Origin of the sequence: Methylobacter sp. Wu1, from assembly GCF_036553575.1 — a bacterium.
Classification (GTDB): Bacteria; Pseudomonadota; Gammaproteobacteria; order Methylococcales; family Methylomonadaceae; genus Methylobacter.
The window spans coordinates 1-55,890 of record NZ_JAZHOC010000081.1; the positions used below are offsets into that span (position 1 = coordinate 1).

Consider the following 55,890-nt stretch of genomic DNA (forward strand, 5'->3'; position numbering starts at 1 on the left):
AAAGTATTCGTTTTTTAAAATTTTAACCACAATATATTGTGCATTTTATATTTGCATATAACAGCATATAGACGTCAAAGAGAAAAATTTTGAATACTTTCACAGTCTCGTACCCTACCCGTAGCCGGACGGGGCATGTTGCTCCGTCCGAAAGGTTTGAAGTTGATCAAGAACAGCAATTTGAATCGGCAACCGCAGAAACGTCAAGGCCGGGATTGCAAATCCCGGCCCGCTTGTGCAAGTTTACTTGTACCACAAAGGGTACTCGCACTGAAAAATAGTGGTGCGAATAAATTCACATCTACATTCGGAACCCGATTCAAATAACCATCGCGCTGGCGACATCTGATACCCATCTAAGCCCACTGCGTAACGGCAAGCAATATAACCATAATATGAATGAACAAACACAGACCGTCATCGACTACCACCACCGCACCAAGCATCATCTGGACCGCTACGCAAAAGGCCCTGAAACCCTGGACTGGGACGATCAGCCCGACCCGTTCCGACGCTTCGCCGGCTGCGAATCGATGCCGCTGCCTAAACCCGGCGCCGAGCTGCCCGTCCTGTTCAGCGAACTGGACAACCTGCAGGCCATCGCCCCCCAGGCACTGACGCTGGAATCGCTGGGCTTGCTGCTGGAACTGTCCTTCGGCCTGTCGGCCTGGAAACAGTACGGACCTGACCGCTGGGCATTGCGCTGCAATCCGTCTAGCGGCAATCTGCATCCGACTGAGGCTTATCTGATCAATACAGACCGCTCATTGATGAAGCCGGGCGTTTACCACTATGTCAGCCATGACCATCATCTGGAGCGGCGCTGCCGGTTTGCCGATGATGTGGATAATGCAGGCATTTTGATCGGATTGAGCTCGGTACACTGGCGCGAAGCCTGGAAATACGGCGAGCGGGCTTACCGCTACTGTCAGCACGATACCGGCCATGCGCTGGGCGCCCTGCGCTACGCCGCGGCGGCGCTGGGCTGGTCGGTTGAATTGCTGGCCGAATGCGCCGATGCTGACATAGCCGCATTGCTAGGGCTTGACCGTCAGGATGACTTCAAGCCGGACGAACGGGAAGCGCCCGACCTGCTCTGCCGCATACTTACGGCTTCCGGTGCAGGCACGCCGTTTGAAATCGAAGCTTTGTCGGAAGTCCTACAATCAGCCGCGTGGTCAGGCCGGGCGAGCAGCCTGAAGGCCTACCACATGTACAAATGGCCCATCATAGACGAGGTCTCCGCTGCCGCCGCCAAGCCGCGCACCGAAGAACCACTCTGGCAGGCCGCCCCGCAGCCGGTCGTCACCTTATCCAGCCGACAGACGGCAACGGCCATTATCCGCCAGCGCCGCAGCGCCCAGCATTTCGACGGCAAAACCACTCTGCCGCTGGCCGACTTCTACCGACTGCTGAGCGCTGTCATGCCGGCCCGCAAACCGCCTTTCGATCTGTGGCGCTGGCCCGCGAAAATCCATCTGTTTTTGTTTGTACACCGCATTGAAAGCCTGGCGCCGGGCATATATGCCTTGCCTCGCGATCCTGAAGCGCTTGATAAACTGCAGAACGCCACACTCGCCGATTTTGACTGGCAGCCCGTATCGGACATCCTGCCGCTTTACCAGCTCTACATGGGCGATTGCCGGCAGATCGCCAAGTCGCTGTCCTGCCACCAGGCGATCGCCAGCGACAGCGCCTTCAGCCTGGCCATGGTGGCCGAATTCGGCTTCGGCGATCAGCCCTGGATCTACCGCCGGCTGTTCTGGGAATGCGGCCTGATCGGTCAGGCGCTGTATCTGGAAGCCGAGGCGGCAGGCGTGCGCGGCACCGGCATCGGCTGTTATTTCGATGACAGCGTCCACGAAATTCTCGGCATCAAGTCTGACCGGCTCCAGAGCCTGTACCATTTCACCGTGGGCATGCCGCTGGAAGACACGCGGCTGCAGACTTTGCCGCCCTATGACCATTTGCGGGGCTAAAGAGGCGCGTTAGTATTTTGACAGGATTGGGTTTATGCGCTCTAATCTGGACTAGATGCAAAAAAGCACATCCCGCCCAGCAAATAAGCAACAATAATTAAACACAAGGTAATTCTATGAAAAGCAACAATCAAGTAGTTGACTGGCTGAATAAATTACTGGCCGGCGAATTGACCGCCATGGATCAATATTTCATTCATTCGCGCATGTATGAAAACTGGGGGTTCAATAAATTATACGAGCGCATCAATCATGAAATGCAGGACGAGACAGGCCATGCCGATGCGCTGATCAAGCGCATCCTGTTTCTTGAGGGCGTACCGAACCTGTCGGTCCGAAATCCTCTGGCTGTCGGCAGCACGGTTCCTGACATGCTGAAAAACGATCTCGCGCTGGAAATGCAGGTGATCAGCGCGTTAAAGGAAGCCATCGCCTATTGCGAGTCGGTCAATGACTACGTCACGCGCGAGATTCTGGAAGGCATGCTGGAGGATACTGAGGACGACCATACCCATTGGCTGGAAAAGCAACTGGGCCTGATCGATAGAATCGGCTTGCAAAATTATCTGCAGTCGCAAATGTAGCCGTCAGTGCCGAGCCTAGCAGCCCAGCCGACGCTTCGGTCAGTGTATTCTTTTATCCGTGGCGGTTTGCTCGGGCTCTGGATTACTCGTATCCAGATGCCCTTTCTTCAACCCGCGCCTTGCCTCCTCCGCCAGTTTCTCGTAATGGTCATGGAATTCATCGAGCTGAGACTGCTCCATTTCCTCAAGGTCCAGCAATGCGTTATGAGCGCCCTGGGTGGCTCTAATCAATTCATCAAGCTTGATCTGGATGGCCTCGGTATCGCGGTTCTGCGTATTCTGAATCAGGAACACCATCAGAAACGTCACAATGGTCGTGGTTGTGTTGATGACCAACTGCCATGTATCGCTGAAATCAAATAAGGGCCCGGTGATGCCCCAGACAATAATAAGCCATACCGCTACATTAAAGGTCATCGGGCGTCCGCTGATCCGTGACGCCAGTCTGGCCATATTTGAATACCATGCTGTGTCTTTCATCGCTTGCCTCCTGTCATTATTGCCATTAAGACAAGAGGATGGGGTGAAAGTGCGGCTTTGGGCAGTTTGATGGACGAAACCCGGCTTTTCTTCGCCTCAATGCGTTGGGTTTCCGCACAGCTTCAATCCGGCCTACAGACTGTAAGCTATGGAACTGCCGCAAGCGTCCCTTTAATCAAGCTACCGTAGTTACATTGCTTTTGGCGCTCGATCTCCTGATAACGGCCTGGAAATACATTTTTCCAAAATGATGACATTTCGGACCACGCCTTCCTTGCCTCTTTCAGCTTATTAACGGGAATATCCGGCAAATCCTTCTTGATGCGAGTGTAGTGAATGCCGATATACGGGATACCTTCCGCTTGCAATGCATCCCGCATATTGTTGATATGTTTCTCTCCGTCATCGATAAAAACAATACGGTCATACTTTAGGTTTAACTTCTCAAGCAACTCAAGCAACAAAAGCCCTTTGTTCTGGCCGCTGATCATGAAGATTCCATTGTGATAGCTGACCTCACGGCGTTTGTCTGACCTGGAAGTGAAAATTATGCCGTCTGCAGATTCAGACAGTTGTCTAGGAAGAACATACCCGGCCTCAGTCCTTGTGAGTTCCCTTTCTGTCGCGCCCCTGTAAGCAGGATTTCTGGAGGTGATAAGAAGCTTGTCAAACTGAATCGAATTGAAGATTTTGTCGGCATCTGCCTGAGTCTTGGTGAGCTTCCCGGCCTCATAGCTCAGCGCGACTACATCAAACGTGCACGGCACATAGTCACTGGAATGGTCACCGGATGCTGACTGCTTTGCGACTTGATTCTGCCACTCATACCAATAATCACTACCGAAGAAGGTTTCAGATGTGAGCAGTGTATCGTCAATATCGAAGACCACCAGCGTATCTGATCTTTCCTTTGGCAAAACTGAGTTAATAAATTCCAGATCTTTTATAGGCGCTTCTGAAGGCCCAGGATAAATTCTGGATTCAATTCCGCCTTTCTGGGTAATCGCACATCCTGTTGCCAACAATGAGATCAATAGAACACATACCTGCTTACAAATCATATTTAATACTTGGAGTATTCTTGATTAAAGAGTTTTCTTAAAAACCTGACATTCGCATGGAAGATTGAGCATGAAGCCCAAGCTATGCTGGAAATCAGAAATAGAAGACGCCTCAAACTATGCCATGCGCATCCTGCGTTGCCGCGCGGGAAATAAACCACCCGACCAAGGCTGACATAACGATTGAACCAGTTGCATCAACAACTTCAACAGGAATGGAAACGGATATGCGTCCGCGAGCTGCAAGCTCTGCAGCCCAGTGGGCAACTTCTTCAGGCGGCACCTTACAGCGTGCCGATATTTGGCCCGACCCCGGCCTGAGAAATTTTGCTTCAAGCCGCCTTACAACGGGAATAAACCCCGAATAGCCTGTAAATTGTTGCGATAAGAAAGCACCGGAGCCAGCCTCGGCAACAGCCAGCATGGCGCTGGCATGCACGGTACCAAGATGGTTGGTGTACTGCGGATTGTCCGGAAGGCTGACTTGAAAGCCGCTTTCCGCTGCTGCCGATTCCAAACCGATCAGTTTATTAAACGGTAATTGTGAAACATCCATTTGTCCTATCCTTAAAGTAAAAGTAAGAAGCGATACACATCAGTGAGTGCCTTGCGATCGGCGGATTAAACGGCACGCGCATGTTTGAAAGCAATCATGGTATTGTAGGATGCAGCGCCCGCTCCTCATTGACGACGGGTATACCGATGCTTCACCCCTGCCGGGAAATAATCAGGGCTTGCAAACGTGTGCAGAGTGATTTGGGGCAATTGCCGCTCCTGCGGCGTGTAATGGGCGAATTCGCTGTTCAAGCGCAGCAACTGCGCGCGAATGGATTCGGCTATTACGGGCACCATGGTTTCGTCGGGCTCAACGTCGGGCAGCAGTTCTACGGCAATGTGCAGATAACTGTCGCCCGCTTCGGTTTCCGCTGTTTCCAGCACGAATTTACCGGTCACCCAATTCATGATCTCCGGCTGCTCCAGGCCGACCGTGACGTTTTCCGGATAAATATTGGCGCCGTAGTAGGACACGGTAAAATCGGCCCGCCCAAACACATACACAAACGGCAAATGGCGAGGCTGAAAATCTTCGTCCAGACCTAATTCGTTGAATGACCGCACGCCCTGCGCCTGCAGAAAACCCCACAACTCATCAAAATCCAGTATACCGCCCTTGTCGGCAATGTGATAGCGCACCAGGGGCACGCTATTTTCTGCTGAAAACACCAGCGTGCCTTCGTGCACTTCGAAGAAGCGCCGGGCCGGATCGTATTGCACCAGCGTCGGCAGCCGTGATTCGCCAAACAAGGTACGGGCCGCATCGGGATGGCCGGCCAGCCAGCGGCGGATAGCGATGCTGAGCGGTGTTTCATTGCCAAGCACGCCGCCATCGGCCGTGCCATATAGCGAAGCCGAATCGAAGCAGGGCGCCCCGGAGCCGATGCGCTGCCCCACCAGGCTGCGCCATTCCTCGCTGAACACCTCGCCGGCAAAAACCAGCCTGGGGTTAAAGCTGGGCCAGTGAATGCCTTCCGCGGCGCCGGCATCTATCACGTCCTTGACGAACGGCGGATAACCCAGCAGCACTGTCTGCTCGAAATGGGGCGCCAGCTCGCGCACGACCCGAAAGATTTCCGCCTTGTTGTTGCCGGGCGTCGCCACCATCAGCGGATAGCCCTTGCGCGCCAGGTGCCAGCAGCAGGACGTCGTGTACAGGCCGCCCACCCAGTTGCCCAGGGCGAAGCAGACCACCGCCAGCGTGCTGCACTCATGGGCATGGAAACTGTCGTGAAAGATCTGCTCGAAGCGCTGGGCCACAGCCAGCTCATAATCGGCAGAGCGCGGCCAGAAAGTCGGCTGTCCCGTAGAGCCGGAAGAGACCGCCACGCGGTCAGCTCCGCGAAGACTGCCGCCCAGGCAGCGCTCCGGCAGCGGATAAGCCTGCATGTAATTAGCCTTGGTCATCAGCGGCAATTTCTGAAAGTCCTGATAAGAATTAACCTCAGCGGGATTTACCTTCTGTGACTCCAGAAACTGCCGGTAAGCGGGAACCTCGGCTACGCACCGGCGGAACAGGGCCAGCGCCTTGTCTTCAGGATTGACGGCCTGATGTTCTGTCAGAAGCGCATCCAGCGGCGTCGAGATAAAATGATTGTAAGCATCAGTAGACGGAGGCATAAGCGAGTTGGACATGAAAGATACCTGAAAAAAATGTTCACATGGCAGAACGCCTGGTCGTCAACAGACTGATCAGGCGCCATCTTCAGTTCTTGAGCCGTGCCCCCGAACCGACACTTGCAGGCGTCAAGGACAAAACGCCCTGCCCGCCGTTATTTTGAATTTTTTTCCAATGCCGTCTGGCAAGGCAAACAATATTTGCAGGCGATAGCCTTTCGGCGACTTTCCGGTATCGGTTCGCCGCATTCTTCGCAATCGATAGCCGATTCGCCGGTATACATTGATTTTCGTGTTTCTTCAATAAAGAGCGTGGTCATTTGCTCCATTCGCTCCATGATGGCATCGGTGCCACCTGCCCATGCGGATGACATATTTTTCACTCGACTTGTAGGTTATGGAATTTAACAGGATTTGTTTAAGCCTATGGCTTTCCAAAGTCCTTATATTTTAACGTCATTGAATCATTTTTACCGCATTATCCGATACTTGTACAGCAAACCAATGCCGGACAGATACGCCGGTCTTTCAATTAAAGACTGACTCATTAAGCCAGCTGTCATACAAATGTCATCTGACTGCTCTATGCTGGCGGCAACCACTTAAAGAACGACAGGTATAGAGATGTTGCTGAACTGGATTAGAGAAAAAATGACCTTGCTGGGATTAAACGATCAAGAGACCGACAACGATGAGTCCGATATCGGATTCGATTTTGCGTTAAGTTTTGATATGGTTGATCAACTGTCCGGCTCCCTCATCAACGATCCGGGTATTAGAGCGTTTGCCAATGCCAACAAAGTAAAATTGTTGGAACATTGATCAGTCATCCTGCCGTCTCTCATCATGAATTTTAACGATAATGCCTCGGCAATCGGGCACAGTCATCAACAACTGACTGACAAGGCCAGACGTCGGTCTCTGTCGATCAAATCAATCTTCGTGCCCAACAATCGGCTTTCCCTGTCCAGCACCTGCTGCAGCCAGAAAGCATCTTTAGGCGTCGCGTAGTTCAACCGGAAGCGCTTGATTTGCAGAGGCGACATCATCAGGTTGACCAGTTTTCCTGTCGTCAGGTCCAGCGTTACCAAGTACATCAGCGAGAGATCGCCCCGGAATTCCTCGTGGCCTGAAATGCCCTCATAGTCGTTCAGAAAGTCGCCGCAGCCGTACAGGATCGGCTTGCCCTGGTAAACCTCAATGCCTTTGGAATGGTGCGATGAGTGTCCATGCACCACGTCCACATGGGCCAGATCTATCAGCCGATGCGCAAATTCTCTTTGCGCATTTACTATCTTGTAACCCCAGTTTCCGCCCCAGTGTATCGAGGCCACTACGCAATCGCCTTTCTGCTTGAGATCCGCGATCCGCTCGGCAATACGGCTCAGCGTGTGCTCTGAGAAATCCGGCAGCAGATTCACGCCCGGCTTATCGCGGCGGGCGCTCCACTGCAAGGGAATGCCGCTGCTGTCATCGCCGAAGCCGAATACCAGCACGCGCCCTTTCCCTGCCACCTCGATAATCGCCGGCGCTTCGGCTTCTGACAGGTTCCGGCCCGCCCCGGCGAACTTGAGGTTGGCGTCGGCCAAAGTGGTCAAGGTTTCCTTCAGCCCGTCATAGCCCCAGTCCAGGACATGGTTGTTGGCCAGCACGCAGCAGTCGATGCCCGCCGCAGTAATGCAGGGGATGTTCTTCGGATGCATCCGGTAATTGATGCCCTTGCCAGGCCAGAAGTCAGAACTGGTCGTTATCGCCGTTTCGAGATTGATGATGCGGACGTCGGGACCGGTGCGCCGGAGTTCTTCAAGCGCATCGCCCCAGATATAGTCAAAACCAACCGGTTCCGGAATGGGGCCGTTGGCCTCCTCCGCGATCTGCACATACCCTCGGGCGGAGTTCATATAAGACTCATGAATCCGCGGGTTGGAAGGATGCGGCAGCACCTGGTCGATGCCCCGGCCGGTCATCACATCGCCGCACAGAAATAACGTAACTGTCCGGTTACTGCGGGAAGTCGTCTGAGCTGAAAGGCCTTGATCGCACATCATTTCTTTCCTGCCCGGCGCCGGTCGCGCATCGGCCATGCCCAGAGCGATCGCCGTAAGCCCGGCTAATTTCAGGAAATCCCTTCGCGTTCTCGGTTTTAACTGATAATCACGCATCGCCGGCAAATAGAGATAGATTAATAGTCCCATTGACCATCATTCCATCCGAAAGCTCCGAATACCAGTTTGCAAAAATGGCTATAAGTTTTCATCGCCTGACATGGATACATAGACAAGGTATTCCGGTCATAGGAACAAACTTATGATGTGTAGATGAGGAAGCCGCCTTGAAACTGCCATTTGAAGACCGCGCCTACGCCGGGCGCCTGCTGGGACAGGCCCTGGCCAAGTATGCCAACCGACCGGACGTGATTGTCCTTGCCTTGCCCCGCGGCGGAGTCCCGGTAGGGTTCGAGGCCGCCCAGGCGATTAACGCATCGCTGGATATCATGCTGGTTCGCAAACTCGGAACGCCCGGCCATGAGGAACTGGCCATGGGCGCAATCGCCAGCGGCGGCATAACAGTGTTCAACGCTGAGCTGGTATCACGGCTTCATATCGGCCCGGAGCTCATGGAAGCCGCCGTCAAAAGAGAGCGACAAGAACTGAAACGGCGCGAGCAGACCTATCGGGGCAATCATCCGCTCCCTGTTGTCGAGAACCGCCATGTGATTCTGGTGGATGACGGTCTGGCTACGGGGGCGAGCATGCGTGCCGCTGTCGCCGCCTTGAGGCAACGCAATCCCGCATCGATCATAGTCGCCATCCCCGTAGCTCCGCCTGATACGGTAGCGATGCTGAAAGAGGAAGCCGATGAGGTGATCTGCCTGGCCATGCCGGAGCCATTTTCAGCCGTCGGCCGCTGGTACAGGGATTTTTCCCAGACCACCGATGAGGACGTCAAGTCCCTCCTCGAATCCGTCTGGTCCACGGAATTCAGTTCCGCAAACTACACGGAAAAGCCATGACTCATCCCGCATCCCCGGCGCCCATTGAAGTCAGCATGACGTTTGAAGGCATCTCCCTTGACGGCAGCCTTACCGTTCCTGAGCGCGCAAAGGGTCTGGTAGTCTTCGCTCATGGCAGCGGCAGCAGCCGGTTCAGCCGGCGCAACCGTTTCGTGGCCGAAATCCTGAACGAGGCCGGGCTTGCCACGCTGCTTTTCGATCTTTTGACTTCGGATGAGGAAGACATCGATCTGCGCACGCGCGAATTCCGTTTCGATATCGAATTGCTGACCAACCGGCTCATTGGCGTGATCGATTGGGTGAGCCAAAACCCAAAGACCGCCGAGTTTGCCGTCGGGCTGTTTGGGGCCAGCACCGGCGCGTCGGCTGCATTGGGCGCTGCCGCCGCACGGACCAGGAAAGTCGCCGCAGTCGTCTCGCGCGGCGGACGGCCTGATCTGGCGCGGCGCCATCTGGCCAAGGTGAGAGCGCCTACGCTGTTGATCGTGGGCGGAGAAGACACTGTGGTCATCGAGCTCAACCAGCAGGCAGCCAGCCATTTGCAGATCAAACATCGCCTGGAGATCGTTCCGGGCGCCACTCACCTGTTCGAGGAATCCGGTAAACTGGAACAGGTGGCGAAGCTCACCCGCGACTGGTTCCTGCGCTATCTGTCCGGCTCATGAATCTCGACGCGATGCGCCTGTTTGCACTGAGCGAAAGCCGGACACTCGGAGAAAAAATCGGAGCGGCTCTCAATATACCGCTGGCTTTGCACGAGGAACGGGACTTTGAAGACGGCGAGCACAAGACGCGCCCCTTGGAGAGCGTGCGAGGCTGTGATGTTTTCGTGATCCAGTCGCTGTACAGCGAGCCTGGAAAGAGCGTCAACGACAAGCTGTGCCGGCTGCTGTTTTTCATCGGCGCTCTGAAAGATGCCTCGGCCCGATCGGTGACCGCCGTCCTGCCCTACCTCGGTTATGCGCGCAAAGACCGGAAAACCAAGTCGCGCGATCCGGTAACGACCCGCTACGTGGCGCAGCTGCTGGAGGCCGTCGGTACCGATCGGGTGCTGACCCTCGACGTGCATAATCTTGCCGCTTTTCAAAACGCTTTCCGGTGCCCTACGGACCATCTGGAAGCCAAGGAACTGTTCGTCGGGCATTTTGCAGCACGGCTCGCCGATGCCGATGTGGTCGTCGTTTCTCCGGACGTCGGCGGCGTCAAACGTGCGGAACTGTTTCGTGAGGCGCTGAGCCAGCGTCTGAGCAAGCCGGCAGGCAGCGCCTTCATGGAAAAGCAGCGCAGCGCCGGGGTCGTCAGCGGCGAAGCGCTGGTGGGCGATGTAAAAGGCAAAACCACCATCATCATCGACGACATGATCAGCACCGGCGGCACGATCCTTCGGACCGCATACGCCTGCCGCAGGCAAGGCGCACAAAGCATCCATGCCGCCGCTTCCCACGGCATTTTCGTGGGCAATGCCGGTCAGGTCGTGGCCGATCCCACCCTGGACAGCCTGGCGGTCACCGATACGCTGCCGCCGTTCCGGCTCGATCCGGAACTCGTGCGCAGCCGGCTGACGATGCTGGACGTCGCGCCGCTATTCGCGGAGGCCATCCGGCATATTCACAACAGCAGTTCTACCGTAGAGTTCCTGTAGGCACAAATAAACTTCATCTCTGCCTTCACCCATGATGCACATACCGCTCTGCCAGATCGAGATAGGTTCGGGCAAGGCTTAGCCAGCACTGGTGATCATCAACGTCATGGTCCATGGTATGCCACACTGCGATCTTGGCGCGCAAACAGGCACGGAAAACCTTGTAAAACGCGATCAGTTCAGTGGGACAGGCATCGCGGACGGCTTTCTTGTAGTGCGCCAGAATCTGGCCGCCGATAACGGGCGCACCGATACGCTCGCATTCCAGGGCCAGGTAAGCCAATTCGTCAACGGGGTCCAGCGTTCGGAACTGCCGGTTGAACTCCAGGCAATCGATGATCACCGGTTCGGAGATCAGACAGATATGCTGCGGCCTGAGGTCGCCATGTGCATCGATGATGCGCCCGTCCCTTGCGCGCTGTTCAAGAAGGTCTCCCTGTTCCGTCAGAAATTGCCTTTGCGCCGCCATGAGCCTGTCCACCTGCATGCCGGGCAACGCATATCGGCTGTCGCTCAATTCGACCAGAGTGCTGCGGATATCCGCTTCGAAGCTGCGCCGATACTCGGCCGGGCTGATGGCTAAGGAAGGAGAAAATTGATAAAAATCAGCCAGCACCTGGCTCACCTTCCGCACATCTTCGGCCGAGACCGTCCCTTCGCGAATCGCGACATCGAGCATGCGGTCGGCGGGCAGGCGGCGCATTTGCACCAGCCAATCCACCACACATCCTTCGCCGCCCAACTTCAGGCCGCCATCGGCTTCTAGCGTGAGCGGCACGGTGCCGAGATAAACATGCTTGGCCAACCGCCGATTGAGATGCACTTCGCGCTCGCAGTTTTTGTGCCTGGCTTCCAAGGTACTGAAATCCAGGTAGTCATATCGAACGGGTTTCTTCAGCTTGTAAATCAGCCTATCGGTTAAAAAAACCCAGGACATATGAGTTTTGATGACTTCGACATGTGCAGGTCTGTCCGGATAGCTATCCGGTTGCCGGAGAAAGGCTACCTTTTCTTCGATACGCATTGCGCACGTTTCCCGCAAGCAGCGCTATTCAGTAAGCCTGATCTGAATACCATACTCTGTGTTCCGTCCCCAGTATCATTGTTACCGTTAAGGATTCGGTTAAAAATAACTTTCCGATTTGTCGATGAAATCAGCGCTTATGTAGGGGCGAATTCATTCGCCCTGGGCGACTTAAGTCGCCCCTACACAATGTTGCTCGTCAAAATTCAGGGAAGTTATTTCTCGCCTTGTCCTAAGACAAAAGGCTGGGGCGAAAGTGCGGCCTTGGCCATCCGATTGAGGAAGCTGGGCTGGAGCTTTGCGGAAACCCAGCTTAGAGCGACTAACTGGCTGGAGTGAGCTTCTTGTGGGGCAACCTGATCATGACATCTTGGAAACATGCTTCAGTGCAAAGAAGATAACCACAGCCGGCATAAGCAGCGCCATGACGCTCCATAGTCCCATTGCCAGCAAGACAATCTGGTTGAGCGCTATAAGACCTGCGTAAGTATAAACAGCCCATTTTTTCATCATCCACAAGCCGAACATGCACGCCAGTCCTATGAAAGACGAAAGGCCCAGGTATAGCAGATAGCCAAAACCTAATTGCTGCGCTACAGGTGAGAAAATCAAAGGCAATGCTATCAGTGACCCGACGAACCCGATCACACAGATGACTGTTATCGAGGTTGGGCGTTCGGCTGTTTCTGTTAGTTCGTTCACGGCGTGTTTCCTTTTTTGTTGGCATCTAACAATTTTATTCAGCCCCATGCATTAAGGAATGGTGAGAACAACACGGCGTCTCGCCCATTGGCTGAAAGTACTGCTCGGATAATGGTAAAAATGAAGCGCCTGAGTCTGTCTAAAACTCATGCTGGACTGCTAAGGCACTTTGTTCGATTATGACGGCAGCAATCCATTCCCGTCAATTATAAAGCAAGCCAGTAAAATACTGGGTTAGGCGACAGTCTCACGGGTTATTTACGGCTAATTTTACGCCAAACCCAATGAGCGCAGTGCCCGCAAGCCGAGTTGCGGCTTTGCGCGCCGATGGCAGCGACGACAGCTTGCGTGCCAGAGCGTTGCCGATGAACACGAGGCCGGCCTGATACAAGAAACTGATGATGGTAACGTGAGCCATCAGGACGCCGAGGGTGACGGACGATGCATCGGAATGCAGAAACAAAGGAAAGAAGGCCATGAAAAACAGAATGACCTTGGGGTTGGTGAGGCTGACCATGAATGCCTGTCGGAAATAGAGCCGCCCGCTCTTTTTCCGTTCTGGCACACTTGCATCGACGGAAACAGGCGACCTGAGCATTTGAATGCCCAACCAGCACAGGTAGGCGGAACCAAACCATTGCAGCGCCTCAAACGCAAACGGATGCGCATGCATCACGGCTGCCAGGCCGAGAGTAGCCCCGGCCATATATACGAAATCGCCAAGCAGGGTGCCCATAACGGCGCCGAGCCCTGCTCCGATGCCGTTGCGCGCAGTGGCATGGAGAATCGCCAGCGCGCCCGGCCCCGGGATTAGCTGAAAAACGAGAATTGCTGCAATGAAGCTCGTGTAGTTCTGAATATCAAACATGCTTCAGCCTCTAATGGTACCCAAGATAACCGGAGCCGGCCAGGGTTAAGCCTGGCCGAAGTCACGAAACAACAATCCCGCGCAAAACTGGCTTAAAATCCATAAGCCGGGTTACGATTGATGGTCAGGTCCGGAGAACCGCCACTTGGGCGAAGCACCCTACCGTATTTTATTGCTGGGGAGCCGTCTTCTTGCAGTTGCACTCGGCCGCAACAGTTTTCAACTCTTCGACATATTCCTTGTTTGCCTTTGTTAATACCGGCTGCCATGCTTTCTGATAGTCTTCAATAAACTTGCCCATTGCCTGTTTCTTGGCGGCAATATCTTTTTTACCTAAATCGGATGTATGGAACTCAATAAGCTTGTCCAGTTCTTCTTCCGTAAAGTTTGGGCCGTAGTACCCCACCCATACATCTACAATTTTTTGGTCGGACCAGGGAATTACCAATTTCTTTGTATAGTTTGCATAAGCATTGGCGAGTCGTTTCTTGAATTCTTCATTAGGATTCAGCTGAGCCAGTACTTGATCCAGAGTCTGCTGCCCCATTTTCTCTGTTTGAGTCTTCACTGCTTGAATCTGTGTAGTCCACGTTTCAGTCAGCCCGGTCGCATCCATTAAAGTCTTGACTTTATCCGCTTTTGAATCGGCTAAGGCAGTAAATGGCATTAAAGCCGCCAGCAATATTATTAACTTTTGTCTCATGGTTTTCCTTTTATTTTTATTGTTTAACGCAATATATGGCGTCGTATTTTCGACAATCCGTTCTATGTAGTACGCAACTACAACAAATACATGATAGCTTATGTTATTTAGATTTTATATATGCAGCAGCCAAGCGGGCCGGGCTGGAGCTTTGTGGAAACCCAACATATCGGAGTGATGAATTGCCGTGTTTATCAACCCGGCCTACCAAGCTGATCGTTATAGAAAGTAGGGTACGCATTGCGTACCATTTTCGAAATGTTCAGGTAAATGAAACGCTTACTTAAGCAGAAAAGCTCAGCTGGGGCTTTGCGGAAACTCAGCTTGGGTAATTTTGAGAAGCCGGAGGTATCGACCCGGCCTACCGTACTGAAAGGGAAATATGGATATGAAAAGATTGAAACCGCTGGTTGATGAAGAAAAGAAGCAACGCTTGATTGTGATGAACGGATGTAGGTTATTGCAGAATGAAATGAGCGACGGCCAGTGGAAAAATGAAAAGGTTGATAAAGCCAGAGGTATCAAGCCGGGAATCTATAAGCTGTATCTGGCCATTAAGGCTGACAAGGCAAAGGCGTTTAGCGGGATTATTGTTCATGTAGACGATCAAGGCGTCTATCAGCAGATCGGCAAGGAAATTATTGTTAAGCATGACCGCGCAGCCTTCTTCATCAGAGCGCCTGATATTGGACAGGTCGAGACCATAAGTTATGACAACCAGGGTAAAGCCTCAGTCTGATCGATAGAGCCCGGCATGTCGGAGCGGCGAATTGCCGGGTTTATCAATCCGGACTGCCGTGCTCCGCTTAATGGAAAGTCCACTCCTTGTAACCAGAGGCATAGCCGAAACCAATAGCTCTTGATGCCACAAGATTTATACCCTGGCTTCGAATACTTTATACTCAACATTTTCCTCAACGGCCCAATCAAGGCGAGCCGTGATTCATCACCACTTACTACCAGGAGCCATTATGTACAAACCCGTCACGCCGCTGCTCGCCGCCGATACCTTGATCGAACTGATCGATCTGCCCGGCCGGCCGTTTGTTTTGATCGAGCGCGCAAATCCGCCTTACGGCTGGGCCGTGCCGGGAGGGTTTGTCGATGTCGGCGAGACGATGGAGATGGCCGCCGTGCGCGAGGCGAAGGAGGAAATCGGCCTCGATATCAGGCTGACGGCTTTGTTGGGGATCTATTCCAATCCCAAGCGAGACCCGCGCAATCATACCGTGACGGCCTGCTATATCGCCGAAGCGCATGGCATGCCTGTCGCGGCCGATGACGCCAAAAACTGCGGCATTTTTACCTTCGACAATCTTCCCGCCGAGTTAGCGTTCGATCATGCGATGGTACTGGATGATTACCGCAATTACCGTATGACCGGCCAGGTCGCGCCGTTGCGGTTGTAGGAGAAGCGCGTAACGCACCGCTTTACCGGCACGTTATGCGGTGAATGGTGGTCAAACCACCATGAAGGGATTGGGCTTGGGATTGGCCAGTACTTTCAGTATGGCCCGAATATCGGCTTCCAGAATGTTGAGCTTGGTATAAAGCTCTTCGTTGTCGTATTGTTCGTCAAACCGGAAGGATTCGACCATCGGCAGCAATTCATCCAGTTTTTTCTGTAAATTCTCTCTGTCCACTATTTTCCACTCCAAAAAAGTCAGGACGGGTTATTGATCTGGTATGGCAGGCCAAACCTGCTGTGCGAGGTTGGCTTTAAGGGTGAAAAGTCTACGATAATTACGACTTTTGTTGAAGGTCTAATTTTGGTGATGGAAATAAAGTGTGAGAGCGACTTTGCCCATTCCTTGGGCAAAGCCGCCCCCGCAATTCCCCCGCAATCTATTGTTTAATTTTCAGGACCGTAACATTTCGGGTAATCGCTGCAAACAGCGCAGGACGGCGCGCGGCAGAGATACAGCCCTTCCGCTTCGCAGAGTTGTTTATACAGGAATTTCTTCCATTTCATATCCTTGTCGTTTTTGGCGGCCAGTTCGGGAAAGTTGTAGCGTAGCATGTCGCTTAACTGGGTGCGGTTTAACAGGCCCAAATCCTGCCAAAGGTGATCGTTGCCCAGACAGCCTGCCACGATAATGCCGATGATGCAGTTGCTTTCGAAGCCGTCGGACTGACTGTAATGCTTGAGCAAATTGACCAGGTCGTCTCTTTCCAGCATGCGGCTGAAATCCGGCCGTATGCCCGAAGGCGCCAGTTCGGGTATGCGGCAGCCCGGAAAATAATGGCCGACCAGCCCGTTAAACTGCACGGGTTCCAGCCCCAGGTAATCGGGCAGGGCGCTTTTGCCCAGGCACCAGCTGGAAACCATGCAGACCAGCCATTCGTGGTTGGGCGTCGCCATCGCTTGCGATTTCAGCCGGGCATACAGGATTTCCCAGTCGTCCTGAAGTTTGAGCGCTATGGACATGATGCTAATCTCGGGCCGGTCGCGGCATGAAGGATTGAAAAAGTACCTGAGACCATAAAGCGACTCCTTGAAATTGGGGTCATTTTTCCGCTGCGCTGGATAAACAGCCGTGCGGCTCGGGTTCGGATGAACGAGGGCAGCTTTCCAGATCCGCCGCCAGGATTTCCGTCAGCCCTATCCAGTGATGAACCTTGTGCTGATCGAATCCTGCAACCCTGACATCGCCTACCTGCATTAAAGGGCGGCGGATCAATAGCGGATCTTTCAGCATTAAGGCCAGGGCCTGTTCTTCAGAGATCTGGCTGGGGTCAAGCGCGCCGCTTTTTACCGCCGGCGCGCTGTAATTAAACCACTGATGCACGGGCTCGCTGCCGAAGAAAGTTCGCAAGCGTTCCTTTTGCCAGGGCTCGGTCAATAAATTTCGCGCGATCACCTGATGGCCCGCCGCTGTCAGCATTTGCTTCTGCCGAGTGTTGTTGATGCATCCGGGTTTTTCGTAGAAGTAGACCGTAGCCACGGTTGTCGTCCTTTTAATGGGCCTGCAACTCGGCCATCGCCTCGGCCATTTTTTCCGGCGGAATGCCGGTCAAGGACCCTGGCGGATTGACCGCCTCGCCCAGCGAATTGAGTATCGCTCCTTCTATCGGGCAAATGCTGGCGCATTGATAAACCGGATAGTCACCTTCGCATTCCGTACATTTATTGCTGTTGACCCGAAAATGCGGTTTGGCTTCATAAATGGCCTTGCTGGGACACACCGGTTCGCAGGCAAAGCAGTTAACGCAGGATTCAATAATTTTTACAGCCATAAAACAAACTCCTGAATCGTAGGGTACGCATCGCGTACCTTTTAAAAATGGTACGCGATGCGTACCCTACTTTGTAATTTCTAAGCACTCGCTCTGGCTGCGTCAGGTTTTGCATCCAGCTTGCCTGCCGCCGCCATTTCCTTGTACACGGCCATGACGGCCTCCTCGATCGGCTCCATGGCATGCTCGCCGTTCGGCTGGATACCGGCCGTTTCCAGCATCTCCCAGGGCTCATAGCCGACTTTCGAACACAGCACCGCTTCGCAGCCTTCCAGCGCCCTGATCGTGCGCATCAGGGTCGATTCGGTTTCGCCGCAGGTCGTATCGCCGCCACAGTACTGATCTGCCTTGCGATGGCTAATAAAGCGCACACCCTCCGGCGAGGCTTCGTAGATCAGGAATTCCTTGGCATGACCGAAGTGCACGTTGATGAGGCCCTGCCCGCTGGTCGCCACGGCCATCAGCGCCGGACGCGTATTGAGTTTGGGCTCCTGTTTGAACTGTTCGGTCTTGGCCGCTTTCTCCAGACGCTTGCTGTCCATCTCGGCCTGTATGGCATCGTGGATGACCTTGCGTTTTTCCATGGCCGCCTGGTAGTCGATTTCCATGGTTTCGATCTTGTCCATCGTGAATTCGTCGCCGCGGTCCTCGCCGAGCAGCCCGACGGCGTCGGCACGGCACTGGCGGCAGTGGCGCATCATGTTCATGTCGCCGGAGCAGGCATCCTGAAGGTCCTGAAGCTCGTCGGGCGTAGGCCCGCGCTGCCCCATCACGCCATAGAACGTGCCGTGCTCGGCTTCAGCGATCAGCGGCATGACGTTGTGCAAAAATGCGCCCTTGGCTTTGACGACTTTACTGACTTCCGCCAGATGCTTGTCATTGACGCCCGGAATCATGACCGAGTTGACCTTGACGAGGATGCCTTTGGCAATCAGCATTTCCAGACCTTTTTGCTGCTGTTCGATCAGGATTTTTGCAGCCTTGACGCCCTTGATGCGGCGGTTGTTCCAGAAAATCCACGGGTAGATTTTCGCGCCGATTTCAGGGTCAACGCAGTTAATGGTGATCGTGACATGGTCGATGTTGTGCTTGGACAGCTCCTCGACCGCGTCGGGCAGCGCCAACCCGTTGGTGGACACGCACAGTTTGATATCGGGCGCTTCCTGACTCAGCCGGCGGAAAGTTTCGAACGTGCGTTCAGGATTGGCCAGCGGATCGCCGGGGCCGGCGATGCCGAGCACGGTCATCTGCGGAATCGTGGCGGCCACGGCCATGGTCTTTTTCACGGCCTGATCCGGCGTCAGCAGTTCGGACACTACGCCGGGGCGCGATTCGTTGGCGCAATCGTATTTACGGTTGCAGTAATGGCATTGGATGTTGCAGGCCGGCGCTACCGCCACATGCATTCTGGCGAAATAGTGATGGGCGTCTTCCGAATAACAGGGATGATTCTGTACTTTCTCCCGGATCGAGTCGGGCAATTGATTCATCTGGTCATCGGTTGAACCGCAAGAACCTGCTGAACATCCGCCTGCTTTTGGTGCATCATTGAGTACTGGCAATTCCATAATATTGGCCTCGGTAAGTTGCTGTTACTCTGGATGAATGCACAGGCCGTGCCAATATTTTATCTTACTGATTTCTATTTGTTTTTTGCTTTTGCTTATATGGAGGATGTCGCACACGCAACAGGTATGTATGAGTTTTTTGTAATTAATCGAACAACAGCCCCAAGGATTGTGATGCCTGAATGCGCCCGGCTTACCCTGCTTTGTGGTAGATGGCTAGCCCCGGCCGCCACAGACTCCACGCAGCCGGCATCTCCGGCAGCGATTCGTGCACGCCGATCACGCACAATCCTCCCGGTGACAAGTGGACATCAAGATGGCGCAGAATTTCCCGCTGCAGGTCGGTCGAAAAGTAGGTAAATGCCAGATTCCGGCAGAGGATGAGGTCGAAAGGGCCGTCCGGCAGGGTTTTGCGCAGATCCTGCATGGCCCAGCTTACCGGCCGGCGGTATTCCGGTTTGATGCAGTACTGTCCCTGCTCCGCAGTAAAGGCAAGGTCGCGCCAAAGGGAAGGCAGTTCCCTAAGACTGCTTGACGGGTAGCATCCGCGCCGGGCTCGCGCGATCTGGACCGGATCGGCGTCCGTGCCAGTCAGCGCAAACGGGACAGCCGGAGCCTGCGGCGCGATTTGCAGCGCCCAGATCAGCGCCAGCGTATACGCTTCCTCGCCAGCACCACAGCCTGCGCTCCAAATGTCGAGCCTGCGTTTATTGCGGTTTTGGCATAAGCGGATCAGTTCCGGCAATCCTTCTTGGGCGAGCGCATCGAGAACCCAACGGTCGCGGTAAAAGTGCGAGATCGTGATCCGGCAGAAACCGTCGAGCCGAAGCCACTCCTGTTCATGCGCCTCAAGATAGCGGCGGTAACCATCGAGATCGACTAACTGCAATTTCTCGATACGCCGGGTGATGCGCTTGATCACCTGCCGCCGCACTTTACGGAATCCCGACCAGCGCAGCTCCAGGCGCGGCAAGGCCCATTGCAGAAAGGCCATCCATTGATCATCTCGCTTGGTCACCGAGGAATCTGACGGCTGGCACGATTAAAGCGAGGCGCCCACATGATGTTCATTGTCGTCATTACTGCTCCTCATAGATTTCCGGCGTCCATAGTTCATATAAGAATCATGACAACGAAATGATCGCAGTTATTCCAAAGATCGTCTCACGAAAGGACTCAATCCGTATTCCAAGCGAGTCTTATCGTTCCCACGCTGGAGCGTAGGAATGATAAGGCTTGCTAAATCTGCTTCATGGCGATATCCAGCACCTGGATGCGATAGGCAATCTGCCTCGGCGTCATGTTGAGAAGCCTTGCAGCCTTGGCCTGCACCCAGCCGCATTGCTCCAGCGCAGCGATCACGCGCTCGCGGTCATCGAGTGTATCATCGTTGAGATCCACTGGCGGGCCTTTCTGGGGTTTGAGCGCGACGTGATGGCCGATTTCGTCCTCGAGCCCGGTATTGACCATGACATCCCTGTCGATGATGCCGTTGGGACTCATGATCGCGGCGCGCTCCAGGCGGTTGGCCAGTTCCCGGACATTGCCGGGCCAGTTGTGCTTCATCAATATCCTGATGGCGCTGTCTTTGATTTCCAGGTAACGTCCTCCCTGCTGGGCTGAGATCCTGCCCAATAAAAATTCGGCCAGTTGCGGGATGTCCTCGGTTCTGTCGCGCAAAGCCGGCATATGGATTGGCATGACATTCAGCCGATAATACAAATCCTCTCGAAACGTGCCTTCGGTGACTTGCTCTTCCAGGTTGCGGTTGGTCGCGGCGATGATGCGCACGTTGACGTTGATGGTTTTGGTGCCGCCCACGCGCTCGAACTCGCCTTCCTGCAGCACGCGCAGCAGCTTGGCCTGAAACGAGGCCGATATCTCGCCGATCTCATCGAGAAACAGGGTGCCATTGTCGGCTAGTTCGAAGCGGCCTTTGCGTTGCGCCAGGGCACCGCTGAAAGCGCCTTTTTCATGGCCGAACAATTCGGATTCCAATAGCGTGTCGGGCAGGGCCGCGCAGTTGAGTTTCAGGAACGGCCCGCTGGCGCAGCCCGAGTTGAAATGGATGGCGTTGGCGACGACTTCCTTGCCGGTGCCCGACTCGCCGCGTATCAGCACCGTGGTGTTCCACTTGGCGACCTGGCGGATCGAATCGAACACTTTCAGCATTGGCGCCGAATGCCCGACGATGTTTTCGAAGCTGTAATTCTTGATCAGCGCCTGCTTCAGATGATCGCGCTCGCTGAGCAGATCGCGCTGCTTGCGCTCCATGGCCCGAAGCATCTTGACGCTTTGCGCGATCAGGTTGGCGACCATCTCCATGAACCGGGCCCGCTCGCCCAGGAACAGGCTGTTGGTGGGCTGCGCCGCCAGCACGCCCACCAGCTCGCTTTTTTCCACATAAATGGGCGAGCCTATGAACGGCAATTCAGGATCATAAAGCCCCAATTTGCCCAGGAAGCGCGGCTCATCGGCCACTTTTTCAACGACAAGGGTACTGCCCGCGTCCAGTATGGTGCCGATCAGGCCTTCGCCGGGCTGATACCTGACCGGCTGGGCCGGCTTGACGGCGCTGTCGCTGTGTACGGCCGTGACGACCATGGCGTCGTTTTCCGTCTCGCGCAACGTGATCATGCCGGAGCGCATGCCCGATCTTTTATGCAGAATTTCCAGCACGCCTTGCAGTTTGGCCTGCAAGTCTTGGGTGCTGTTCAGTACCTGGCTGATCAGGTATAGGGTATCCAGTTCAGCTTCGATTAACTCTGTACGCTCAATCATGCTATTGACTCTCTATGCCGAAACTCTGCGCATGGGAAAACTGATAATAAAGCGGCAACCCTGATGGTAATTAGGGTCTATCTCGATCAGTCCCTGATGCTGGTTGATGATTTCCTTGACCATGACCAGGCCCATGCCGGCCTGGTTGCCGCCCATGGGTCTTGTGGTATAGAAGGGCTCGAATACTTTGGCGCGTTTGCCGGCGGGAATGCCGGGCCCGGTATCTTCAATGATGACATAAGCCAGATCGGCATCTGAATCGGTGGTGATTCTAAGCCGCTGCTCAAGGCAGTCAGACTGCACCATGGCCTCGATGGCGTTATCGATGAGTTGCTTGAACAGGATGCGCAGGCGATTTTCGGAGCCCAGAATCGTCGGCAAGGCCTGCATGGGCTGCCAGTGCACTTCGATGTCATGGCTCTGGAAACGCGATTCGCTGAGCAACATCATCTCATGCAGCACTTTATTGAGATTGACCGGCACAACAGCCGCCTGATAAATCTGCGGAATGCATTTTTTCATCATGGCCACGGCCTCTTCGCCCGATGCCTGAATCTGCCGCAAAATCTGCAGCAGGCCGTCATGCTGGGCGTCGCCTTTGTGCCGGATGATCTGCTCAGCCGCCCGGATCTGGTTCATCGGCATCTGAATCTGGTGCATGGCGCCCAGCAGCGTCTCCCGAATGCCGCGCACCCGCTCATCCTCGACCATCATGGTTTTCAGGGTCTGGATATGCAGTTCTTCCATCTGCCGGCGTTGCTTGGTGATGTCGGTCAGGGTCAGGATCAAATAGCGTTTGGAGTTGTCTTCAAAAAAGGCATCGGCGTTGATTTCTTTTTCCACAAACCAGTTGCCGGCACAGGAAAACCAGCGTACGCCCTGGCCGCGGGTTTCCACCCTGAACTCCCGGTTATTGAAGCCCTGTTCGGCGAGTTGCAGCTGCTGCCATAAATCGCCCATCTCATCGCGCAGCAGCTTCAGAAAAAACAGCGCCGGCTCGCCTTTGTTAAGATCGGTGACCAACGCTTTATATAACTGGTTATCCAGAATGACCCGGTCCTGATCATCGAGCACCACCATGGCGATCGGCGATGAATTGAGTACGGATTCAATCAGCAGTTTCTGATTGTGCACTTTTTTCTCGGATTCGTAGTCAGCGGTCACATCGCGATGCATGCCGATATAGTGCGTAATTTGCTTCTCGCTGTTCAGCATGGGCGTGATGGTCAGGTCAGCCAGATAACGATGCCCTGACTTATGCCGGTTAACCAACCGGCCATGCCAAACCTTTTTGCTGCTGATGGTGCGCCACAAATCGTGGTAGACATGCCGCGGCGTAGACTTGTCCGATAGCAGGGATTCGTTTTGACCCAGGATATCGGCCGGGTCATAGCCTGTGACCAGGGTGAATTCCTCGTTCACATAAAGAATGCTGGCTTTCTTGTCGGTAATGGAAATAGCGATAGGCGCCTGCTCGACCGTTTCGATAAACAGCCCACATGGCCCTCGGTTGTCGATGTCCTCTCCGAGCATAATGGCTTCAAGCTCTTTATTAATGCATTTGCCTTTACTGCTGTGAGTCCATAAAAATTGCAACGATGTTTTTTTCATACGTCATGTCGGGAATTGAACAATAGCTTAACCACTCAAGCAAAAATGAAGCCAATTTTTGTAAGGCAATTAAAAAATGAAAGGCAAGTATGCCGCATCACCTCTACCGCCTTATTGACTGCCCCTGACTTAATGTAAGGTTTGCGACACGAAAATTCCGGTCTGTGTTGTTATGTCCTAATTCCGACAGAATTTATGCACCAGTCTAGTGCATACCCGCACTCGTTTTAGGCATTTAGTCGGTGAATAGCTGTTTTTGTCAATCTGGCACATTTGATGCTGGGTTTTGAGCAAAAACAACTTGGAAAAAACAGTGAGTGAATATTTGTTACTTTTATTAGGCACTGCCCTTGTCAATAACGTGGTGTTGGTCAAATTCCTGGGGCTTTGCCCGTTCATGGGCGTGTCCAACAAGCTGGATACGGCACTGGGCATGGGCATGGCAACCACCTTCGTGCTGACGCTGGCGGCCATCGCCAGTTGGGTGATCGAGCATTTCATTCTGGCGCCGTTCCATATTGAGTTTCTGCGCATACTGGCCTTTATTCTGGTGATTGCGGCTGTGGTTCAGTTCACCGAGATGGTGGTCCATAAAACCAGCCCGGTGCTGTATCAGATACTGGGTATTTTCCTGCCGCTGATCACCACCAATTGCGCGGTCCTGGGCGTGGCCCTGCTGAACGTGCAGGCGCAATACGGGTTCATGCAAAGCATGGTTTTCGGTTTTGGGTCGGCCATCGGCTTTACGCTGGTCATGGTGCTGTTCGCGGGCCTGCGGGAACGCCTGGCCTTGATGAGCGTGCCGAGCCTGTTTGCCGGCACGCCGATCGCTTTTATCACGGCCGGAATCTTATCGCTGGCTTTCATGGGTTTCGCCGGACTGTACAAATAGCCTGCCTGAGAGGACATCATGTACATTTTAACTGCCATTGTAAGTTTGACGACATTAGGGCTAATTTTAGGGTTTCTGCTCGGTATCGCCGCCAGGTATCTGAAAGTTGAAAGCAACCCGATCGTCGATGAACTGGAAGCATTAATGCCCGGCTCTCAATGCGGCCAATGCGGTTATCCGGGCTGCAGGCCGGCAGCTGAAGCACTGGCCGCAGGCGAGGCGCCGCCCACGCTGTGCCCGCCCGGCGGCAGTTCGCTGGCCGAGCAGCTGGCAAAATTGCTGGGCGTGGAAGTCGATCTGAACGATGTACAAGACCCAGAACTGCTGGTCGCCAGAGTAAGTGAAGATACCTGCATTGGCTGCACGCGCTGCTTCAAGGTCTGCCCCACCGATGCGATCGTCGGCGCGCCCAAGCAGATTCATGCCGTGATCAGTGACGCCTGCATCGGCTGCAAGAAATGCGTGGCGGTCTGCCCAACCGAATGCCTGCAAATGCATCCGGTTGAAGTCACCTTGCGGAACTGGCGCTGGCCCAAACCGGCTGTTGCCGAAGGAGTTGCCACATGCTGAATCTGTCCGCCCTGTTTAAAGAGCCGCGCATTCGCGGCGGGGTTCATGCCGAGGCGCATAAGGCCTCGACCTCCAGCCAGCCTATCGTGATTGATTTACCGCTGCCTAAAAAACTCTATATCCCGTTGCAGCAGCATGTCGGCAAAGCCGCGGAACCGGTGGTCAGGGTCGGCGATCATGTACTGAAAGGGCAATTGCTGGCTCACAGCCAAGGCATGATTTCCGCGCCGGTGCATGCATCGAGTTCGGGAGTGATCATCGATATCGACGATTATCCGGCACCGCACCCTTCGGCGCTGCCGATACGAACGGTCGTGCTGGAAACCGATGGCGAGGACAAGTGGATCAGCGCTCCGCCTGTCGATGACCCGTTTCAACTGGCGCCCGAAGAGGTCAGCCTGCGCGTCGGCACGGCCGGCATCGTAGGCCTTGGCGGAGCCGCCTTCCCGTCGGCCGTCAAATTGAATCTGGGCCGTGAAAACAAAATTCACACGCTGCTGATCAACGGCGGCGAATGCGAGCCGTATCTGACCTGTGACGATCGCTTGATGCAGGAGCGCGCCGCGGGCATTATCGACGGCATACGACTGATGCTGCATGGCATGGAAACCGGACAGGCGATTGTCGGCATCGAGGATAACAAGCCCGAAGCCTATGCAGCCATGCGGAAGGCCGGCCTGCCCTACCGGTTCATCAAGGTTGAACAGGTGCCGACCCGTTATCCGATGGGCTGGGACAGACAGCTGATCCGCTACCTCATTGGCCGGGAAGTGCCGGCCGGAGGGCGCTCCGCCGACGTGGGCGTGATCATGCATAACGTCGGCACAGCCTATGCGGTGCACCGGGCCATCCGCTTCAATCAGCCGCTGGTCAGCCGCATCGTGACAGTCTCGGGCGGTGCCGTAGCCTCGCCGATGAATATCGAAGTGCCCATCGGCACGCTGATCAGTGAACTGTTCGCCTTCTGCGGCGTTGATCAGACAGCCACCAAACGCATCATCATGGGCGGGCCGATGATGGGCGATGCGCTGCCACATAGCCGCCTGCCTATCGTCAAGGCCTCCAGCGGCATCCTGGCCTTGACCCAGGAGGAGATCCGTAACAAGGCCCAGCAGCCCTGCATCCGTTGCGCGCAATGCGTCAGCGCCTGCCCGGCCGGCCTGCTGCCGCTGGATATGGCTAACCGGATCCGCAACAACCAGCTCGACGCGGCCGTCGATATCGGCCTCAAGGACTGCATCAGCTGCGGCTCCTGTTCTTATGTCTGCCCTTCCAACATTCCGTTGGTGCAGTATTTCAAATACGCCAGCGGCGAACTCGCGGCCAGGCAGCAGGCACAGCACAAATCGGAACACACCAGGCGTCTGATGGATGAACGCAATGCGCGCATGGACCGTATCAAAAAACAGCAGCAGGAAGAAGAACAGGCGCGCTTGGCGGCCAAAGCAGAAAGAGAACGTTTACAAAGCGAACAAGGGACATTGGCATGATTGTACACAGCAAGCTCAGCAGCGGTGCTCATATAGGGGCGAACACGACAGTCCAGCGCATTATGTGGCAGGTGATGCTGGCGATATCGCCGGCGACGGCGTTCGGGCTTTTCTGTTTCGGCTGGCCCGCCCTGAATCTGTTCATTATTACGCTACTGTCTGCCGTTCTGTTTGAAGCGTTCTGTCTGCGTCTGGCGGGCAGGATTGCCAGACCGGTGATCATGGATGGCTCGGCGCTCTTGAGCGGCTGGCTGGTCGCCATGACTCTGCCTCCGTGGGCGCCCTGGTGGATAGGCGTTGCCGGTTCCGGAATTGCAATTATACTGGGCAAGCAGGTTTATGGCGGCCTGGGACAGAATCTGTTCAATCCGGCCATGCTGGCCCGGATTGCCCTGCTGATTTCTTTTCCTATCGAAATGACGACATGGCCCAATGTCGCGCCTGTTTTCTCGGCACACGCGCCCGGCCTTATCGAGAGCTGGTCAATCACCTTCTACGGCCTGGGCGGCATGGCCTCTGCCGATGCAATGACCGGCGCGACGACGCTGGGCTATATCAAGACCGAATTTTCGCAACAGCACTGGCTGCCGGACATCCTGGCGGATCATTCCATTTTTCTGGATTTTCTGGGCTGGACGCGCGGCAGCCTGGGCGAGACCTCCTCGCTGCTGCTGGCTGCAGGCGGAATCTGGCTGATCCGGCAGGGCGTGATCAAGTGGTATATTCCGGTTTCTCTGTTGCTGACTGTCACGGTACTGTCAGGCATTTTCCATTTGATGGATGGACAGCATTATGTTTCACCGTTGGTGCACTTGAGTTCGGGCGCTTTGATGTGCGCCGCGTTTTTTATCGCCACGGATTATGTCACATCGCCGAATACACCGGCAGGACAGCTCGTTTTCGGCGCAGGCTGCGGGCTGTTGATCTTTGTTATCCGCACTTGGGGCAATTATCCCGAAGGCGCCGGTTTTGCCGTACTGCTCATGAATGCAGCGACGCCGCTGATAGACCATTACATGCGGCCCAGGATATACGGCCGCTATCGCAACGGAAAGCCTTTGGCGCAAAAAGTCGCTGTACAGGAGCATAAGCAATGAAATCTGATGCGGACCACATCAAGTGGTTGGCCGAAGAAACGGTCGCCTATAAGGAGTTCCTGAAACGCTGGCTGGAGCCGTCGAACCTTGAACGGCTGAGGCCCAGATTGGCATTTCAGACCGGCATTCTGGCCGGATTCGCCCTGATAGCCAGCTTTTTGCTCGGCGTCACCCACTGCAGTACGCGCGATGCCATTCAGCAGCGGCTGGATGAAGATTTACAGAAATCACTGGCAGAAGTTGTACCGTCGACATTGCATGATAATGATTTGCTGCAGGATACAGTAACTGTCCCGTCCGCTGAAGACAACCTGGGCGCCAATGAAACGACCGTTTATATCGCCAGAAAAGCCGGGCAAGTCAGCGCGGTTTGTTTCAAGCTGGCCGCGCCTGACGGCTATTCAGGAATAATCAATATGGTCATAGGCATAAACCGCGATGGTGAAATTCTGGGCGTACGCGTCGTCAATCATGCCGAAACACCTGGCTTGGGCGATAAAATCGAGACCGCGAAATCAAGCTGGATACTGGATTTCAATGGCCGATCCCTGCTTGGCCTCGCCGATGCACAATGGGCAGTCAAAAAAGACGGGGGCGTTTTTGACCAGTTTGCCGGCGCAACTATTACACCCCGCGCGGTTGTAAAAACCGTTCATCGAGGCTTGCAGTTTTTTAACCGGCACCGTAACGAATTAATCGGCTCTTAAATAGAAGGTGGTTATATGTTCATTTCCGAAAGCTATCGAAAAATAATGCGGGACGGTATCTGGGACAATAATATTGTATTCAGCCAGTACCTGGCATTGTGCCCTTTACTGGCTGTTACGGTTACAGCCACTAATGGATTAGGCATGGGGCTGGCAACCCTGGCGGTGCTCATCAGCACTAACGCCATCGTTTCGGTTACGCGCCATCTTATTCCTTCGGAAGTCCGTATTCCCATTTTCGTACTGTTGATTGCCGCCGTGGTGACCGTCGTGGATATGCTCATGGATGCCTGGCTGCATGAACTGCATAAAGTACTGGGCCTTTTCATTCCGCTTATCGTAACCAATTGTGCGATATTGGGGCGCGCCGAATCGTTCGCTTCCAGGCAGCCTGTTGCGCCGTCCTTATGGGACGGCCTCATGATGGGATTAGGTTTCACCATGGCCCTGGTCGTCTTGGGCGCAGCCCGGGAAATTGCCTCGGCCGGAACATTATTCGCCAATGCATCGTTGCTGCTCGGCGATGGTTTTAAGTTTATAGAATTAACTTTAATTCCTGATTACAAAGGCTTTTTGTTGATGGGGCTGCCGCCGGGCGGTTTCATTATGCTGGCGTTTATCATTGCCGGCAAACGGCTGCTGGACCGGAAACTAGCCGCGAACAAGGCGCAGGCGGCATTATTATCCGAAGCGATACCGGAGGAAATACGATGAATGTGGGCGTATGTTACGCACAGGCTGATAGGCAATTATGGCTGCGACTGGAAGTGCCTGATGATTGTACTGTGGAAAAGACCATCCATCTGTCGGGGCTATTAGTCCATTGTCCTGAGATCGATTTGAGCAAGCAGAAAGTCGGCATTTTCGGCAAAATCGCCAAATTGGACGCCACTGTCCAGGATGGCGATCGCGTGGAAGTCTATCGTCAGATCACCGCAGATCCCGCGCAGGTCAAACGGCGTAGAATCAATGAAGCTGCTCAATCTTAGAAGCACGAATCAACAAAGCGTATTGGCAGTTGCCAAGCCGCAACCGGCTCATATATTCAGGCTACTATGAGAATAGGTATTTTCAGCCACATGCGGCCTAATCAGCGTTTCAGTGCAGGTGGAGATTGCGGGAAATGCAATAAAGATGTTAATGCTATGCTTAACGCCAGCCAACGATGAGAATGCGGGATTTAGTATGATTCATCACTCCCATACTTAGTACGGGAGTGATGAACAAATTTTATTCGACTGTTAGTGTGATAAGTTGCTTACAGCCGGATAAACTCAAGGATATCAGCCTTCAAGTACAGCCAGTCTGTCTGCAAGCAGCTTCTCGAGCGTTTCCAAGGCTTTTTTGAAGCCGTCGATACCTTCTGCCAGTTTTTCGTTAGCCATACGGTTTTCGGCATGCATGCGATCGAAAGTGGCTTTATCCATAGTGATTTTTTCAATTGATGCAGTGGCCGCTTTTTGTGGATCCAGCTTGCGTACCAATTCACCTTCGGTAGCTTGCAATTCACCCAATAAAGATGGAGCAATAGTCAACAGGTCGCAACCGGCCAATTCTGTGATTTCGCCGATGTTACGGAAGCTGGCGCCCATGACTTCAGTTTTATAACCAAATTTTTTGTAATAGTTATATACATCAGTAACTGAAATTACGCCTGGATCTTCGGCAGGCGCATAAGAATCGCGGCCGGTATCTTTTTTGTACCAGTCAAGAATACGTCCTACAAACGGAGAAATCAGGGTAATGCCATTCTCGGCGCAAGCAATCGCTTGGTGCAAGCCGAACAACAGCGTCAGGTTACAGTGAATGCCTTCTTTTTCCAGTACCGCCGCCGCCTGAATACCTTCCCAAGTTGCTGCAACCTTGATAAGTACTCGCTCGCGTGAGATACCTTGTTCTTCGTACATCTTAATTAACTGACGACCAACAGCGATAGTAGCTTCGATGTCATAAGACAGGCGTGCGTCTACTTCAGTAGAAACGCGGCCTGGAATAACTTCGAGTATCTTAATCCCGAAAGCAACAGCCAGACGTTCGAAAGCAAGATTAGCAACCTCTGCTGCCGATGCGCTGCTGCCCAATGTTGCTCTAGCACCTTTCAATGTATCGTCAACGATACTTTGATATTGAGGCATTTGAGCAGCGGCAGTAATCAATGAAGGATTGGTTGTAGCATCGCGTGGTTTGAAAGTTTCGATGGCCTGGATATCGCCTGTATCGGCTACAACCACGGTCATTTCCCTTAGTTGTTCAAGTAAGTTCTTTGCCATAAATGGTACCTTTCGTTTTCAAATTAAAAAAATCCGCAGAGCCGCTCATTATAATCAAAATATAATAAAGAATGCACTAGTTAGACTGTGAGCGAACAACTTACCATTGAAGTAAGTCCGTGAACATATCTTACCTCAATCCTAAGTTAAGAAATATCGGGATTGTAATTTCTTTGTGACGTTCTGCTCCGAAATGGAGTCGTTCCGGCTTCAAGCGATCCAGCAACGATTTTTTACCCACATCCGTGTATCAGGAGGCCACTGGCGTGAATCAGTATTGGCCAATGATAACTAAGCCATCTAAGTGTGGATTTTCCGCTTCTCGTCAAGAAAAGGCCACTGCCCTCGAATAGTCGGGGGCAGTCACACACCAATCGAGCCCACTTAAGCACTCTTGCTTTGAGTAGGAACCTAGTTCTCTTGGATTCGGGGCAGCGGATATGCCCCGGATTTCAGGTATGTATTAACCCTGTTTGCGCAGATATTTTTCTACGCCAGTTGCATCTGCTTCTGCTTTTTTATCCAGATACTTGGCAACACCAGTCACTGGAGCCGCAGCAGTTGCCACTTCTTCAGACGCAGCCTGTCTATTCAGGTATTTGGTAACTCCAGTTGCTGAAGCGGCTTCCTGTTCTTTCAGGTATTTGGCAACACCGGTAAGTCCGCCAGTAGTGTCTCTGGTATATACAGGAGCAGGTCTTTCAGCTTGAGCTTTAGGTTTTCTGCCAAAGAAAAACAGCCCAGCCAGTGCGAATGCGCCTAAACCGACTAAATAGTTAGTCATTGACTGTTCTTCTTTCTTTTCTGTAGTAGCTACCGCGCCAGTAGATTCTGCCTCGCCACCAGAAACTGATTCAGAAGCAGCTGGTTTTGATGCTGGAGCAGAAGGAGCTGATGTAGTGTGCTTGTACTCGGCATCTTTATAGACAACTTGCGGTTTGAAAGTGGCCGCAGGATAGTTTGGATCTGGTTTAGCAGTTTCTGCAGCAACTGGTTTAGATTTCGCAGCCGATGCAGATGGGGCGGCAGCCTGATGCTTATATTCAGCGTCCTTGTACAGAACTTTCGGTTTGAAATCGGATGCTGGATATTCTGTTTCTGCTCCCGCTATAGGACTTGCCAGCAGCAGCGCTGCAAGCACGCCTGTCGTCAAATTATTCTTTTTCACGTTGTTCACCTATGAGTCGTAATAAACGGATCGGGCCCCTTTAAGGCTGGACGGGCAATTGGATTCATCCAGATATAAAGGGGACCCTCGCCAAATTTACAGTGTATATATTACTTTTAAATTAAAGTACTGCTTCTACGTTTTTGACTACGTTTTCAACGGTGAAGCCGAACTCTTTGAAGAGTACTCCCGCTGGCGCTGACTCACCGAAGCGATCAAGGCCTACGATCTTGCCGTTGGTGCCCACATATTTCCACCAGCCAATGGTCACACCCGCTTCCACAGCCACACGTTTGGTCACGGCAGATGGCAATACTGACTCGCGATAGGCTGCATCTTGAGCGTCGAAAATGTTAGTAGAAGGCATAGAGACCACACGGATTTTCCGTCCTTTAGCCGTCAACTCTTCCGCTGCTTTTACCGCCAGCTCAACTTCAGAACCGGTAGCGATGATGATAGCCTCAGGTTGGCCATCGCTGTCTTTCAAGACATAGCCGCCACGGGAAATGGCGCTAATTTGGTCTTGAGTGCGAGGCATGTGTGGCAGGTTCTGACGTGAAAATACCAGAACCGAAGGGCCATCCTTACGCTCAATGGCAGATCTCCACGAGACGGCTGTTTCTACCGCATCGCATGGGCGCCATACGTGCATGTTTGGAATCATGCGCAAAGTAGCGGTCTGTTCGATCGGCTGATGAGTCGGACCGTCTTCACCCAAACCGATAGAGTCATGAGTATAAACAAAGATCGAACGGATCTTCATCAATGACGCCATACGGATCGCATTGCGTGCATATTCTGAGAACATCAGGAAAGTTGCACCGAATGGGATAACGCCGCCATGCAACGCCAAACCGTTCATGATGGCTGACATACCGAACTCACGTACACCGTAATTGATGTAATTGGCATGCGGTTTATCTGCACGCATTGGTCTGTAACCGGACCATTCAGTCATGTTAGAGCAACCTAAATCAGCTGAACCGCCAAAGATTTCAGGCAATATTTTTGCGTAACCTTCAATTGAAGCCAGTGAAGAAAGACGTGTAGCCGTAGTTTTAGCTTCCGCATTAACGGCGCTGACAAAATTGTCGGCTTCGGCTGTCCAGTTGCTTGGCAACTCGCCAGACATACGACGCTCATATTCGGCTGCTAATTCAGGATAAGCTGCTTTATAAGCAGCGAATTTTTCATTCCATTCCTGTTCAGCTTTAGCGCCTTTGGCTTTTGCATCCCAGCCTGCATAAACATGAGCTGGAACTTCAAACGCATCATGGTCCCAACCTAAAGCAGCTTTGGTCAGGTTGATTTCGTCCTGGCCCAGAGGGGCGCCGTGGCAAGCGTGAGAACCTTTTTTGTTAGGTGAGCCGAAGCCGATTGTTGTCTTGCAGCAGATCAACGTAGGCTTGTCGGTCATGGCTTTAGCCATCTCGACTGCTTTATGAATAGCTTGCGAATCATGGCCGTCAACATCGGGGATTACATGCCAGCCATACGATTCAAAGCGCATTGGCGTGTTATCTGTGAACCAGCCTTCAACATGGCCGTCAATGGAAATGCCATTGTCGTCCCAGAACGCAATCAGATTGCCCAATCCCAAGGTGCCCGCCAATGAACAAGCTTCATGCGAGATGCCTTCCATTAAACAACCGTCGCCCATGAACACGTAAGTGTGGTGGTCAACAATTTTATGGTCGGGTCTGTTAAATTCAGCAGCCAGCGCTTTTTCAGCGATAGCCATACCGACAGCATTGGTGATACCCTGACCTAATGGACCAGTAGTCGTTTCAACGCCGGGAGCATAGCCATATTCAGGATGGCCTGCTGTTTTAGAATGTAATTGACGGAAATTTTTCAGATCTTCGATAGACAGATCATACCCGGTCAGATGCAACAGTGAATAAATCAGCATTGAACCATGACCGTTGGAAAGAACGAAGCGGTCGCGGTTTGACCATTTTGGATTGGTCGGGTTATGGTGCATGAAGTCATTCCACAAAACTTCAGCAATGTCCGCCATGCCCATAGGGGCACCTGGGTGACCAGAATTTGCTTTCTGTACGGCATCCATGCTCAAAGCGCGTATGGCGTTCGCTAATTCTCGGCGCGAAGTCATATTCTTCTCCTTAGAGATAAGTTTCTAAAATGTTTACAGACCAAAACCCGGATATTATGTCTCTTTACCGTTTATTTTACGGTTACGATAAAGAGAATAAATTATCCGAATTTTGATCTGCGTTGAGTATAAATGAAGAATTAATCAGCCTTATCAACTTTGTCACGACATAATTTCGATATCTGACTCTGATACGGTTAAAAGCGAGTGGCGATCGCCACTCGCTTTTCAACGCTACTCTAAGTTAGCGTGTCTTGACCTCATCTCTTCTTCAGGAATTCCTTTTTCATGGATCACATGAGAAATTAAGGCTTCCAAAAAGAGCAATGTGGACAATTCAAATACCGTTCCCATTGGCATACCGATAACTTTACCATATTGTTCAGAAGTGCCGATTTGGAATACCGCATCTGCCATATCGCCAATGGTTGAGCCGTTTTTCGCCGTGATTAAAACAATTTGGGCGCCTATTTCTTTAGCACGTTTGGTGAAGGCCACCAATTGTTCAGTTTCTCCGGAGCCTGAGATAATGATCAACAGGTCACCTTTTTTAATGCTCGGCGTAACAATCTCACCAACGACACTCACATCATAACCGCTGTGCATCAGTCTCATGGCGAAGAATCTTCCGATCAAACCTGACCGGCCTGCGCCTGAAACAAAAATGCGAGACGCTTTATCAAGCATCTCAGTCAGCTGTACGTCGTATGAGTCGTCTGTAGCTGCCAGAATACCGGAAATTTTATCTATGATAAGTTGCTGATGCATACTTATACCCTAACTGCATTAACCAATTGACGGATTTCTTTAGCTGCTTCTGCTGGGGATGGAGCACCGTAGATTGCTGCACCAACAACGATAATGCTTGCGCCAGCTTTTACAACGTCTTGAACAGTAGATTGCTTAATACCGCCAGCAACTGAAATTCTGACGTTTAAGCCTAATCTAGCGATATCGTTCAAGTCGCCGAATGGAGTATGGCCAGCTGCTTGTGCGTCAAGACCAGTGTGAACACCCATGATATGAGCGCCCAATTCAGCAGTAGCGCGTGCGCAGCCTGCTTTATCTTCAACGTTGATCAAGTCGATTTGCGCTTCTGCACCATGCGCATTCGCTGCCTTGATAACGCCAGCGCAAGTTGCAAGGCCTGATACACCCAGAACTGTACAAATATCAGCACCTGCAGCATAGAAAGGAGTTGCTTCGTACTCGCCAGCGTCCATTGTTTTCAAGTCAACTAACAGCAATTTATCTGGGAATCTGTTTCTCAGGTCTTTAACCAGATTGATGCCGTTATGCTTAATGCATGGTGTTCCGATTTCAAAAATGTCAACATGAGGCGCTACTTGCTCTGCAAGCGCGATTGTTGCGTTGAAATCTAATGAATCTAATGCCATTTGAATTAATGGTTTTGCCATGATCGTGCTCCGATATGTTTTATTTATTTATAGTTTGGTTACATAAATTTAATGCGATGCTAACTGTAAATTAGAAAGGGGACGCCTGTCAATGCCCAATCCCGACGGCAATACAAGGATGAGAACTGATCGAATGTATTGGAACTGGCATTTTCAAACCTGCAATTATGCATTTTTATATATGGAATTGAGCAGTTACAACCGCCATTGCGAAGAAAACCATTAGTCCTCCGATCTAAAACGGCCTCTCTAAAAAATTTAATGCATTTCCATACCAGCAAACTAGATGAGCATAATGCACAGGGCTTTAAGCAATGAAGTAAAATGCCTTGAAAACGCGGTCCGACGTGAAACTAACCGTATTACTCGCTGAGCAAACGACTTAACCGATAGCCGGTGAATTGGGCCAATACAGGGAGCTCAGAAACAGCTTTGGTCTTGCATTCAATGCATTGCATCGGCATATCTCACATTTAAGCGATAGACTATGCCTATTCTTTATTGCACCCTCAATCCAATACAATTAATTATTTGAGAAATTTTACTAATGGCCTCTTTTAATAATATCCGCGCCTTTATCATCGATATGGATGGCGTTTTATGGCATGGCGAGCAACCGCAACCAGGATTACAGGGCTTTTTTCAAACCCTGCATGATCATCAGATCCGGTTTATTTTGGCAACCAATAACGCCAGCCTGACGCCGGAACAGTATGTTGCGAAACTCACGCGCATGGGCGTAACGACGGTAACTCGGGATAACATCCTGACTTCTGCCACGGCTACAGCCTTATATCTGGCCGAACATAACCGCCCCGAGGCAACCCGGGTATTTATTGTCGGCGAAGAAGGTCTCAGGCGCCCGCTTCTGGATCAAGGCTTTACGCTTACAGGACTCTATGAAGTCAACGACAGCAGCAAAGAAACACCCAACCTGGGCGCTCATATTGTCGTCTGCGGCAAGGACCATACGCTGACTTGGGACAAACTCGCGACAGCAACATTAAATATCCGGGCAGGAGCAACATTCATAGGCACGAATGCCGATACCACATTGCCAACAGAGCACGGCACCATACTTGGCAACGGCGCCATTCTGGCCGCCCTTCAGGTCGCCACCGGCGTAACGCCAACCATCATAGGCAAACCGGAACCGATCATGTACCAGCAAGCGCTTTCTTTACTGGGAACTGATCCATCGCAAACGGTGGCTATCGGCGATCGGCTGGAAACGGATATTTTGGGCGCCGTCCGTGCCGGCATACGCAGCCTTATGGTTCTATCGGGCATATCTACTGAAAAAGACTTGCAAAAATCGGATTACCAGCCGACCTGGGTCATGCCCGATATCCGCGCCATAACCCAGGCATTACAAGGCCAACCGAAATATTTCTTGTAGCTATAAATCAAGCACCAGTGCCTCAGAAGCTGATTGATCGCGTCATCAGTGCACGCTACTATAAGCAAAACTATAAAAAACCGGAATCGCCGCCATGAAAAAATTCATTAACAGTACCGCCACGTTGCTCGACGAAAGCCTGCGCGGTTTCGCCAGAGCCCATGCTGATATTATCCAGTTCAACACTCAGCCTCACTTTGTCAGGCGCATAAGCGCTACCCCTGCGGGCAAGGTAGCGCTAATCTCCGGCGGCGGCTCAGGCCATGAGCCTTTGCATACAGGCTTTGTCGGCAGCGGCATGCTGGATGCCGCCTGCCCCGGCCAGATATTCACCTCGCCTACGCCCGATCAAATGCTGGCCGCTGCGCAGGCCGTCGAGAATGACGGCGGCGTCTTGTTCATAGTCAAAAATTATGCCGGAGACGTCATGAATTTCGAGATTGCCTCGGAAATGCTGGACTGCCCGCATGAAACCGTCCTGGTAAACGATGATGTATCGTTGCCTAAAAATCACAGCACCGGACGACGCGGCGTAGCAGGCACATTGATTGTAGAAAAAATCGTCGGCGCGGCAGCAGAAAACGGTGCGGATTTGACTGCTTGCAAAGCACTCGGCGAACGCGTCAGTCTTGCTACGGCATCCATGGGCGTGGCATTGAGCAGCTGCACAGTACCGGCTCTCGGCCACCCTACATTTACCATTGGCGACGATGAAATGGAAATGGGTGTCGGCATACATGGCGAGCGAGGGCGAGAAACGATGGCATTAACCAGCGCCGCCGAAATTGTCGAGCATCTGGCGCATGCCATTGATGAAGAGCTGAAGCCGCAAAAAGGCCAGCCGGTGTTGTTGCATATCAATGGATTCGGCGCCACACCATTGATGGAATTACATTTGGTTTATGACTTGGCCGCCAGTTTCTTTGAAAAACGCGGCATCAATATCTGCCGCTCTCTGGTTGGCAACTATACCACGTCACTCGATATGGCCGGTTGCTCAGTCACTCTGACGCTGCTTGATGATGAATTGATTCGCCTCTGGGATGCGCCGGTCCATACCGCGGCTTTACGTTGGGGCTGTTAGACGCTCGACCAGCAAAGCGACTATTGCGCAGATCATTAACTGAGCGGTTTTGGCACCGGCATCAATATGCCCCCTGCTCCGCTCCTCCAGAAAAGAGGCGCGCCCCTTGGTAGCCACCATATCGCGGGTAGACTCCATGCCTGCGACTGCGACATCTGTCAGCTTGCTCAATGCCACAGGCAACTCAACAGCCTCCGCTGATGACTGCCACAAACTATCCGCCACGGGAACCAGAACATCAAGCATGGTTTTTTCCCCGACGTCAGCCTTGCCTCGCTGCTTGACGGCTTCCACGCCTTGACCGTAAACCTCTGCGAAGCTGGACAAAGTCAAAGGCCGCTCATGGGCAGCTTTGCTCATGGCCATAAACAAAGTGCCATATAATGAACCCGACGCCCCACCTATAGTCGTCATCAATGTCATGCCGACTTTCTGCCAGGCAGCAACCCAATCCATTTGGCTTAATTCGGCGCTTTGTGCTTTAAGGGCCTGGATGCCGCGTTGCAAATTAAACACATGATCGCCGTCGCCAATAGCCTGATCCAGAGCAGTTACTTCTTCAGCGTTGTTTTCGATCGCATCGGCTATGACCTGAACCAGGTCAGGCAATAATTGAGGAGTGAGTTGCATAGCTGTTTCCAATTCAGAACATTGAGAACCAGGAGAATAGCGTGCAATTTATAATTCTGTCCAGTTGAGATGTCAGATCCGCACTCAATATAATTGAATCAGAACAATTCGATCAAACAGGCAAAAATCTGACTATTCGCCCATTAATGTGACGGCTTGCCAGTAAATGCGGCGAAATGATAATCTGCAAAATTACCCTCTTAATACAGGTTGTTTTTGATACCGAATCACTTTGACTTAATGACGACTTACCCAATGCAAGTGGACGTACTGTGCGTAGGCCACGCTTCTTACGATCTGATCTTTTCAGTTCCGCATCACCCGACCGAAGATGAAAAGATTTTCGCGGACAACCTTATCAGCTGCGGCGGAGGGCCGGCCGCTAATGCAGCGGTGATGGTTTCGCGATTGGGGCTCAAATCAGCCTTCGCCGGTTATCTGGGCCAGGACCTTTATGGAGATAAGCACGCCCAGGAGTTCGCCGAGTACGATGTGAATACCCAACTCATCGTCCGCGGCCCATCGCCTACGCCGCTGTCGACAATACTGGTCAAACCGGATGGCAAAAGAGCCTTGATTAATTACAAAGGCGATACCCAAGCCTTGCCGGCAAATGCGGTGGACTTCTCTTCAGTCAAACCCAAGGTCATTCTGTTCGATGGTCACGAGCCGCATTTATCCGTGCCTTTGGCCGAGCATGCCCGCCGCGATCACATTCCCAGCGTATTGGATGCCGGCTCTCTGCATGACGGCACACGGGCCTTAATGAGTAAGGTCGATTATTTGGTCTGCTCGGAAAAATTTGCCCGGCAATTTGCCGGCGATGTAGAGGCAGCCCTAACGCGCCTGTCGGAAGCCGCTCCTGCCGTCGTCATCACGCTGGGCGAAAAAGGACTGCTTTGGCAGCGAGGCAAAGAGCACGGCGGCGCCATGCCTGCATTTCCAGTTGCTGCAATCGATACGACCGGCGCGGGCGATGTTTTTCATGGCGCATTTGCCGCCGGTGTCGCTTTGCACATGGAATGGCTTGAACTACTGCGCTACGCCAGCGCTGCCGGGGCGCTTTGCTGCACGAAGATAGGCGCGCGCCTGGGCATTCCTTCAAGAGAAGAACATTGCGCCTGGCTCGAGCAGCACAAAGACCTTCATGTATAATAACTGGATGATCCACTTGCCTGGATTATGGATACTTAATCGGTAGATAAGAGCCTGTCCGCTATTATATGTATCGGGACGGTATGAAATACCAAAGAGCAGAAAAGTATTGACACGTCAACTATTCCTTGGAAACATAATTAACTATTTGCTTGTCAAAATAGCCCATGAAGCAGCCATCTTCCATCATTACCCGACGCACAGGCAATAGTTATCTTCCAGGTAATAAATTCTGGCCCGATAATACTTTTCAGTTTTTTTCCAGCCAGTGCCGGAATTATTCCCGAGTTTTCACTATATTTGTTTTTTCATCAGCAAATGCAAATAGCGCGCGTCAGCCTGATTCCCAATAGCAACAACGATATTCATTAAATTTCATCTTATTTCTCAACATAATAAAAATGCAAACAATAACATTTAAACCCTGCGATTTAGTCATTTATGGGGCCATGGGAGATTTATCCCGCCGCAAGCTGCTCATTTCTTTGTATCGGCTCGAAAAAGCCAATTTAATTGAGCCTGATACGAAAATCATAGGCGTAGATAGAGTTGATCAAGACAGCGCAACCTATGTCGATATTGCTTATAAAAGCCTGCAAGCGTTTTTGAATGAAGAAATCGACACCAGCGTATGGAAACTGCTGTCAGCGAGACTTTCATATCTGCAAATCGATTTGACTCAACTGGATCAATACAAGAAATTGCATGACGTCCTTGAGCCAGATTCAAGGGTCATGGTCAATTACTTTGCCGTGGCTCCGTTTTTATTCAAAAGCATCTGTCACGGACTTGATCAATCGGGGGTTTTAAACAAAGAATCGCGCATGGTCATGGAAAAACCTATCGGTCATGACCTTCAGTCGTCTAAAGAAATCAATGATGTCGTCGCTGAAGTTTTCAGTGAAGATCAGGTTTTCCGCATCGATCATTATTTAGGCAAAGAAACCGTACTGAACTTATTGGCGCTGCGCTTTGCGAATTCCATTTTCACCTCAAACTGGGATCACAACACCATTGATCATGTTCAGATTACGGTTGCAGAAGAAGTCGGCATTGAAGGCCGCTGGGAGTATTTCGATAAAACCGGGCAATTGCGCGACATGCTGCAGAACCACCTGCTGCAGATTCTGACTTTTGTCGCCATGGATCCGCCAGTCAACTTGGAAGCACAGAATATCCATAGAGAAAAAATCAAAGTACTTGAAGCACTGCGGCCCATCACCCTCGACAATGTTGAAGAAAAAACCGTGCGCGGGCAATACTCCACCGGCGTTATCAAAGGCAGCGCGGTGCCAGGCTATCTGGACGAAGAAGGCGCCAACAAAGACAGCACAACGGAAAGCTTTGTCGCACTACGCGTCGACATCGATAACTGGCGCTGGGCAGATGTGCCTTTCTATTTGCGTACGGGCAAACGTTTGGCCGGCAAGCGCACCGAGATTGTCGTTTACTTTAAGCAGCTGCCGCACAATATTTTTAAAGACAGCTTCGACGTTCTGCCATCCAATAAGCTCATCATCCACCTCCAACCGAATGAAGGCATCGATTTTGTCATGCTGAACAAAGTACCGGGTATTGATGAGCAGATCAGATTACACAAAACCAAGCTGGACTTAAGCTTCGACGAAACCTTCAGAAAAAGCAGCCTTTTCGGCGGCTATGAAAAGCTGGTGCTAGAAGCCATGCGAGGCAATCCCACACTCTTTATCAGCCGTGAAGAAATTGAGCAGGCCTGGACATGGATTGATTCCATCCAGGACGCCTGGAAGCATATTGATGCAACCCCTAAACCTTACCCGGCAGGCACTTGGGGACCTGCCGAAGCGGACGAGCTGCTTGCCCGGGACGGCAGAGCCTGGATAGAACCTTGCTATAAATAAAAGGCCGCCCTCTTTGTTTATATGGAGAGGGCTATAAATATAAAGAATTAAAGAGCATACTTCATGGTTAAAGAATTTTTGTATGAAGACCGCGCCGGCTTATTTGCCGCCTTGGCAAGCGATTGCCAGGCGCATCTGGCAAAAGCCCTGGCTGACCGAGGCGCCGCAACCTTCATGGTCTCAGGCGGCAGCACTCCAGCCCCGTTATTTGAAGCCTTGTCCCTGTCCGATCTGGATTGGAATAACATCAATGTCGCGCTGGTCGACGAACGCTGGGTGGACAAAGAGCACAGCGCCAGCAACGAAGCACTTATCTACCGTTCATTGCTGATCAATAATGCGGCTAAAGCGCCTTTCACCGGCATGAAAACGGCAGCCAAAAGCGCTGCTGAAGGCTGTGCTGAAACAGAAGCCCTGTATCAGGCGTTGCCCAAACCGTTCGCCATCTCCATTTTGGGTATGGGTAATGACGGCCATACAGCATCCCTATTTCCGCATGCGGACGGCCTGGCGGAAGCGCTGTCGGAAGACAATCAGCAGCTTACCGCGCCCATCATGGCCAAGCAGAGCGATGTTACAGGTCCTAACACTGAACGCTTGACGCTGACACTGAACGGCTTGTTGCAATCCGAACGCTTGATCATTTTATTGACCGGCGAAGAAAAACTCGCCGTATTCCGTAAGGCTATGGCCGAAGGTCCTGAGGAAGACATGCCTGTGCGCGCCGTGCTGCGCCAGAACAAAGTGCCGGTTGAACTGTATTGGGCACCTTGAGGTATTATTAAATGTTAAGCCGTCATTATAAGCTGTCGTAAGAAGAGAATATTATGCATCCCGTATTAGAAAAAGTTACTGAAGAAATCATTGAGCGCAGCCGTGAAAAACGTAGCGCTTATCTGGCCCGCATCGACGCGGCCATTGAAAAAGGCCCGCATCGCGCGAAACTGGCGTGCGGCAACCTCGCGCATGGCTTCGCCGCCTGTGCGGCTGGCGAAAAAGCCGATTTGGCCGGCAGCGAGAAACCCAATATTGCCATTGTCTCTTCTTATAATGACATGCTATCCGCTCATGAGCCGTTTAAAGACGTGCCGGCGCAGATTAAACAAGCCATCAAGGAAGCGGGCGGCGTTGCCCAGTTTGCCGGCGGCGTGCCGGCCATGTGCGACGGCATCACGCAAGGGCAGCCCGGCATGGAACTGTCCCTGTTCAGCCGCGACGTAATCGCCATGGCGACAGCAGTCAGCTTGAGCCATAACATGTTCGACGGCGCCTTGTACTTGGGCGTTTGCGACAAAATCGTGCCGGGACTATTGATCGGCGCGCTGAGCTTCGGCCATCTGCCGGCTGTGTTCGTACCGGCAGGCCCCATGCCCAGCGGCCTGCCTAACAAGGAAAAAGTCCGCATTCGCCAACTGTATGCAGAAGGCAAAGTCGGCCGTAAGGAATTGCTGGAATCGGAATCGCAGTCTTATCACAGCGCAGGCACCTGCACCTTCTACGGCACGGCCAACAGCAACCAGATGATGGTTGAGATCATGGGCCTGCACCTGCCCGGCAGCTCATTCATCAACCCTTACACACCACTGCGGGACGAGCTGACTAAAGCTGCCGCCAGACAGGTTCTGAAATTTACGGCCCAAGGCAATGATTTCCGTCCGATCGCGCACATGATCAACGAAAAAGCGATCGTGAACGCCATCATTGGCTTATTGGCTACAGGCGGCTCAACCAACCATACCATCCATCTGATCGCTATTGCGCGCGCCGCCGGCATCATCATCAACTGGGATGACTTTGACAAACTGTCCCGTATCATTCCGCTGCTGACCCGCATCTATCCGAACGGCCAGGCCGACGTCAACCACTTCCAGGCCGCTGGCGGCATGGGCGTCCTGATCGCCGAATTGCTGAGAAACGGCTTGTTGCACGAAGACCTCCTGACCGTCGCTGACGAACGCGGCATGAAGAATTACATGCAGGAACCTCGTCTGATAGACGGCAAACTGACCTGGGAACCCTGCCCTGAAGCGCCGCTGGATACCGAAGTGCTCAGCACCGTCGCCAAGCCGTTCGCAACCGGCGGCGGCCTGCACGTGATGCATGGCAACCTGGGCCGCGGCGTCTCCAAAATATCTGCTGTGGCGGAGGAGCATCAAATCGTTAAAGCGCCAGCGGTCGTATTCGATGATCAGGACGACATGATGGCGGCGTTTAAGCGCGGAGAACTGGAAAAAGACTTTATTGCAGTCATCCGTTTCCAGGGTCCTAAATCGAATGGCATGCCCGAACTGCACAAACTGACACCGCCGTTGGGCGTGCTCCAGGACAAGGGCTTCAAAGTCGCGCTCGTCACCGACGGCCGCATGTCCGGCGCTTCCGGCAAGGTGCCTTCAGCGATCCACATGTGCCCTGAATGTGCCGACGGCGGCCCGCTGGCTAAAGTGCGCGACGGCGATATGATTTATTTGAATACGCAGACCGGCGAAATCAATGTACTGGTTGATGAAGCCGAATTCAATGCGCGTACGCCGGCCGTCAATACAGCCACTAACCATCACTACGGCATGGGGCGCGAACTGTTCGGCGCTTTCCGCCGCGGCGCTTCATCGTCCGAGACAGGCGCATCAAACCTGTGGGCTGAAGACTAAGCACTATTGCGGCCCGGAATAGAATCCGGGCCGCCTCTTTACAGAGCCTGAGCGGCTATCTTTTATTTTATAAACTGGAATTTATAATGACTGCATCCATTAAAGATATTATGTACACATCCCCGGTCGTGCCGGTGATGGTCATCAACAAACTGGAACATGCCGTACCGCTGGCGCATGCGCTGGTTGAAGGCGGCTTGAAAGTGCTGGAAATCACCCTGCGCACGCCGATTGCCCTGGATGCGATCAAACGAATCAAAGCCGAAGTACCGGGCGCCATTGTCGGCGCCGGTACGGTCATCAATGTGGACACCCTGCGGAAAGCCATCGATGCCGGCTCTGAATTTATCGTCAGCCCAGGCGTAACCGAAAGCCTGATCGACGCGGCAATCAAATCCGGCGTGCCCATTTTGCCAGGTGTCATCAGTCCGAGCGAAGTCATGCGCCTGATGGAAAAAGGCATCACCGAAATGAAGTTCTTCCCGGCCGAGGCGGCCGGCGGCATCCCGATGCTGAAATCGATCGGCGGCCCGCTGCCGCAGGTGACTTTCTGTCCGACCGGCGGCATCAGCCTGAAAAACGCGGCCGATTACCTGGCGTTGAGCAATGTCGCCTGTATCGGCGGCTCATGGATGGCGCCTGCCGATCTCGTGGACAAGGAAGATTGGGACGAAATCAAACGCCGCGCCACTGAAGCGGCTGCGCTGAGAAAATAAGTTTTCCCCAACCGCTACAGGATACAGATGTATCCTGTAGCAAACCTATTCCTAGGCTTCCTTCCATTTAATGTTGCAGCCAATGCTGGGAAGCTGTTTTTCATTGATAGGCCTGTTTGCCAACAGGTCATCCAGCGCGTTGCGCAAATCCTCGCCGGTCAACGGCACATCGTTCTTAGGCGTTGAGCCATCCAGACGGCCGCGGTAGACACAGGCCAGATCCTGATCGAACAAATAAATGTCCGGCGTGCAGGCCGCCTGATAATCCCTGGCTGTACCCTGGCTTTCATCATATAAATAGGCAGCGAAAGGATGCCCCCAGGCTTCCATCATGTCCTTCATTTTATCGGGCGCATCCTCTGGATAGTTTTCGATATCATTGGAACTGATCGCGATGGTGCTGATCCCAAGCGGGGTATAATGCCGGGCAATATCGATCAGTTGATCCTTGATATGCTGCACATACGGACAATGATTACAGATGAACATCACCACTGTGCCCTTTTCCCCTTTCAGTTCCTGAAGACTGTTATGAGAACCTGTAACAGGGTTGAACAAATCGAAATCCGGTGCAATAGTGCCTAAAGGCATCATGTTTGAAGCGGTTGCCGCCATGCTTTCCTCCTAAATGGTTGTGAAGATTTTGAATAGACCTAGTGATTATAAGATGATGCCCGACAATCGGGCGATCAGCGTTAAGACTTATAATCAGTGATAAATGCTTATTATCCCTACTTATCATTACTCAAACGGTGTTATTTTTTATATAATTTCCCACCATTGCTGTTAAACGAGCCGATTATCGGTTATTGCTTTAAATACGAAAAATACGAACCGCCTATATGCGGCACCATTAACCCTTCATATTAAAAACGACCTATGACTCAAAACGAACTGAAAAAAAAAGTTGCTGAAGCCGCCCTGCAATATGTTAAAGATATTCCTATCATTGGTGTCGGCACTGGCTCAACGGTTAATTTCTTTATCGAAATGCTGGCCGACTATAAAGCCGATATCGAAGGCGCAGTCTCCAGCTCCATTGGCACTACCGAACGTTTGAAAAAAGTCGGCATTCCGGTTCTGGATCTGAATGCTGTCAACGATCTTAAAATCTACATAGACGGTGCGGATGAAGTCAATCCCGACAAGAAATTGATCAAAGGCGGCGGCGGTGCTTTGACACGCGAAAAAATCATTGCCGAAGCCAGTGAAAAATTTGTCTGTATTGCTGATAAAACCAAATGCGTAGACGTATTAGGCGCATTCCCACTGCCTATCGAAGTCATTCCGATGGCTCGCAGCTTCGTTGCACGCGAAATGGTCAAGCTGGGCGGCCAGCCGGTTTGGAGAGAAAATTTCATTACCGATAACGGTAATGAGATTATCGATATCCGCAACCTGAATATCACTAATCCCGTCGAACTGGAAAAAATCATTAACAATATTCCGGGCGTTGTGACCGTCGGTCTGTTTGCACTGAGAGGCGCCGATATCGTGCTGGTTGGCAAAGGCAACGAAGTCGTTACTTTATAAGGTTCATACCGGAAGGCTCATCAGAACCCGTTCCCGCCATAGATCACAATAGGTAGCCGTCTAAAGCTTAGGCGGCTTCTATTTCAGACATTCAATCATTTCAATTACATTAAGAGGATATAAAACAATGAATGAAAACTGGATTGCTCCTTCCATCCTGTCCGCGAATTTCGCCAAACTGGGTGAAGAAGTCGACAATGTTTTAAAAGCCGGCGCCGACGTGGTGCATTTTGACGTCATGGATAATCATTTTGTACCTAATCTGACCATTGGCCCGCTGGTCTGTGAAGCGCTGAGAAAACACGGTGTTACTGCACCTATCGACGTACATTTAATGATTGAGCCGGTGGACCGCATAATTCCTGATTTCGCTAAGGCGGGCGCCAGCTATATCACTTTCCATCCGGAAGCGTCGATTCATGTCGACCGAACGCTGCAACTGATCCATGACTGCGGCTGTAAGGCGGGCCTGGTATTCAATCCATCTACGCCGTTAAGCTATCTGGATTATGTGATGGATAAAATCGACATGATTTTGTTGATGTCGGTCAATCCGGGCTTCGGCGGCCAGTCTTTTATCCCGTCCGCTTTGCCCAAACTGCGCGAAGTCAGAAAACGCATTGACGACAGCGGCCTGAATATTCGTCTGGAAATTGACGGCGGTGTCAAAGTCGACAATATCCGCGAAATCAAAGCGGCCGGCGCCGATACCTTCGTAGCGGGCTCGGCCATCTTCAGCCAGCCTGACTATAAAGCAGTGATCGACGCGATGCGCGCTGAAATAGCTAAAGCGGAATAAGCGTTTAAAACTCTACATAAGCGGGAGGATCTGCTCAAGGATCTTCCCGTTTGTGACTAAAATCTGCTTTGGAAAAATTCCCTCATTCCCCTGAAAATCCGTTACTGTTGCCCCCGCCTCTTTAGCAATCACAACGCCAGCGGCAATGTCATACAGCATCAACTCCTGCTCCCAGAACGCGTCGACCTGGCCGTCGGCAACCAGGCACACATCCAGAGCGGCGGAGCCAAAACGGCGCTGCCCTGTCGTAGCCTGGGCAATACGGCAAAAACGCTCCAGATTATTGTGTTCCAGATAATTGCGCACACAGGCAAACCCCGTTGACACCATCGCCGTAGCAAGTTCAGCCTGAGATGAAACGGTGATAGGCTGACCATTTTTCCATGCGCCTTTACCTTTCTCAGCGTAATAATAATCATCAAGCGCAGGCGCATAGACCACGCCCGCTACCAATTCCTGGTCAATTTCCAGCGCCACACTCAGTGCCCAGAAATACTGGCCTCGGGAAAAAGAATGCGTACCATCGATCGGGTCGACAATCCAGCGGGAGGATTGATTTTCAGTCTCTCCGCTTTCCTCTCCCCAGAAACCGAATTGCGGATACTCTCTGGATAGCGCTTCTTTTAAAAAAGCTTCCACAGCGATATCAGCTTCGGTCACAAAATCGCGCGGGCTTTTCTTGCTAACTTCCAGATGCTTCAGATTTCTAAAATAATTCAAAGCGACAGATCCGGCTTCACGGACCACTCTTTCAAGCACAGCAGAAGAAATACACATGAAATAACCTTAAGAATAAGCAGAATTGACTCATTTCGACGCCAAGGCACCCCTTGTGCCAAGCGCGCGAAAGCGAAATGATGACAGTGATTTAAACTGACAGCCTCGAACTTTACCGGCTGAAGCAGACTTTTACAAGCGTTTTACTAGAAGATGGTTTCGCCTTATGTATTTAAAGTATCCATCAGATCAATCATGAATTCCATTTCCTCATCATCGACAGGCATCCAGGCGTCAAACCCCAGACTTTCCAGAACGCCCCGCCCTTTCTCATCATTATTCATGTCGACCAGCAATTTTTGTAAGAAATCCCTTTTTTCGGCCAATTTCGGCCCGATCATCAGTGAATGATGGACAACACTAATCTGGCTGCGGACCAGCACTTTTAGCTGACTTTTAATGATATTTGATAAGTTATCATAAGCTTCAGCCAAGAAAATGCCGACATCGGCGTTCCCGCGCAGTAGCTGTTTTGCAATCAGAACATACGAATCGCAAACCATTGTCTCTATGTTGCCTTCATCCAAATCCCCAGCTTCCAGCATTATCATGCCCATCAAATGAACATCAGGATCTTCAGTAACGGCAACTCGAATATTCGGCGACAAATGAGCGACATCATCCACAGTATTTTGGGCATTAATGGCGATAATGGCCTCATCAGACTTACCGGCCGGCCTTACCAAAGGTAAAAAACCTTTTTCTCGCACCAGCATGGCGGCATCAAATGGATTAGCATAAATCAAATCAATTTTATCCTGGCTGATAGCTTCTCTCTGCTTGGGAAAGCTGTCATACATTTCCAAATGAATGGCCTCTCCGCTCTGTTTTTGAAGCCAGGTATTAAAGATATACCAGCCGGAAATATGGTCAGGAGGAAAATCTGGACTGACTGTGAACATGTTCGGCATAACTAGGCTCCGTATAGGTTAAAACAAGGTCGGATAAAGCTTGGCGCATTCTTCCACTTTAGTTCGTGAAGGCTTACGGCGCACAGAGGTATAGCCAACGACCTTGCCCTTCCTTACATTGGGAATAACGGTAGCCTTAACCCAGTAATAACCGCCGTCCTTACGCAAGTTCTTAACAAATCCCTGCCATTTATTGCCTTGCTGCACAGTATCCCACAAATCCTTGAACGCTACCGAGGGCATATCCGGATGTCTCAGAATCGAGTGAGGCGCACCGATCAGCTCATCTTCGGTATAACCGGACATTTCAATAAAAGCTTGATTTACATGAGTAATAATGCCGTCCGGATCTGTCGTTGAAACGATCAGTTTACCGTCAGGATAGGGTGTCTCAATTTGGGTATATAAAACCTTACGCTTTATACCGCCATATAAATTCAGAGTAACCTCCTGATAATCACCGATTATATCCTCAGGTTTCATATCATAAAGCATTGCATATCTCCATTCTGGTAGCGTCCCGATAAACTGAGCCTTAACTTTATAGGGCAAATAATTCAATGTAGACGCATAGAATAATTGAGTCGTTACTATTTCTTGTGATCTAGGTCAAGAACGCTGCTGTTTCGCAGCAGAATCAAGGGTATCAATACTCAACCATTTTCAGAAATGGTTGAGTATTGATACGGGGAGTTAATTTTTGATTATTTATACGCCTTGGCAAGATTGGCAAATAGCGTTCTGCTCATGCCAGAAATAGTGAGAAATTTCTCCAGTTCTTCGGCAAGTGTGGATTCTTGATAGGACTGTTGCATTATCATTAGCGCAAGCCCCGTAACCGAAGCGATCGCTTGCAGCGCTTTCGTGCATTTTTCACTATTATGTCCGAATGTCTCGATAACTATGCGGGTGAGTTCATTATTGATCAAGGTCATAGCACCCGCCATAAATTCAACAGGCAAATTGACTTTGACATGAATATCACCTACCTGATACATGCTTCGTGCAAAATCAGCATCGATATTGCTGGAAAACAACCCTGTCATCCATCTTAAATGGGCTATTTTTAAAGTCACCACGCGACCTTCCAAATATTTAGCGGTCTCAGGTATGGTAGCTAGCTGGTCATAAAAGGAATCGGTGACAGCTTGCAGTTGTGGCGTGATTTCCGGACCGATATCTTTCAGGCATGCCTCAAGCTCAGGCGTCAAACCGGAAAATGCCTTGGCATATTCAATTAATTCGTTGAAATTTAATGACATTTATTTTTCCTGGCATTGAATATATTGAACTTATTACCTCAATAATATTATGGCAATATTTCAATAATTATTCGTTTTTATCATATAAACCCTATAGTTATTTAAACAAATAACTGTAGAATATTTAAAACCAGTTAATTCTGTGCTAAATAAAATCCCTACAGCAATTCAGAAATACTGCTCGCAGCCCGTTTTACGTCCAGGAAAATCAAGCCTAACTTGGCATTAGGTTTTGCCAAAACGGTTAACACCGATTCATTTCCGGCATAAACCATCAGGACATAGCCTTTGGCGCCTTTTATTAAAACCTGTTCTAGTGATCCCCTTGCCAATTCCTGAGCAGTACGATCACCCAATGACAGCATTGCGGCGCTCATAGCACCTACCCGATCTTCATCCAGTCCAGCAGGCAATACAGAAGCCATCATTAAACCGTCCGTCGATATTACTCCCGATGCTTCAATATCTGCTGAAGTGCCATTAAGTTCTGTTAGTATTGAAGCTAGCATATCTGCGCGCATATTTTTGTCTCTTATCTTTGATAATTAATTGATAAATTATTAAGCGTTATTTAGTGGCATAACGCATGCTCAATGCCCAAACCAGAGAAACGAATTCCGGATGGTTAAAATGGGGAATACCTGAAATAGCAATAACAAAACGATTATTACCAATAAATAAAGGCCAAAATCCAAGCTGGCTATTACCGTACGCATCAATAACCGCCCATGCGTTGCTGGCCAGCCCCATATTGTTCATCAATAAACCTGACCGCCGCTCGTGAATGGTAGCAATTTCCGCGCTTAATGCCGATAGCTCTTCAGCAACTTCATGCGGAAATCCATGGCTGGACAGATAGAAACCTTGACTGTCCGCCAGGAGCACTTTGCCATTTTCCGAAATTTTACTTAATAGATCAGGCAGAATATCTTCAAGCGCATCCTGCGGATAATGCAGTGCAGCATCAATTCCTTGAACCCAGCCTAATTTTTGGCAATGATGCAACAGTTCCAGGCATTTTGCTTCTTCATGCTGGTCCATTAATTTCCGCAAATTGGCCAAGTTAAGCGCAGGGGTTTTCTCCTGTAATAACAAGGCTCTCAAGAACTGCCGGGTTTTATCCTTATTGACAGAACAGGCTGCATAATAAGCGCCAGCTGGAGTCGGATACAAATGCAATCCTTCCGTCAAGACATAGTCGCTCATGCGTTACTCCTCGAGTTCAGGGTCCAAGGAGTACAATAGAGACTGCACTAAAATAGATACATCATTCTTAACGCGAGCATCCACAGAGAACACCGGCGGATTGAGCCCCATTCCTTGCAGTTGGACATGATAATCATTGATGGCAGGCTTATCGCTCAGATCCATCTGCGTTACACCGATGGCTACATTCGTTTTTGCTATAAACGACTGAAACGAATCCAAAAAAAACTTCATATCCTGGAAAGGATCCGCTCGGGTATTATCAAGCAACAAAATCAACCCTATGCCGCCTGTAGTAAGAATATCCCACATAAAGTCAAAGCGTTCCTGCCCAGGAGTGCCATAAAGGTGAATCTTCTCACCGCCGGCAAGATTCATGACTCCGTAATCCATGGCGACAGTGGTTGATGCTTTTTTGTTCTTTGTCATATCGCTGGCAGCCGCGTCCGTTTTAACCGGCGGCACATCGCTTATTGATTCAATAGCTGTTGTTTTACCAGCGCCAACAGGACCGGTAAAGATGATTTTGTATTGGCTCATATTGTTCCTAACTTTATGATTTGTTTCCGCGTAATTTGCTAAGAATTCGAGTTAATAATCCCTGCCGCTCAGTATTTTTCTTGATAGCTGGCGGTTGGATGATTTCATCGGATTGCCGTTTAGCTTGTTTAACCAAGCCAAGTGCATGCGCTGCGCTGATAAAAACAAATACATATTGAGGTTTAATTTTTAAAGTTTCAGCAATATCAGGTAAGGTTCTCGGCCCCGCTATAAGCAATGCCGAAATCCTTAATGCATGGGGCGTAACAATGAGACGCGTAAAGTTCGGCCAGTGTTTTAAAAAAACCGGCCTATCAATATCCAGGGCAACCGGATAGCGGCCTCTGGATGACCATACGGCCAGTTTCCATAAAAAGGCGTCCACATTATGGAATTTATCCAACTCTCTGTTGGCAGATAAGGCATGTGCGCTGGCCGGAGTAAGCGACATGCCTGCGCCTGACAGGCTTTTTATTGGTAAGCCGGCAAACGACCTCAGCTGTTTGTCATCCGCATCGAACCAGATTTCATGATTATGAGGGAAGATAATCAGCGACTTCCAACCAGAGTTGAGATGTAATACCTGCTTTTTTGTCTGCGCTATAAGGCAAGCGGACTGAAAATAGCCCTGAAAATATTCTTTAGGATTGTAAGAAGCACTGAGAAATTGCTTCGGATCATTCACATCCAGACCAGGAATGGAGCCTATAAACGCATTGAAATTCCCTTCATCAAGATGCATCGCCGTTTGATGTTTGGATGTCTTTTGGCGCTCATCCGTATTTATAAACAGCTTCTTGCTAGTCTGAACATTTTCATTCGATTTCTGCTTCACAGCCAACAAAGCTTCGGCTTTGCTCAAGGCCTCTAACATCTCGACCGTCTTGATCGGCTTTCTTACATACAATGCATTATCCAGTTTCAGTTCCTGCAAAGATAATACAATAATGGGCCTGCTAGAGTTCTCAGCCAATTTCTGTTCAAGCAATGTTTTGGCATTGATGGAATCGGCATCAATTATATCGACTTCAGCGTCCAAATCTTCAACGACAGCCGCGGCTCCTTTGCAAGGACCTTGAAGATACATCACCATTGTTTTATAAGTGCGCCCATCCATGCCGTGGAGCGCAACTTTTAAAGAGCTTTTGCGTTTATCGTTCATTGCTAGCGCTCATGAAAAGCGTCATTAATTCATCCCAACCATCAGGTTTAGGTATATTCAAGCTGGCGAAAAATTCAACCATTTTTTTCAATCCTGAAATATCCTGTGTTGATTTATAAAGTTCTAACAAGCTCTGATGTAACTCCAGCCTGTGCGGTTCGTTTATGATAGCGTTTTCCAGCACATCTTTTGCCTCGGATAGCTGACTATATTCAATATAATCACGCGCCAAATCCAACGGATCATATGCTTGTTCATCTGAAGAGATGACCTGCTGCACTAGGCTTTGAGTACCGAGCAGCCCTTTTGTGAAAATGGAATATTGATTTCCTTCTAACAGTGCAACATCCATTTCGTTCATCATAAATGCCCTTAACGATTTATACTGCTCCCGAGATAATTTAGAGCTTGTCCCGATTATCATGCGCCGACTGATGTCCGCGCCGCGCCGTTCTAAAATAACCAGAAAATCAACAAGCGCGGCAAAAAGCTGTTCCGATAAATTTGCATGGTAACAATAATAGATACGCTGAATATGAGTAATTAATTGCCTGGGCTTTCTGGAAATGCGAAAAACAAGATTTCTCAAGACCTGATCAGGTAATCCGTTATCGACAAAACTAAAAGCATCCGAATCTGATGGCGGAAAAATATTATTCCACTCGTGGAATCCATGAGTGTCATTTTGTCCCTCACCGCAAGTAATCAATTTCTGGCAAATAATCATGCATTAACTCTCAAAATTCATGCGAAAGATTTTCTACATGAATTTTAGCTGTTTTTACTTAAAAAAACAGATACAAGGGGTTAAAAACTAAAAATATAATTAAATTTGCCTGAACTCTATATAATTTGAAGAACATATGCATAATGATATGCTCTATGCACAAAGTGTGCCAATTGAGTTTTTGCTTTATGATAAAAAAAAGGCTTGTGAAACGTCGCTTCACAAGCCTTTTTAGACTTATGGAATGACTATTCCTCAGCTATTCAATGCATCGGCATAAGCCTTATCAAATACAGGGATGTGATTATCCAACCAACCTTTCACCATTTGACCGACTTCTTCGGTAACTTCAGCCTCGCCGGCATGAAATTTTGTTTGCAGCCCGGCGCATATACCGATTAAAGCCTCATGCTCGGCCTTGTGGGCAGTGTAATTACTGAAGTCTTTTGCCAGCATTTCTCTTTCTTCATGAGCAAAATGCCCTACGACATAAGAGATCAAATCATCCAGCTGGGCACCCACAGCGGAACGATCTGCGCCACCGGTTGCCAGATCATATAATTTATTCAATTTATCAAACAGAATTTGATGCTCTTCATCAGCGAACCCTACATTAGTGCCGAATTGTTCAGCTGTCCAAGTGATTAAAGCCATAAATGTACTCCTCAAAATTGTTATAGTAATTAATAACCGCACAAAAATTATAGTTTTTACTCTCTCTCAAATGTTGACCTAAATCAATTTTTACTTAGATCAACCGAGAGATTTAATGAGAATGCATCAAAGTCAGCTTGAGCAGAGTACGGCAATACGCCTAGTAAAGGCGAATCCAAGGAGGTAGCTATAGTTTGAATATTTTCATCCAGGCTCAACAAGCCAGGTTCAGTGCACATTGCAATCCAGCCTGCGCAAGGCACACCCGAAGAGCGAATGGATTGGTAAGTTAATCTTGCATGATTGATGCAGCCCAGCCTGATCGCCACGACGATAATAACCGGCAGGGCCAGCGCTTTTGCAAGGTCGGCAATATCTTCAGTAGCATTGATCGGCGACATCCAGCCGCCAGCCCCCTCAACCAACAGAATGTCAGCCTTTTTTTTCAAAGTATCAAAGTCGGCAACAATTTTATGTAGCCGCACCGGATTATCGGCACCGGCAATATGAGGCGAGACGGGCGCTTCATAGGCATAAGGGTTAATCAGTTCATATTCAACAGATAATGAGGCATTTTCCTGAATCAGCAATGCATCTTCATTTCGCAAGACACCGTTTTGCATCAGGCATCCGGACGCTACCGGCTTCATGCCGACGACGGATTTGCCCAGCCTCTTGAAATAACGCATCAGCGCAATCGTAGCCCAGGTTTTTCCAACGCTGGTATCAGTACCGGTAATGAAATAACCCTGCTTCATGCCGTCACGCCTGCGCTGTAATCATGATAACTTCGAAAGTCGCCGGGATTAGGCCCTGGGATCTATAGGCTTCATAAGCCGCAATCATGCCCTGCATCTGCGTTTTGGTGGTGATGCTCCTGTTGCGCCCAGCCGTCACGTTATGCGCCCCGATATGCTTCAGCTCTTTCATCAACGCCAAAACGGAGTCATAAGCCGGCCTGTGCATCTTGCTTTCCATCTTTATCTGACGAAAGCCGGCTCTCTTAAGAAAACAACCGATCTGCTCCTGATTATAAAACTCGTTAACGTGACTATAGCCATCAACCGTCGCCCATGCACTCTTCAATTCCCACAGGGTATGCGGGCCGAATGTCGAACAAACCAACTGGCGCCCAGGCTTTAGCGTGCGCTTGATATCGGTGAAAACTTCCTCCAGATTTTCGCACCATTGCAAAGCCAGATTCGAAAACACGTGATCGGCAATATGACTGGCAACCGGCAATGATTCCGCATCGGCGCACAAGTACATGACATTATCAGCATCAGCCAGTTTTCTGCGCGTGGTTTGCAGCATAGGCAATGCAATATCCAGCGCCAGCATGTACTTGCTGCCCGGCCAAGCCAATAATTCCGCGGTTAAAAACCCGGTACCGCAACCGATATCCAGTATCGTACCGGTCAACCTGTCTGTTTCGATACGGATCAGCAGGTCTCTGCCTACCGTGCGCTGCAATTCGGCGACAGCATCGTAAGATGCACAGGCTGCAGAAAAAGAGCGCTTGACTTTGCTTTTATCTAACATGAAACAGCACTCATGCTTGACCAAGAAAACGAGAAACAATAGCCAGTACCTCTTGCTGGTGCGATAAAAACGGCACGTGCCCGGCCTGTTCAATAATATTGACTTCGCAACC

At 51.1% G+C, this 55,890-nt stretch carries 62 protein-coding genes (1 of these 62 only partly in view); 24 read left to right on the plus strand and 38 right to left on the minus strand.

Annotated elements, in window-relative coordinates; genetic code table 11:
• Positions 1-395 precede the first annotated feature (395 nt).
• Positions 396-1,979 carry a SagB/ThcOx family dehydrogenase gene (locus V2P20_RS18925; protein WP_331821107.1) on the plus strand — a complete coding sequence of 528 codons (1,584 nt, stop codon included), beginning with the start codon at positions 396-398 and terminating at the stop codon, positions 1,977-1,979.
• A gap of 116 nt (positions 1,980-2,095) precedes the next feature.
• Positions 2,096-2,563, plus strand: coding sequence for a bacterioferritin (bfr, locus tag V2P20_RS18930; protein WP_331821109.1), 468 nt, complete (start codon positions 2,096-2,098; stop codon positions 2,561-2,563).
• A 39-nt stretch (positions 2,564-2,602) separates the two neighbouring features.
• Here the strand turns inward: bfr and V2P20_RS18935 are convergent, their stop codons facing one another.
• The 5 genes from V2P20_RS18935 to V2P20_RS18955 form a co-directional block, all read right to left on the minus strand.
• Positions 2,603-3,043 carry a low affinity iron permease family protein gene (locus V2P20_RS18935; RefSeq protein ID WP_331821111.1) on the minus strand — a complete coding sequence of 147 codons (441 nt, stop codon included), beginning with the start codon at positions 3,041-3,043 and terminating at the stop codon, positions 2,603-2,605.
• A gap of 146 nt (positions 3,044-3,189) precedes the next feature.
• Positions 3,190-4,077 carry a DUF2608 domain-containing protein gene (locus V2P20_RS18940; RefSeq protein WP_331821113.1) on the minus strand — a complete coding sequence of 296 codons (888 nt, stop codon included), beginning with the start codon at positions 4,075-4,077 and terminating at the stop codon, positions 3,190-3,192.
• A gap of 139 nt (positions 4,078-4,216) precedes the next feature.
• A complete protein-coding gene (locus tag V2P20_RS18945; protein WP_331821115.1) occupies positions 4,217-4,660 on the minus strand; it encodes a DUF4442 domain-containing protein in 444 nt (147 codons plus the stop codon).
• Between the two features lie 125 nt (positions 4,661-4,785).
• Positions 4,786-6,294 (minus strand): phenylacetate--CoA ligase family protein, encoded by a 1,509-nt coding sequence (locus tag V2P20_RS18950; protein ID WP_331821117.1) that lies wholly within the window; start codon positions 6,292-6,294, stop codon positions 4,786-4,788.
• Between the two features lie 137 nt (positions 6,295-6,431).
• Positions 6,432-6,650, minus strand: coding sequence for a TraR/DksA C4-type zinc finger protein (locus V2P20_RS18955; protein WP_194968554.1), 219 nt, complete (start codon positions 6,648-6,650; stop codon positions 6,432-6,434).
• A 250-nt stretch (positions 6,651-6,900) separates the two neighbouring features.
• On the opposite strand from V2P20_RS18955, the gene V2P20_RS18960 reads away from it, so the two are divergent.
• On the plus strand, positions 6,901-7,098 hold the full coding sequence (locus V2P20_RS18960) for a hypothetical protein (protein ID WP_331821120.1): 198 nt from the start codon (positions 6,901-6,903) through the stop codon (positions 7,096-7,098).
• A gap of 65 nt (positions 7,099-7,163) precedes the next feature.
• Here the strand turns inward: V2P20_RS18960 and V2P20_RS18965 are convergent, their stop codons facing one another.
• Positions 7,164-8,471: a CapA family protein gene (locus tag V2P20_RS18965; RefSeq protein ID WP_331821122.1), complete on the minus strand. Its 1,308-nt coding sequence runs from the start codon at positions 8,469-8,471 to the stop codon at positions 7,164-7,166.
• Positions 8,472-8,608: 137 nt separating this feature from the next.
• Between V2P20_RS18965 and V2P20_RS18970 the strand changes: the two genes are divergently transcribed.
• From V2P20_RS18970 to V2P20_RS18980, 3 genes are read left to right on the plus strand one after another with little or no spacing between them, the layout of a single operon-like run.
• Positions 8,609-9,289, plus strand: a complete 681-nt coding sequence (locus V2P20_RS18970; RefSeq protein WP_331821124.1) for a phosphoribosyltransferase — start codon at positions 8,609-8,611, stop codon at positions 9,287-9,289.
• The gene (locus V2P20_RS18975; protein WP_331821126.1) at positions 9,286-9,954 is read left to right on the plus strand and encodes an alpha/beta family hydrolase; all 669 of its coding nucleotides are present in this window, start codon (positions 9,286-9,288) and stop codon (positions 9,952-9,954) included. Before V2P20_RS18970 ends, V2P20_RS18975 begins: the two co-directional genes overlap by 4 nt.
• Positions 9,951-10,931: a ribose-phosphate pyrophosphokinase gene (locus V2P20_RS18980; RefSeq protein WP_331821128.1), complete on the plus strand. Its 981-nt coding sequence runs from the start codon at positions 9,951-9,953 to the stop codon at positions 10,929-10,931. Before V2P20_RS18975 ends, V2P20_RS18980 begins: the two co-directional genes overlap by 4 nt.
• Before the next feature lie 25 nt (positions 10,932-10,956).
• On the opposite strand, the gene V2P20_RS18985 is transcribed toward V2P20_RS18980, so the two are convergent.
• The 4 genes from V2P20_RS18985 to V2P20_RS19000 all read right to left on the minus strand — a co-directional run bounded on the left by V2P20_RS18985 (position 10,957) and on the right by V2P20_RS19000 (position 14,228).
• Positions 10,957-11,955 carry a hypothetical protein gene (locus V2P20_RS18985; RefSeq protein WP_331821130.1) on the minus strand — a complete coding sequence of 333 codons (999 nt, stop codon included), beginning with the start codon at positions 11,953-11,955 and terminating at the stop codon, positions 10,957-10,959.
• A gap of 360 nt (positions 11,956-12,315) precedes the next feature.
• Entirely contained in the window at positions 12,316-12,657 is a 342-nt protein-coding gene (locus V2P20_RS18990; RefSeq protein ID WP_331821132.1) for a hypothetical protein, read from the minus strand.
• 247 nt (positions 12,658-12,904) lie between these two features.
• Positions 12,905-13,525, minus strand: coding sequence for a LysE family translocator (locus V2P20_RS18995; protein WP_331821134.1), 621 nt, complete (start codon positions 13,523-13,525; stop codon positions 12,905-12,907).
• A gap of 169 nt (positions 13,526-13,694) precedes the next feature.
• Entirely contained in the window at positions 13,695-14,228 is a 534-nt protein-coding gene (locus tag V2P20_RS19000) for a DUF2059 domain-containing protein (RefSeq protein ID WP_331821136.1), read from the minus strand.
• A 388-nt stretch (positions 14,229-14,616) separates the two neighbouring features.
• Here V2P20_RS19000 and V2P20_RS19005 point away from each other — a divergent pair, with 388 nt between their 5' ends.
• Both V2P20_RS19005 and V2P20_RS19010 read left to right on the plus strand, forming a co-directional pair.
• Positions 14,617-14,967 carry a KfrB domain-containing protein gene (locus tag V2P20_RS19005; protein ID WP_331821138.1) on the plus strand — a complete coding sequence of 117 codons (351 nt, stop codon included), beginning with the start codon at positions 14,617-14,619 and terminating at the stop codon, positions 14,965-14,967.
• Positions 14,968-15,199: 232 nt separating this feature from the next.
• Entirely contained in the window at positions 15,200-15,637 is a 438-nt protein-coding gene (locus V2P20_RS19010; protein ID WP_331821139.1) for an NUDIX hydrolase, read from the plus strand.
• 51 nt (positions 15,638-15,688) lie between these two features.
• On the opposite strand, the gene V2P20_RS19015 is transcribed toward V2P20_RS19010, so the two are convergent.
• From V2P20_RS19015 to nifL, 8 genes are all read right to left on the minus strand, one after another.
• Entirely contained in the window at positions 15,689-15,871 is a 183-nt protein-coding gene (locus V2P20_RS19015; RefSeq protein WP_194968542.1) for a hypothetical protein, read from the minus strand.
• 209 nt (positions 15,872-16,080) lie between these two features.
• Positions 16,081-16,656, minus strand: coding sequence for a nitrogen fixation protein NifQ (locus V2P20_RS19020; protein ID WP_331821141.1), 576 nt, complete (start codon positions 16,654-16,656; stop codon positions 16,081-16,083).
• Positions 16,657-16,735: 79 nt separating this feature from the next.
• The gene (locus tag V2P20_RS19025) at positions 16,736-17,173 is read right to left on the minus strand and encodes an ArsC/Spx/MgsR family protein (protein WP_331821143.1); all 438 of its coding nucleotides are present in this window, start codon (positions 17,171-17,173) and stop codon (positions 16,736-16,738) included.
• Positions 17,174-17,186: 13 nt separating this feature from the next.
• A complete protein-coding gene (locus V2P20_RS19030) occupies positions 17,187-17,465 on the minus strand; it encodes a ferredoxin (protein ID WP_331821145.1) in 279 nt (92 codons plus the stop codon).
• A gap of 80 nt (positions 17,466-17,545) precedes the next feature.
• Complete coding sequence (nifB, locus tag V2P20_RS19035; protein WP_331821147.1) at positions 17,546-19,033, minus strand: nitrogenase cofactor biosynthesis protein NifB; 1,488 nt, start codon at positions 19,031-19,033, stop codon at positions 17,546-17,548.
• 193 nt (positions 19,034-19,226) lie between these two features.
• Positions 19,227-20,051 (minus strand): CheR family methyltransferase, encoded by an 825-nt coding sequence (locus V2P20_RS19040; protein WP_331821149.1) that lies wholly within the window; start codon positions 20,049-20,051, stop codon positions 19,227-19,229.
• Positions 20,052-20,272: 221 nt separating this feature from the next.
• The gene (nifA, locus tag V2P20_RS19045; protein WP_331821151.1) at positions 20,273-21,814 is read right to left on the minus strand and encodes a nif-specific transcriptional activator NifA; all 1,542 of its coding nucleotides are present in this window, start codon (positions 21,812-21,814) and stop codon (positions 20,273-20,275) included.
• A 12-nt stretch (positions 21,815-21,826) separates the two neighbouring features.
• Positions 21,827-23,425, minus strand: coding sequence for a nitrogen fixation negative regulator NifL (gene nifL, locus V2P20_RS19050; RefSeq protein WP_331821153.1), 1,599 nt, complete (start codon positions 23,423-23,425; stop codon positions 21,827-21,829).
• A gap of 313 nt (positions 23,426-23,738) precedes the next feature.
• Here nifL and rsxA point away from each other — a divergent pair, with 313 nt between their 5' ends.
• The 7 genes from rsxA to V2P20_RS19085 are packed head-to-tail and all read left to right on the plus strand — an operon-like array spanning position 23,739 to position 29,170.
• On the plus strand, positions 23,739-24,317 hold the full coding sequence (gene rsxA / locus V2P20_RS19055) for an electron transport complex subunit RsxA (protein WP_331821155.1): 579 nt from the start codon (positions 23,739-23,741) through the stop codon (positions 24,315-24,317).
• An 18-nt stretch (positions 24,318-24,335) separates the two neighbouring features.
• Entirely contained in the window at positions 24,336-24,887 is a 552-nt protein-coding gene (rsxB, locus tag V2P20_RS19060; protein ID WP_331821157.1) for an electron transport complex subunit RsxB, read from the plus strand.
• Positions 24,888-24,889: 2 nt separating this feature from the next.
• Complete coding sequence (gene rsxC / locus V2P20_RS19065) at positions 24,890-26,377, plus strand: electron transport complex subunit RsxC (RefSeq protein WP_331821265.1); 1,488 nt, start codon at positions 24,890-24,892, stop codon at positions 26,375-26,377.
• Positions 26,374-27,474, plus strand: a complete 1,101-nt coding sequence (locus tag V2P20_RS19070) for an RnfABCDGE type electron transport complex subunit D (protein ID WP_331821159.1) — start codon at positions 26,374-26,376, stop codon at positions 27,472-27,474. The genes rsxC and V2P20_RS19070 overlap by 4 nt, the downstream gene beginning before the upstream one ends.
• On the plus strand, positions 27,471-28,181 hold the full coding sequence (gene rsxG / locus V2P20_RS19075; protein WP_331821161.1) for an electron transport complex subunit RsxG: 711 nt from the start codon (positions 27,471-27,473) through the stop codon (positions 28,179-28,181). The genes V2P20_RS19070 and rsxG overlap by 4 nt, the downstream gene beginning before the upstream one ends.
• Positions 28,182-28,196: 15 nt before the next feature.
• On the plus strand, positions 28,197-28,895 hold the full coding sequence (locus V2P20_RS19080; RefSeq protein WP_331821163.1) for an electron transport complex subunit E: 699 nt from the start codon (positions 28,197-28,199) through the stop codon (positions 28,893-28,895).
• Positions 28,892-29,170 carry an RnfH family protein gene (locus V2P20_RS19085; RefSeq protein WP_331821165.1) on the plus strand — a complete coding sequence of 93 codons (279 nt, stop codon included), beginning with the start codon at positions 28,892-28,894 and terminating at the stop codon, positions 29,168-29,170. Before V2P20_RS19080 ends, V2P20_RS19085 begins: the two co-directional genes overlap by 4 nt.
• 294 nt (positions 29,171-29,464) lie before the next feature.
• Here V2P20_RS19085 and V2P20_RS19090 read toward each other — a convergent pair whose 3' ends face one another.
• The 5 genes from V2P20_RS19090 to hxlA all read right to left on the minus strand — a co-directional run bounded on the left by V2P20_RS19090 (position 29,465) and on the right by hxlA (position 35,153).
• Positions 29,465-30,451 carry a transaldolase gene (locus tag V2P20_RS19090; protein WP_331821167.1) on the minus strand — a complete coding sequence of 329 codons (987 nt, stop codon included), beginning with the start codon at positions 30,449-30,451 and terminating at the stop codon, positions 29,465-29,467.
• 463 nt (positions 30,452-30,914) lie between these two features.
• Complete coding sequence (locus V2P20_RS19095; protein WP_331821169.1) at positions 30,915-31,619, minus strand: hypothetical protein; 705 nt, start codon at positions 31,617-31,619, stop codon at positions 30,915-30,917.
• Between the two features lie 121 nt (positions 31,620-31,740).
• Entirely contained in the window at positions 31,741-33,735 is a 1,995-nt protein-coding gene (gene tkt, locus V2P20_RS19100) for a transketolase (RefSeq protein ID WP_331821171.1), read from the minus strand.
• A gap of 234 nt (positions 33,736-33,969) precedes the next feature.
• Positions 33,970-34,503 (minus strand): 6-phospho-3-hexuloisomerase, encoded by a 534-nt coding sequence (gene hxlB, locus V2P20_RS19105; protein WP_331821173.1) that lies wholly within the window; start codon positions 34,501-34,503, stop codon positions 33,970-33,972.
• Positions 34,504-34,505: 2 nt separating this feature from the next.
• Positions 34,506-35,153, minus strand: a complete 648-nt coding sequence (hxlA, locus tag V2P20_RS19110; protein ID WP_194968525.1) for a 3-hexulose-6-phosphate synthase — start codon at positions 35,151-35,153, stop codon at positions 34,506-34,508.
• 547 nt (positions 35,154-35,700) lie between these two features.
• Here hxlA and V2P20_RS19115 point away from each other — a divergent pair.
• Positions 35,701-36,552, plus strand: a complete 852-nt coding sequence (locus V2P20_RS19115) for an HAD-IIA family hydrolase (protein WP_331821176.1) — start codon at positions 35,701-35,703, stop codon at positions 36,550-36,552.
• A 94-nt stretch (positions 36,553-36,646) separates the two neighbouring features.
• Positions 36,647-37,636: a dihydroxyacetone kinase subunit DhaK gene (gene dhaK / locus V2P20_RS19120; protein WP_331821178.1), complete on the plus strand. Its 990-nt coding sequence runs from the start codon at positions 36,647-36,649 to the stop codon at positions 37,634-37,636.
• On the opposite strand, the gene dhaL is transcribed toward dhaK, so the two are convergent.
• Positions 37,619-38,266: a dihydroxyacetone kinase subunit DhaL gene (gene dhaL / locus V2P20_RS19125; protein WP_331821180.1), complete on the minus strand. Its 648-nt coding sequence runs from the start codon at positions 38,264-38,266 to the stop codon at positions 37,619-37,621. The two genes, dhaK and dhaL, sit on opposite strands and share 18 nt — an antisense overlap.
• Positions 38,267-38,506: 240 nt before the next feature.
• Between dhaL and V2P20_RS19130 the strand changes: the two genes are divergently transcribed.
• The 5 genes from V2P20_RS19130 (at position 38,507) to V2P20_RS19150 (ending at position 44,665) form a co-directional block, all read left to right on the plus strand.
• The gene (locus V2P20_RS19130) at positions 38,507-39,421 is read left to right on the plus strand and encodes a PfkB family carbohydrate kinase (RefSeq protein WP_331821182.1); all 915 of its coding nucleotides are present in this window, start codon (positions 38,507-38,509) and stop codon (positions 39,419-39,421) included.
• Between the two features lie 401 nt (positions 39,422-39,822).
• Entirely contained in the window at positions 39,823-41,301 is a 1,479-nt protein-coding gene (zwf, locus tag V2P20_RS19135; protein WP_331821184.1) for a glucose-6-phosphate dehydrogenase, read from the plus strand.
• Positions 41,302-41,364: 63 nt separating this feature from the next.
• The gene (pgl, locus tag V2P20_RS19140; RefSeq protein WP_331821185.1) at positions 41,365-42,075 is read left to right on the plus strand and encodes a 6-phosphogluconolactonase; all 711 of its coding nucleotides are present in this window, start codon (positions 41,365-41,367) and stop codon (positions 42,073-42,075) included.
• 53 nt (positions 42,076-42,128) lie between these two features.
• A complete protein-coding gene (edd, locus tag V2P20_RS19145; protein ID WP_331821187.1) occupies positions 42,129-43,949 on the plus strand; it encodes a phosphogluconate dehydratase in 1,821 nt (606 codons plus the stop codon).
• Between the two features lie 86 nt (positions 43,950-44,035).
• The gene (locus tag V2P20_RS19150) at positions 44,036-44,665 is read left to right on the plus strand and encodes a bifunctional 4-hydroxy-2-oxoglutarate aldolase/2-dehydro-3-deoxy-phosphogluconate aldolase (protein ID WP_331821189.1); all 630 of its coding nucleotides are present in this window, start codon (positions 44,036-44,038) and stop codon (positions 44,663-44,665) included.
• 51 nt (positions 44,666-44,716) lie between these two features.
• Here V2P20_RS19150 and V2P20_RS19155 read toward each other — a convergent pair whose 3' ends face one another.
• Positions 44,717-45,280 (minus strand): thioredoxin family protein, encoded by a 564-nt coding sequence (locus V2P20_RS19155; protein ID WP_331821191.1) that lies wholly within the window; start codon positions 45,278-45,280, stop codon positions 44,717-44,719.
• A 264-nt stretch (positions 45,281-45,544) separates the two neighbouring features.
• On the opposite strand from V2P20_RS19155, the gene rpiA reads away from it, so the two are divergent.
• Both rpiA and rpe read left to right on the plus strand, forming a co-directional pair.
• Positions 45,545-46,198: a ribose-5-phosphate isomerase RpiA gene (gene rpiA, locus V2P20_RS19160; protein WP_331821193.1), complete on the plus strand. Its 654-nt coding sequence runs from the start codon at positions 45,545-45,547 to the stop codon at positions 46,196-46,198.
• 127 nt (positions 46,199-46,325) lie between these two features.
• Positions 46,326-46,997, plus strand: coding sequence for a ribulose-phosphate 3-epimerase (gene rpe / locus V2P20_RS19165; RefSeq protein ID WP_194968514.1), 672 nt, complete (start codon positions 46,326-46,328; stop codon positions 46,995-46,997).
• Positions 46,998-47,009: 12 nt separating this feature from the next.
• Here the strand turns inward: rpe and V2P20_RS19170 are convergent, their stop codons facing one another.
• The 13 genes from V2P20_RS19170 to bioH all read right to left on the minus strand — a co-directional run.
• Positions 47,010-47,774: an inositol monophosphatase family protein gene (locus tag V2P20_RS19170; RefSeq protein ID WP_331821196.1), complete on the minus strand. Its 765-nt coding sequence runs from the start codon at positions 47,772-47,774 to the stop codon at positions 47,010-47,012.
• Between the two features lie 164 nt (positions 47,775-47,938).
• On the minus strand, positions 47,939-48,685 hold the full coding sequence (locus tag V2P20_RS19175) for a phosphate/phosphite/phosphonate ABC transporter substrate-binding protein (RefSeq protein WP_331821198.1): 747 nt from the start codon (positions 48,683-48,685) through the stop codon (positions 47,939-47,941).
• An 18-nt stretch (positions 48,686-48,703) separates the two neighbouring features.
• Positions 48,704-49,180 (minus strand): PAS domain-containing protein, encoded by a 477-nt coding sequence (locus V2P20_RS19180; RefSeq protein ID WP_194968511.1) that lies wholly within the window; start codon positions 49,178-49,180, stop codon positions 48,704-48,706.
• A gap of 209 nt (positions 49,181-49,389) precedes the next feature.
• Positions 49,390-49,947 carry a protoglobin domain-containing protein gene (locus V2P20_RS19185; RefSeq protein ID WP_331821200.1) on the minus strand — a complete coding sequence of 186 codons (558 nt, stop codon included), beginning with the start codon at positions 49,945-49,947 and terminating at the stop codon, positions 49,390-49,392.
• A 158-nt stretch (positions 49,948-50,105) separates the two neighbouring features.
• Positions 50,106-50,468, minus strand: coding sequence for a roadblock/LC7 domain-containing protein (locus V2P20_RS19190; RefSeq protein ID WP_194968509.1), 363 nt, complete (start codon positions 50,466-50,468; stop codon positions 50,106-50,108).
• 46 nt (positions 50,469-50,514) lie between these two features.
• Entirely contained in the window at positions 50,515-51,153 is a 639-nt protein-coding gene (locus V2P20_RS19195; protein ID WP_331821203.1) for a hypothetical protein, read from the minus strand.
• A gap of 3 nt (positions 51,154-51,156) precedes the next feature.
• A complete protein-coding gene (locus tag V2P20_RS19200; RefSeq protein WP_268117920.1) occupies positions 51,157-51,693 on the minus strand; it encodes an ATP/GTP-binding protein in 537 nt (178 codons plus the stop codon).
• A gap of 13 nt (positions 51,694-51,706) precedes the next feature.
• Entirely contained in the window at positions 51,707-52,855 is a 1,149-nt protein-coding gene (locus tag V2P20_RS19205; RefSeq protein WP_331821207.1) for a hypothetical protein, read from the minus strand.
• On the minus strand, positions 52,845-53,582 hold the full coding sequence (locus V2P20_RS19210; protein WP_331821208.1) for a hypothetical protein: 738 nt from the start codon (positions 53,580-53,582) through the stop codon (positions 52,845-52,847). The genes V2P20_RS19205 and V2P20_RS19210 overlap by 11 nt, the downstream gene beginning before the upstream one ends.
• Positions 53,583-53,837: 255 nt before the next feature.
• Positions 53,838-54,236 (minus strand): bacteriohemerythrin, encoded by a 399-nt coding sequence (locus V2P20_RS19215; protein ID WP_331821210.1) that lies wholly within the window; start codon positions 54,234-54,236, stop codon positions 53,838-53,840.
• Positions 54,237-54,319: 83 nt separating this feature from the next.
• Positions 54,320-54,994: a dethiobiotin synthase gene (bioD, locus tag V2P20_RS19220; protein ID WP_331821212.1), complete on the minus strand. Its 675-nt coding sequence runs from the start codon at positions 54,992-54,994 to the stop codon at positions 54,320-54,322.
• Positions 54,995-54,998: 4 nt separating this feature from the next.
• Positions 54,999-55,778: a malonyl-ACP O-methyltransferase BioC gene (gene bioC, locus V2P20_RS19225; protein ID WP_331821214.1), complete on the minus strand. Its 780-nt coding sequence runs from the start codon at positions 55,776-55,778 to the stop codon at positions 54,999-55,001.
• 10 nt (positions 55,779-55,788) lie between these two features.
• Positions 55,789-55,890 carry the 3' portion of a pimeloyl-ACP methyl ester esterase BioH gene (gene bioH / locus V2P20_RS19230; RefSeq protein ID WP_331821216.1) on the minus strand. It continues 669 nt past the right edge of the window, so the window shows 102 of its 771 coding nt (coding positions 670-771); its start codon lies off the right edge, out of view; it ends in the stop codon at positions 55,789-55,791.

Bases quoted from the DNA above. Each gene is read 5' to 3' on its own strand.
- V2P20_RS18925 (WP_331821107.1), top strand. From the start codon at position 396: ATGAATGAACAAACACAGACCGTCATCGACTACCACCACCGCACCAAG.
- bfr (WP_331821109.1), top strand. From the start codon at position 2,096: ATGAAAAGCAACAATCAAGTAGTTGACTGGCTGAATAAATTACTGGCC.
- V2P20_RS18935 (WP_331821111.1), bottom strand. From the start codon at position 3,043: ATGAAAGACACAGCATGGTATTCAAATATGGCCAGACTGGCGTCACGG.
- V2P20_RS18945 (WP_331821115.1), bottom strand. From the start codon at position 4,660: ATGGATGTTTCACAATTACCGTTTAATAAACTGATCGGTTTGGAATCG.
- V2P20_RS18950 (WP_331821117.1), bottom strand. From the start codon at position 6,294: ATGTCCAACTCGCTTATGCCTCCGTCTACTGATGCTTACAATCATTTT.
- V2P20_RS18955 (WP_194968554.1), bottom strand. From the start codon at position 6,650: ATGTCATCCGCATGGGCAGGTGGCACCGATGCCATCATGGAGCGAATG.
- V2P20_RS18960 (WP_331821120.1), top strand. From the start codon at position 6,901: ATGTTGCTGAACTGGATTAGAGAAAAAATGACCTTGCTGGGATTAAAC.
- V2P20_RS18965 (WP_331821122.1), bottom strand. From the start codon at position 8,471: ATGGGACTATTAATCTATCTCTATTTGCCGGCGATGCGTGATTATCAG.
- V2P20_RS18975 (WP_331821126.1), top strand. From the start codon at position 9,286: ATGACTCATCCCGCATCCCCGGCGCCCATTGAAGTCAGCATGACGTTT.
- V2P20_RS18980 (WP_331821128.1), top strand. From the start codon at position 9,951: ATGAATCTCGACGCGATGCGCCTGTTTGCACTGAGCGAAAGCCGGACA.
- V2P20_RS18985 (WP_331821130.1), bottom strand. From the start codon at position 11,955: ATGCGTATCGAAGAAAAGGTAGCCTTTCTCCGGCAACCGGATAGCTAT.
- V2P20_RS18995 (WP_331821134.1), bottom strand. From the start codon at position 13,525: ATGTTTGATATTCAGAACTACACGAGCTTCATTGCAGCAATTCTCGTT.
- V2P20_RS19000 (WP_331821136.1), bottom strand. From the start codon at position 14,228: ATGAGACAAAAGTTAATAATATTGCTGGCGGCTTTAATGCCATTTACT.
- V2P20_RS19005 (WP_331821138.1), top strand. From the start codon at position 14,617: ATGAAAAGATTGAAACCGCTGGTTGATGAAGAAAAGAAGCAACGCTTG.
- V2P20_RS19010 (WP_331821139.1), top strand. From the start codon at position 15,200: ATGTACAAACCCGTCACGCCGCTGCTCGCCGCCGATACCTTGATCGAA.
- V2P20_RS19020 (WP_331821141.1), bottom strand. From the start codon at position 16,656: ATGTCCATAGCGCTCAAACTTCAGGACGACTGGGAAATCCTGTATGCC.
- V2P20_RS19030 (WP_331821145.1), bottom strand. From the start codon at position 17,465: ATGGCTGTAAAAATTATTGAATCCTGCGTTAACTGCTTTGCCTGCGAA.
- nifB (WP_331821147.1), bottom strand. From the start codon at position 19,033: ATGGAATTGCCAGTACTCAATGATGCACCAAAAGCAGGCGGATGTTCA.
- nifA (WP_331821151.1), bottom strand. From the start codon at position 21,814: ATGATTGAGCGTACAGAGTTAATCGAAGCTGAACTGGATACCCTATAC.
- nifL (WP_331821153.1), bottom strand. From the start codon at position 23,425: ATGAAAAAAACATCGTTGCAATTTTTATGGACTCACAGCAGTAAAGGC.
- rsxB (WP_331821157.1), top strand. From the start codon at position 24,336: ATGTACATTTTAACTGCCATTGTAAGTTTGACGACATTAGGGCTAATT.
- V2P20_RS19070 (WP_331821159.1), top strand. From the start codon at position 26,374: ATGATTGTACACAGCAAGCTCAGCAGCGGTGCTCATATAGGGGCGAAC.
- rsxG (WP_331821161.1), top strand. From the start codon at position 27,471: ATGAAATCTGATGCGGACCACATCAAGTGGTTGGCCGAAGAAACGGTC.
- V2P20_RS19080 (WP_331821163.1), top strand. From the start codon at position 28,197: ATGTTCATTTCCGAAAGCTATCGAAAAATAATGCGGGACGGTATCTGG.
- V2P20_RS19085 (WP_331821165.1), top strand. From the start codon at position 28,892: ATGAATGTGGGCGTATGTTACGCACAGGCTGATAGGCAATTATGGCTG.
- V2P20_RS19090 (WP_331821167.1), bottom strand. From the start codon at position 30,451: ATGGCAAAGAACTTACTTGAACAACTAAGGGAAATGACCGTGGTTGTA.
- tkt (WP_331821171.1), bottom strand. From the start codon at position 33,735: ATGACTTCGCGCCGAGAATTAGCGAACGCCATACGCGCTTTGAGCATG.
- hxlB (WP_331821173.1), bottom strand. From the start codon at position 34,503: ATGCATCAGCAACTTATCATAGATAAAATTTCCGGTATTCTGGCAGCT.
- hxlA (WP_194968525.1), bottom strand. From the start codon at position 35,153: ATGGCAAAACCATTAATTCAAATGGCATTAGATTCATTAGATTTCAAC.
- V2P20_RS19115 (WP_331821176.1), top strand. From the start codon at position 35,701: ATGGCCTCTTTTAATAATATCCGCGCCTTTATCATCGATATGGATGGC.
- dhaK (WP_331821178.1), top strand. From the start codon at position 36,647: ATGAAAAAATTCATTAACAGTACCGCCACGTTGCTCGACGAAAGCCTG.
- dhaL (WP_331821180.1), bottom strand. From the start codon at position 38,266: ATGCAACTCACTCCTCAATTATTGCCTGACCTGGTTCAGGTCATAGCC.
- V2P20_RS19130 (WP_331821182.1), top strand. From the start codon at position 38,507: ATGACGACTTACCCAATGCAAGTGGACGTACTGTGCGTAGGCCACGCT.
- zwf (WP_331821184.1), top strand. From the start codon at position 39,823: ATGCAAACAATAACATTTAAACCCTGCGATTTAGTCATTTATGGGGCC.
- pgl (WP_331821185.1), top strand. From the start codon at position 41,365: ATGGTTAAAGAATTTTTGTATGAAGACCGCGCCGGCTTATTTGCCGCC.
- edd (WP_331821187.1), top strand. From the start codon at position 42,129: ATGCATCCCGTATTAGAAAAAGTTACTGAAGAAATCATTGAGCGCAGC.
- V2P20_RS19150 (WP_331821189.1), top strand. From the start codon at position 44,036: ATGACTGCATCCATTAAAGATATTATGTACACATCCCCGGTCGTGCCG.
- V2P20_RS19155 (WP_331821191.1), bottom strand. From the start codon at position 45,280: ATGGCGGCAACCGCTTCAAACATGATGCCTTTAGGCACTATTGCACCG.
- rpiA (WP_331821193.1), top strand. From the start codon at position 45,545: ATGACTCAAAACGAACTGAAAAAAAAAGTTGCTGAAGCCGCCCTGCAA.
- rpe (WP_194968514.1), top strand. From the start codon at position 46,326: ATGAATGAAAACTGGATTGCTCCTTCCATCCTGTCCGCGAATTTCGCC.
- V2P20_RS19170 (WP_331821196.1), bottom strand. From the start codon at position 47,774: ATGTGTATTTCTTCTGCTGTGCTTGAAAGAGTGGTCCGTGAAGCCGGA.
- V2P20_RS19175 (WP_331821198.1), bottom strand. From the start codon at position 48,685: ATGCCGAACATGTTCACAGTCAGTCCAGATTTTCCTCCTGACCATATT.
- V2P20_RS19180 (WP_194968511.1), bottom strand. From the start codon at position 49,180: ATGCTTTATGATATGAAACCTGAGGATATAATCGGTGATTATCAGGAG.
- V2P20_RS19185 (WP_331821200.1), bottom strand. From the start codon at position 49,947: ATGTCATTAAATTTCAACGAATTAATTGAATATGCCAAGGCATTTTCC.
- V2P20_RS19190 (WP_194968509.1), bottom strand. From the start codon at position 50,468: ATGCGCGCAGATATGCTAGCTTCAATACTAACAGAACTTAATGGCACT.
- V2P20_RS19195 (WP_331821203.1), bottom strand. From the start codon at position 51,153: ATGAGCGACTATGTCTTGACGGAAGGATTGCATTTGTATCCGACTCCA.
- V2P20_RS19200 (WP_268117920.1), bottom strand. From the start codon at position 51,693: ATGAGCCAATACAAAATCATCTTTACCGGTCCTGTTGGCGCTGGTAAA.
- V2P20_RS19205 (WP_331821207.1), bottom strand. From the start codon at position 52,855: ATGAACGATAAACGCAAAAGCTCTTTAAAAGTTGCGCTCCACGGCATG.
- V2P20_RS19210 (WP_331821208.1), bottom strand. From the start codon at position 53,582: ATGATTATTTGCCAGAAATTGATTACTTGCGGTGAGGGACAAAATGAC.
- V2P20_RS19215 (WP_331821210.1), bottom strand. From the start codon at position 54,236: ATGGCTTTAATCACTTGGACAGCTGAACAATTCGGCACTAATGTAGGG.
- bioD (WP_331821212.1), bottom strand. From the start codon at position 54,994: ATGAAGCAGGGTTATTTCATTACCGGTACTGATACCAGCGTTGGAAAA.
- bioC (WP_331821214.1), bottom strand. From the start codon at position 55,778: ATGTTAGATAAAAGCAAAGTCAAGCGCTCTTTTTCTGCAGCCTGTGCA.